At 64.8% G+C, this 57,671-nt stretch carries 35 protein-coding genes (2 of these 35 only partly in view); 12 read left to right on the top strand and 23 right to left on the bottom strand.

All coding sequences use genetic code 11. The features are described from left to right. The 12 genes from DLM85_RS07480 to DLM85_RS07535 all read left to right on the top strand — a co-directional run. A protein-coding gene (locus DLM85_RS07480) for a glycoside hydrolase family 2 TIM barrel-domain containing protein (RefSeq protein WP_243635877.1) crosses the window boundary here: on the top strand, positions 1-1,989 show its 3' portion. It extends 1,347 nt beyond the left edge of the window; the window shows 1,989 of its 3,336 coding nt (coding positions 1,348-3,336); its start codon lies off the left edge, out of view; the stop codon is at positions 1,987-1,989. 99 nt (positions 1,990-2,088) lie between these two features. After that, on the top strand, positions 2,089-3,285 hold the full coding sequence (locus DLM85_RS07485) for an ABC transporter substrate-binding protein (protein ID WP_111477413.1): 1,197 nt from the start codon (positions 2,089-2,091) through the stop codon (positions 3,283-3,285). Positions 3,286-3,496: 211 nt separating this feature from the next. Then, positions 3,497-4,654, top strand: coding sequence for a CaiB/BaiF CoA transferase family protein (locus DLM85_RS07490; protein ID WP_111477414.1), 1,158 nt, complete (start codon positions 3,497-3,499; stop codon positions 4,652-4,654). Between the two features lie 132 nt (positions 4,655-4,786). Then, positions 4,787-5,950 (top strand): CaiB/BaiF CoA transferase family protein, encoded by a 1,164-nt coding sequence (locus tag DLM85_RS07495; protein ID WP_111477415.1) that lies wholly within the window; start codon positions 4,787-4,789, stop codon positions 5,948-5,950. Continuing rightward, positions 5,943-7,199 carry an extracellular solute-binding protein gene (locus DLM85_RS07500; RefSeq protein WP_111477416.1) on the top strand — a complete coding sequence of 419 codons (1,257 nt, stop codon included), beginning with the start codon at positions 5,943-5,945 and terminating at the stop codon, positions 7,197-7,199. The genes DLM85_RS07495 and DLM85_RS07500 overlap by 8 nt, the downstream gene beginning before the upstream one ends. After that, a complete protein-coding gene (locus DLM85_RS07505) occupies positions 7,192-8,313 on the top strand; it encodes a Gfo/Idh/MocA family protein (RefSeq protein WP_111477417.1) in 1,122 nt (373 codons plus the stop codon). Before DLM85_RS07500 ends, DLM85_RS07505 begins: the two co-directional genes overlap by 8 nt. Positions 8,314-8,514: 201 nt before the next feature. Next, positions 8,515-8,970, top strand: coding sequence for a MaoC family dehydratase (locus tag DLM85_RS07510; protein ID WP_111477418.1), 456 nt, complete (start codon positions 8,515-8,517; stop codon positions 8,968-8,970). A 128-nt stretch (positions 8,971-9,098) separates the two neighbouring features. Continuing rightward, positions 9,099-10,403 (top strand): L-fucose:H+ symporter permease, encoded by a 1,305-nt coding sequence (gene fucP, locus DLM85_RS07515; protein WP_111477419.1) that lies wholly within the window; start codon positions 9,099-9,101, stop codon positions 10,401-10,403. Between the two features lie 136 nt (positions 10,404-10,539). Beyond that, positions 10,540-14,058: a glycosyl hydrolase gene (locus DLM85_RS07520; RefSeq protein WP_111477420.1), complete on the top strand. Its 3,519-nt coding sequence runs from the start codon at positions 10,540-10,542 to the stop codon at positions 14,056-14,058. A gap of 117 nt (positions 14,059-14,175) precedes the next feature. Continuing rightward, positions 14,176-16,227 carry an aceric acid hydrolase gene (locus DLM85_RS07525; RefSeq protein ID WP_111477534.1) on the top strand — a complete coding sequence of 684 codons (2,052 nt, stop codon included), beginning with the start codon at positions 14,176-14,178 and terminating at the stop codon, positions 16,225-16,227. Between the two features lie 182 nt (positions 16,228-16,409). Continuing rightward, the gene (locus tag DLM85_RS07530) at positions 16,410-17,846 is read left to right on the top strand and encodes a sialate O-acetylesterase (RefSeq protein WP_111477421.1); all 1,437 of its coding nucleotides are present in this window, start codon (positions 16,410-16,412) and stop codon (positions 17,844-17,846) included. A 146-nt stretch (positions 17,847-17,992) separates the two neighbouring features. Then, positions 17,993-20,284 (top strand): DUF5703 domain-containing protein, encoded by a 2,292-nt coding sequence (locus DLM85_RS07535; RefSeq protein WP_279387741.1) that lies wholly within the window; start codon positions 17,993-17,995, stop codon positions 20,282-20,284. Positions 20,285-20,708: 424 nt separating this feature from the next. Here the strand turns inward: DLM85_RS07535 and DLM85_RS07540 are convergent, their stop codons facing one another. From DLM85_RS07540 to DLM85_RS07645, 23 genes are all read right to left on the bottom strand, one after another. Next, positions 20,709-21,470: an SDR family oxidoreductase gene (locus DLM85_RS07540; protein ID WP_111477422.1), complete on the bottom strand. Its 762-nt coding sequence runs from the start codon at positions 21,468-21,470 to the stop codon at positions 20,709-20,711. Positions 21,471-21,536: 66 nt separating this feature from the next. Beyond that, the gene (fabF, locus tag DLM85_RS07545; protein ID WP_111477536.1) at positions 21,537-22,790 is read right to left on the bottom strand and encodes a beta-ketoacyl-ACP synthase II; all 1,254 of its coding nucleotides are present in this window, start codon (positions 22,788-22,790) and stop codon (positions 21,537-21,539) included. Positions 22,791-22,845: 55 nt separating this feature from the next. After that, on the bottom strand, positions 22,846-23,445 hold the full coding sequence (locus tag DLM85_RS07550) for a TetR/AcrR family transcriptional regulator (RefSeq protein WP_111477423.1): 600 nt from the start codon (positions 23,443-23,445) through the stop codon (positions 22,846-22,848). Between the two features lie 130 nt (positions 23,446-23,575). After that, the gene (locus DLM85_RS07555; protein WP_111477424.1) at positions 23,576-25,162 is read right to left on the bottom strand and encodes a sodium:solute symporter family transporter; all 1,587 of its coding nucleotides are present in this window, start codon (positions 25,160-25,162) and stop codon (positions 23,576-23,578) included. 212 nt (positions 25,163-25,374) lie between these two features. Next, positions 25,375-26,445, bottom strand: coding sequence for a Gfo/Idh/MocA family protein (locus DLM85_RS07560; protein ID WP_111477425.1), 1,071 nt, complete (start codon positions 26,443-26,445; stop codon positions 25,375-25,377). 141 nt (positions 26,446-26,586) lie between these two features. Then, a complete protein-coding gene (locus DLM85_RS07565) occupies positions 26,587-27,345 on the bottom strand; it encodes an L-rhamnose mutarotase (protein WP_207890970.1) in 759 nt (252 codons plus the stop codon). Between the two features lie 44 nt (positions 27,346-27,389). Then, a complete protein-coding gene (locus DLM85_RS07570) occupies positions 27,390-29,585 on the bottom strand; it encodes an alpha-L-rhamnosidase-related protein (protein WP_111477427.1) in 2,196 nt (731 codons plus the stop codon). Positions 29,586-29,787: 202 nt separating this feature from the next. Continuing rightward, entirely contained in the window at positions 29,788-31,704 is a 1,917-nt protein-coding gene (locus DLM85_RS07575; RefSeq protein ID WP_111477428.1) for a right-handed parallel beta-helix repeat-containing protein, read from the bottom strand. A 141-nt stretch (positions 31,705-31,845) separates the two neighbouring features. Continuing rightward, positions 31,846-33,264 carry an alpha/beta hydrolase family protein gene (locus DLM85_RS07580; protein WP_111477429.1) on the bottom strand — a complete coding sequence of 473 codons (1,419 nt, stop codon included), beginning with the start codon at positions 33,262-33,264 and terminating at the stop codon, positions 31,846-31,848. A 199-nt stretch (positions 33,265-33,463) separates the two neighbouring features. After that, complete coding sequence (locus tag DLM85_RS07585; protein ID WP_111477430.1) at positions 33,464-34,618, bottom strand: sialidase family protein; 1,155 nt, start codon at positions 34,616-34,618, stop codon at positions 33,464-33,466. Positions 34,619-34,870: 252 nt separating this feature from the next. Beyond that, entirely contained in the window at positions 34,871-37,633 is a 2,763-nt protein-coding gene (locus DLM85_RS07590; RefSeq protein WP_111477431.1) for an alpha-L-rhamnosidase, read from the bottom strand. 245 nt (positions 37,634-37,878) lie between these two features. After that, entirely contained in the window at positions 37,879-38,634 is a 756-nt protein-coding gene (locus DLM85_RS25010; RefSeq protein ID WP_133256951.1) for a hypothetical protein, read from the bottom strand. Between the two features lie 28 nt (positions 38,635-38,662). Beyond that, complete coding sequence (locus DLM85_RS25735) at positions 38,663-39,322, bottom strand: hypothetical protein (RefSeq protein ID WP_207890971.1); 660 nt, start codon at positions 39,320-39,322, stop codon at positions 38,663-38,665. Between the two features lie 122 nt (positions 39,323-39,444). Continuing rightward, positions 39,445-42,270 (bottom strand): glycoside hydrolase family 2 protein, encoded by a 2,826-nt coding sequence (locus DLM85_RS07600; protein WP_133256952.1) that lies wholly within the window; start codon positions 42,268-42,270, stop codon positions 39,445-39,447. 107 nt (positions 42,271-42,377) lie between these two features. Then, complete coding sequence (locus DLM85_RS07605; protein WP_111477433.1) at positions 42,378-42,785, bottom strand: endonuclease domain-containing protein; 408 nt, start codon at positions 42,783-42,785, stop codon at positions 42,378-42,380. 114 nt (positions 42,786-42,899) lie between these two features. After that, a complete protein-coding gene (locus tag DLM85_RS07610) occupies positions 42,900-44,768 on the bottom strand; it encodes a sialidase/neuraminidase family protein (RefSeq protein WP_111477434.1) in 1,869 nt (622 codons plus the stop codon). Continuing rightward, on the bottom strand, positions 44,765-45,730 hold the full coding sequence (locus tag DLM85_RS07615; RefSeq protein WP_111477435.1) for a glycoside hydrolase family 43 protein: 966 nt from the start codon (positions 45,728-45,730) through the stop codon (positions 44,765-44,767). The genes DLM85_RS07610 and DLM85_RS07615 overlap by 4 nt, the downstream gene beginning before the upstream one ends. Before the next feature lie 158 nt (positions 45,731-45,888). Then, positions 45,889-47,295 carry a glycoside hydrolase family 140 protein gene (locus tag DLM85_RS07620; protein ID WP_207890972.1) on the bottom strand — a complete coding sequence of 469 codons (1,407 nt, stop codon included), beginning with the start codon at positions 47,293-47,295 and terminating at the stop codon, positions 45,889-45,891. 15 nt (positions 47,296-47,310) lie between these two features. Next, positions 47,311-50,493 carry a DUF6298 domain-containing protein gene (locus tag DLM85_RS07625; protein ID WP_243635878.1) on the bottom strand — a complete coding sequence of 1,061 codons (3,183 nt, stop codon included), beginning with the start codon at positions 50,491-50,493 and terminating at the stop codon, positions 47,311-47,313. A gap of 174 nt (positions 50,494-50,667) precedes the next feature. Beyond that, positions 50,668-52,332, bottom strand: a complete 1,665-nt coding sequence (locus DLM85_RS07630; protein WP_111477436.1) for a pectate lyase family protein — start codon at positions 52,330-52,332, stop codon at positions 50,668-50,670. Between the two features lie 173 nt (positions 52,333-52,505). Next, positions 52,506-54,245 (bottom strand): RagB/SusD family nutrient uptake outer membrane protein, encoded by a 1,740-nt coding sequence (locus tag DLM85_RS07635; RefSeq protein WP_111477437.1) that lies wholly within the window; start codon positions 54,243-54,245, stop codon positions 52,506-52,508. Positions 54,246-54,260: 15 nt separating this feature from the next. Next, positions 54,261-57,257: a SusC/RagA family TonB-linked outer membrane protein gene (locus tag DLM85_RS07640; RefSeq protein ID WP_111477438.1), complete on the bottom strand. Its 2,997-nt coding sequence runs from the start codon at positions 57,255-57,257 to the stop codon at positions 54,261-54,263. Between the two features lie 63 nt (positions 57,258-57,320). Next, positions 57,321-57,671, bottom strand: partial view of a fucose isomerase gene (locus DLM85_RS07645; RefSeq protein ID WP_111477439.1) — the 3' portion only. Its footprint extends 1,320 nt past the window's final position; only the last 351 of its 1,671 coding nucleotides appear in the window; its start codon lies beyond the right edge, outside the window; the stop codon is at positions 57,321-57,323.

The following is a 57,671-nucleotide window of genomic DNA, read 5'->3' on the forward strand; positions in this document are numbered from 1 at the left end:
GCCAACCTGGAAACCCACGGCCTCGGCGCCAAGCTCAGCAACGACCCGGCCTGGACCGCCGCCTACCAGGAGCGCAGCATGCGCATGGCCCTGCGCGACAAAAACCACCCCTCCGTGGTGTTCTGGAGCCTGGGCAACGAGTCGGGCCGCGGGCCTAACCACGCCGCCATGGCCGCCTGGCTGCACGATTTCGACATCACCCGCCCGCTGCACTACGAGCCGGCCCAGGGCGACCCGCACCTCGACGGCTACATCAGCCCCTCCGACCCGGGCTACCCCAAAAACCACGCCTACCGCATCCAGGTGCCCCGCGACCAAGCCTACGTGGACATGGTCAGCCGCATGTACCCGGGCATCTTCACCGCCGAGCTGCTGGCCAATCAGCAAAACGGCGACAACCGGCCCATCTTTTTCTGCGAGTACGCCCACTCCATGGGCAACGCCACCGGCAACATCAAGGAGTTCTGGGACGCCTGGCGCAGCACCAAGCGCATCATCGGCGGCTGCATCTGGGAGTACCGCGACCAGGGCCTGCTCAAGCGCGACTCGGTGGGCACCGCCTACTACGCCTACGGCGGCGACTTTAAGGAAAAGTACTACGACGACTTCACCATCAAAGGCATAGCCGATTCGGAGGGCAATCCGAAACCCGCCCTCTACGAGTGCAAGCGCGTGAATCAGCCGCTGGAAACCACGCTGGCCGACGCCGGCAAGGCCCTGGTAAAAGTGCAGAACCGCCACGCGTCGAAGTCGGCCGCCGACTACGTGCTGACGCTGACCCTGCGCGAAGACGGCCGCGTGGTGGCTACCAAGCTGCTGCCGCGCCTGCGCCTCGCCGCCCAGCGTGATACCCTTATCAGCCTGCAGCCCTACCTGCCGAAGCTCAAAGCCGGCGCGGAGTACCTGGCCACGGTTTCGTTCACCTTGCCGGAGGCGACGCAATGGGCGCCGAAGGGCCACGAAGTAGCCGCCAACCAGCTGGCATTAACCGGTCTGGCCCAGCCCCAGAAGCCTGCCAAAAGCTTCCCCGCCGTAGCCGTGCGCGACGACGCCAAGGCCTACACCATCAGCGGCAAGGGCTTCACCGTCAGCATCGACAAAACCACCGGCGCGCTGACCAGCTACCAGCAGAACGGGGCCGAGCAGCTGGCCGCCCCGCTGCTGCCCCACTTCACCCGCCCGCTCACCGACAACGACCGACGCGGCTGGAAAGCCCCCAAGAAACTCAAGCCCTGGTTTGAGGCCCAGCCCAAGCTCGAAAGCCTGACCCTCGACAAGTCCACCGCCGGCCTGGCCGCCCTCACCAGCACCTACTCGCTCATCGACGCTACCACCAAAGTGCGAGTGACCTACACGTTGAATGGCGACGGGGTGCTCAAAGTCGACTACGCCCTGACGCCCGCCGCCGGCCTGCCGAACCTGCCCCGCGTGGGCCTGCGGGGCGGCATCCGGCGCAGCTACGACCAGCTCAGCTACTACGGCCGCGGCCCCTGGGAAAACTACCTGGACCGCCGCTACGGCATCGACGCGGGCATCTACAGCCACGCTTTGCCGGGCGCGGCCGATTCCTACGTGGTGCCCCAGGAATTTGGCACCCGCACCGATATCCGCTGGCTGCAGCTCTCCGACAAGCAGGGCCGCGGCCTGCTGGTGGTGGCCGATTCGCTGCTGAGCATGACCGCCCTGCCCTTCACCGAGCAGAACATCCAGTCGGCCCGCCACACCAACCGGCTGAAAGACGCCGGCTTCATCAGCCTGAACCTTGACCTGGCCCAGATGGGCGTGGGCGGCAACACCAGCTGGGACGACCAGGCCGCCCCGATTCCGCAGTACCAGCTCCCGTCGAAGCCCTACCGCTACAGCTTCTACCTGCTGCCGGTGGATGGCAAGAAAAAGCCCGGTGAGCTGGCCCGCCGCATCCAGTTTCCCACCCCGACGGCCCGTCAGAACACTACGCCGCCCGCGGGAGCAACCGGCTCCCTGCGCTGAGTTCCTACAATTCATTTCGTCCAAGCCGCCTAATCCCGCGTCTGGCTCCCCCTCTCCTCTTCGGAGAGGGGGCCGGGGGGTGAGGCGCACCACTCCACCATGTCCGCCGAACACATTCACCTGAAAGGCATTACCTGGAACCACAGCCGCGGCTTCGTGCCGATGGCCGCCACCGCGCAACGCTTTTCGGAGCTGCACCCGCACGTGAGCATCAGCTGGGAAAAGCGCAGCCTGCAGCAGTTTGCCGACGAGTCGATTCAGCAGCTGGCCGAGCGGTTCGACCTGCTGGTCATCGACCACCCCTGGGCCGGCTTTGCCGCCCGCACCGGCTCTATTCTGCCCCTCGACGAGCACCTGCCCGCCGCCTTTCTGGCCGATCAGGAGGCCAACACCGTGGGCCACTCCTACGAAAGCTACAGCTTCAATGGCCACCAGTGGGCCCTGCCCATCGACGCGGCCACGCCCGTAGCCGCCAGCCGCCCCGATCTGCTGGCCAAGCACGGCCTCGCCGTTCCGCAGACGTTTGACGAGCTGCTCCGGCTGGCCGACCGCGGCTTGGTCGCCTTTGCGCTGATTCCCATCGACACGCTGATGAGCTTCTACATGTTCTGCTGCTCGCTGGGCGAAGACCCCTGCCAGCGCGAGGACGAAGTGGTGAGCGAAGCCGTGGGCGTGCAGGCGCTGCAAATGTTCCGCGAGCTGGCCCGCAAAGTCGACCCGGCCTGCTTCCAGCGCAACCCCATTCAGGTGTACGAGGCCATGACGCAGACCGATAAGCTGGCCTACTGCCCCTTCGCCTACGGCTACAGCAACTACGCCCGGCGCGGCTACGCCCGCCAGCCGCTGCACTTCCACGACTTGGTGGCGCTGCAGCCCGGCGGCACGCCGATGCGCAGCACCCTCGGCGGCACCGGCCTGGCTATTTCGGCCAAGTGCCAGCACGTGGAAGTAGCCGCTCAGTACGCCGAGTTCGTGGCCTCGCCCAGCTGCCAGCAGACGCTGTACTTCGACAACGGCGGGCAGCCCGGTCACCTCGCCGCCTGGCAGGCCGAGCACCCCAACCAGCAGAGCCACGACTACTTCCGCGCCACGCTGCCCGCGCTGCAGCGCGCCTTTCTGCGCCCGCGCTACCACGGCCACATGTTTTTCCAGGACCACGCCGGCGAGCCGGTGCGCCAATACCTGCTGCACGGCGGCAACGAACGGGCTTTGCTGCAGGAGTTGAACCAGCTCTACCGCGAGTCGCGGCAGATGCAGGCGGCAGAACCGCAAGCCGCAGCGACTGCAGCTGAATAAAACTAGAACGTCATGCTGAGCTTGTCGAAGCATCTCTGCCGCTTCGCGTGCACAACTCCCAAAGAGCCTCATGCTGAGCCGATCCAAACGGCGGTAATACCTCCCTAGCCCAGGGTTTAAACCCTGGGCTATCGGTAGGGTAGCTGCCCCAACGAAGCGGGAGAGATGCTTCGCGGAGCCCAGCATGACACAACTAACACGCAACACACCCATGTCACTTCCCCTGGAAGGCCTGCTCGTTATCGAGTTCAGCCAGTTTCTGGCCGCGCCCTCGGCGGGGCTGCGCCTGGCCGACCTCGGCGCGCGCGTCATCAAGATTGAGCGGCCGGGCGCGGGCGAGGCGGGCCGGCAGATTGCCATCAAGAACCTGTTCGTCGACGGCTCAAGCCTGGTGTTTCACACCATCAACCGCCACAAGGAGTCCTACGCGGCCGACCTGAAAAACCCCGAGGACCTGGCCCGCGTGCGGCAGCTGCTGGCCCGAGCCGACGTGATGACCCACAACTTCAGGCCGGGCATCATGGAGAAAATCGGCCTCGATTACGATTCCGTCCGCGCCCTGAACCCGCGCATCGTCTACGGCGTGGTGACGGGCTACGGCCCGACGGGCCCGTGGGCCACCAAGCCGGGACAGGATTTGCTGGTGCAGTCGATGTCGGGCCTGACCTGGCTGAGCGGCACCGCCGCGGACGGTCCCACGCCCTTCGGTATTGCCGTGGCCGACATCATCTGCGGCTCGCACTTCGCCCAGGGGCTGCTGGCCGGCCTGCTCAAGCGCGGCAAGACGGGCCGGAGCGTGCTGGTGGAAGCCAGTTTGCTGGAATCGGTGCTCGACATGCAGTTTGAGCTGCTGACCACCCACCTCAACGACGGCGGGCAGCTGCCCCGGCGCGGGGCCGTGCGCGGCACCGCCCACCCCTACCTGAGCGCGCCCTACGGCATCTACCCCACCCAGGATGGGCACCTGGCCCTGGCCATGGGCAACCTGCCCCAACTCGACGAAACCCTGAACGGCGGCATCCTCGCAGCCTACCCGGAGCCGGCCTCCTGGTTTGAGCACCGCGACGCCATTGCCGAAAAGCTGACCGCCGCCCTGCGCGAGAAGCCCACCAAAGACTGGCTGGTCACGCTGGAGCCGCTGGGCATCTGGTGCGCCGAAGTGCTGAACTACCAGCAGGCCACCGCCAGCCCCGGCTTCCAGGCCCTGGGTATGCAGCAGCAGGTGACTTTGCCCGACGGCCAGCAGCTGGCCACCACCCGCTGCCCCATCCGCATCGACGGCCGGAAGCTGTACTCGCCCCAGGCCGCCCCGCGCCCCGGCCAGCACACGGCCGAAATCGACCGGGAATTTCATCTGACAAACTCTTAATCCAACCGAATAGAAACGTCAACGAACTGCCCGCGCCAAGCCCCAGTCCTCAGAATCGTCCGGCTCCCCCTCTCCTTTTCGGAGAGGGGGCCGGGGGGTGAGGCGCAACGCCCGACGTTCAAAACTACGCCTATGAAGCCGCTCGAAGACTACTTGGTGGTTGATTTCAGCCAGTTCCTCTCCGGCCCCTCGGCGGGCCTGCGCCTGGCCGATTTCGGGGCGCGGGTCATCAAGATCGAGCGGCCAGAGACGGGCGACATCTGCCGGCACCTGTACACCTCCAACGTGATTATGAACGGGGAGTCGTCGGTGTTTCACGCCATCAACCGCAACAAGGAAAGCTTCGCCGCCGACCTCAAAAGCGAAGCCGACCGCGCCCAGGTGTGGGAGCTGGTGCGCCGCGCCGACGTGGTGCTGCACAACTACCGCCCCGGCGTGATGGAGCGCCTGGGCTTCGACTACGCCTCGGTGCGGGCCCAGAACCCCACGGTGGTCTACGGCGAAATTTCCGGCTACGGTCCCGACGGCCCCTGGCGCGACAAGCCCGGCCAGGACTTGCTGCTGCAGTCGGTGTCGGGCCTGACCTGGCTGAGCGGCAACGACGGCAGCGGCCCGGTGCCGATGGGCCTCTCCATCGTGGATATGCTGGCCGGGGCGCATTTAGCGCAAGGCTTGCTAGCCTGCCTGGTGCGGCGCAGCCTGCGCGGCGAAGGCGGGCTGGTACAGGTGAGCATGCTCGAATCGGCCATCGACTTCCAGTTCGAGACGCTGACCACCTTCTTCAACGACGGCGGGCAGCTGCCCCAACGGACCCGGCACAACAGCGCCCACGCCTACCTCGGCGCGCCCTACGGCATCTACCAGACCCAAAACGGCTACCTGGCCCTGGCCATGGGCTCCATTCCGAAGCTGGGCGAGCTGCTCGGCTGCCCGGCGCTGCTGAACTACCCCGAACCCAAGCAGGCCTTCGAGCAGCGCGACGAAATCAAGGCCACGCTGGCCGCGCACCTGCGCACCAATACCACCGAGGCCTGGCTGGCCGTGCTGGAGCCAGCCGATATCTGGTGCGCTAACGTGCTGCGCTGGGACGAGCTACTGCAGCACGAAGGCTTCCGCGGGCTGGAAATGACGCAGACCGTGCGGCAGCTCGACGGCTACCAGTACCAAACCACCCGCTGCCCCATTCGCCTCGACGGGGAGCGGCTGACTTCGCCCGTTGGCTCGCCCCAGCTGGGCCAGGACAACGCCCGCCTGCAACAGGAATTCATGAACGTCAACGCCGTGCAGCATGACTGAGCCGCAGCCTTTCCGCGTGGCCGTGCGCAAGTTCGCGCCCTTCGAAGCCCACATGCAGAAGCTGTGGGCCGCCTACTGCGCCCACTCCGGCTGCACCTTGCCCGCCGAGTTCGTGCCGCTGGACCTGCACCCGCTGCACCAGAGCCTGCTGACGGATAAGGGCCTGCAGAACGGCGCCTGGGACCTGGCCCACATCAACACCGACTGGCTGCCCGAAGCCCAGGCCGCCGGCGCCCTGCTCGACCTCACGCCACTCATCCAGCAGAACCCGCCGGCCGACTTTCCGGATGGCTGGAGCCCGTCGTTGCTGGGGATGCAGGAATTTGGCGACACCACGCTCGGCCTGCCCTTCCACGACGGGCCCGAGTGCCTGATTTACCGCAAGGATCTGTTCGACAGCCCCGCCGAGCAAGCCGCGTTTCAGCAGCTGCACGGTCGGCCGCTGCTGCCGCCCGCTACCTGGGGCGAGCTGCAGCAGGTGGCCCGCTTTTTCCACCGCCCCGAGCAGAACCTGTACGGCTTCGTGGCCGCCGGCTACCCCGACGGGCACAACACCGTCTTCGACTTCTGCCTGCACCTGTGGACCCGCGGCGGACAGCTGCACGACGGGCAGGGCCGGCTGCAAATCGACTCCGAGGCGGCGCGGGCGGGCCTGAGCTTCTACCGCCAGCTGCTGCGCGACCCGGCGGCCATTCACCCGCAGTCGATGCAGTACGAGTCGGTGCAGGCGGGGCAGGCATTTGCCCGGGGCGAGGCGGCGCTGATGATCAACTGGTTCGGCTTCGCGGCCGTGTGCGAGGTGGACGACGCCTGCCCGGTGCGCGGCAAGGTCGACATTACCGCCGTGCCCCGGGGCGAAAACACCGTGGGCAGCTCGGCTTCGCTGAACGTGTACTGGCTCTACGCCATTGGCGCGGGCAGCCGGCACCAGCAGGTAGCCTACGACTTCATCCGCTTCGCCGTCAGTCCCGAAAACGACAAGCGCCTGACCCTGGAGGGCGGCATCGGCTGCCGGCTCTCCACCTGGCACGACGCGGACATCAATGCCCGCGTGCCCTACTACCACAAGCTGGCCGAGCTGCACGAAAAGGCCGAAACGCTGCCGCAGAAAGCCAACTGGGCGCAGCTGGCCGCGGTCATCGACGAGGTGGTGCTGCGGGCCCTCAACACCGAAGAGCCGGTAGCCGAGCTGCTGGCGGCCGCGCAACTGAAAATCAACGCCCTGGATAACCCTCCCCACCATGTTTAGCATCGACGGCACCCCGATTCCCTATAAGCCGGCGCGGCCCGCCCGGCCCCTGCCCATCGTCATCGTCGGGGCTGGCGGCATCGTGGGCGACGCCCATTTGCCGGCCTACCGCAAGGCCGGTTTCGAAGTCGTGGGCATCACCAACCGCACCCGCGCCCGCGCCGAAAAGCTGGCCGCCGAGTGGAACATCCCGCACGTGTACCACTCGGTGGCCGAAGCCGTGCAGCACGCCCCCGCCGATGCGGTGTACGACGTGACCATCATGCCCGAGCAGTTCGTGGCCACCTTGGAGCAGCTGCCCGACGGCGCGGCGGTGCTCATCCAGAAGCCGATGGGCGACTATTTCTGGCAGAGCCAGGAAATTCTGGAAGTGTGCCGGCGCAAAAACCTGGTGGCGGCCATCAACTGCCAGCTGCGCTTCGCCCCTTACGTGGCCGCCGCCCGGCACATGCTCAGCCAGGGCCTCATCGGCGAGCTGTACGACCTGGAAGTGCGCGTGACCCTGGAGACGCCCTGGGAGCTGTTTCCGCACGTGATGGTGCACCCGCGCCTGGAAATCCAGTACCACAGCATCCACTACATCGACCTGATTCGCAGCTTCCTCGGGGAGCCCGGCCGCGTCATGGCCAAGACGCTCCGGCACCCGGCCAAGGCGCTGTCCTCGTCGCGCTCCACCATTTTGTTCGACTACGGCGACACCCTGCACGCCGTCATCAACACCAACCACGACCACTCGTTCGGGCCGCACAACCAGGAAAGCTTCATCAAGTGGGAAGGCACGAAAGGCGCCATCAAAGCCCGCATGGGCCTGCTGATGGACTACCCCCACGGCGTGCCCGACAAGTTCGAGTACTGCCTGCTGCGCGAGAACGAAGCCCCGACCTGGCACACCGTGGAGCTGGAAGGCTCCTGGTTTCCCGACGCTTTCATGGGCACGATGGGCAGCCTGATGCAGTTCAAAAACGGCGAAATTGATGTCTTGCCCACCAGCGTGGAGGATGTCATCAAAACCATGGCCGTAGTGGAAGCCGCCTACGCGTCGAGCGACGGGACGCCCAGTGCTCCGGGCGAAGCCGCACCCGCATCTGCCGCCACTACCAACGAAAAGCGGTAGAGAGCAGGAGACTTGCCCGGCTTTACTGCTGCATCTTACCTGCTCAATAATCCTTCAAAACCACTCAGCGACTCCCCGCCAACTCTAGTCGCAGCGCAGTCAAAGCGGCCCGTGCCGCTTTGACTGCGCTGCTCTGTCAGGCTCCCCCTCTCCCCTTGGAGAGGGGGCCGGCCCCGGCGGGGTATCGTGAGGCCACCACCTATGTACTTCAAATCCACCTTCTTCGAAGACTACACCCTCGGCGACAAGCGCGTGACGCTGGGCCGCACGCTCACCGAAACCGACTTCGTGGTCCACGCCGGGCACACGGGCGACTTTTTCCCCCACCACCTCGACGCGGAGTGGTGCAAAACCCAGCCCTTCGGCCAGCGCATTGCCCACGGCACGATGGTGTTCAGCATCGGCATCGGGCTGACGGCCTCGGAAATCAACCCCGAAGCCTTTTCCAAGGGCTACGACCGGCTGCGCTTTATCAAGCCCGTGTTCATCGGCAACACCATCCGCTCGGAAGTCACGATTTCGGAGAAGACGGAGGGCAAGAAGCCCGGCTACGGCCAGGTAACCGAGCACGTGGAAATCTTCAACGAGCACGGCGAAGTGGTGCTGGCCTGCGACCATCTGCTGGTGGTGAAGCTGCGGCCGCAGAATCCCGCTTGAACGTCATGCTGAGCTTGTCGAAGCATCTCTACCGAACGATTTAACGAAGCGGTAGAGATGCTTCGACAAGCTCAGCATGACGTTCAAAATCATCCTCCGACCAACCCCACCCAAACCCGCTCCGCCCGATGGCCCTTGCCCCCGCTCCCACCCCGCCGCCGGTTGCCACCGGCAGCCCTGCCAGTGCCCGCACCTACCTGCTTCCGTTCATCCTGGTGGTGGGCGTGTTCTTCCTCTGGGGCATGGCGCACAGCCTGGATTCCATCCTGATTCCGCACCTGCAGAAGGCCTGCCAGCTCAACAACCGGCAGTCGACGCTGGTGGACACGGCCGTGTTCCTGGCCTACTTCCTGATGGCTATTCCGGCCGGGATGCTGCTCAAGCGCCTGGGCTACAAAACGACCATCATCCTGGGCCTGCTGGCTTTTGCGGGCGGCGCGTTCCTGTTCATCCCCGCCGCCGATGCCCGCTCCTACGGCATGTTCCTGACCGCGCTGTTCATCATCGGCTGCGGGCTGACCACGCTGGAAACCGCCGCCAACCCCTACGCCGCCGTGCTCGGGCCGCCCGAGGGCAGCACCAGCCGGCTGAACCTGGCCGCCTCGTTCAACGGCCTGGCCGTGTTCGTGGCCCCGATTATCGGCGCCAACATGATTCTCTCGGGCACGGAGTACAGCAAGGCCCAGCTGGCGGCCATGCCCACGGCCGAGCGCATTGCCTACCTCAACCACGAAGCCGCCGCCGTGAAGCTGCCCTACCTGGTGCTGGGCGCGGTGCTGGTGGCCGTGGCGGTGCTCTTCTTTTTCAGCAAGCTGCCCGAGGTAAAGGCCGCCGAAGCTGAGCCCTCGCAGGGCGGCGGCTTCTTCGCGGTGCTGAAGCACCGGCACCTGACCTGGGCCGTGGTGGCGCAGTTTTTCTACGTCGGGGCGCAGGTCTGCGTGACGAGCTTCTTTATCCGCATGGCCAAGCAGGGCGCGGGCGTCGATGAGAAAACCGCCGGCTACTACCTGGCCGTGTACGGGCTGCTGTTTATGATCGGGCGCTTCGCCGGCACCGCCCTGCTCAAGTACGTGGCCTCCCATCGGCTCTTGTCGATTTACGCCGTCATTGCCGTGGCCTTGTGCGCGGTGGCCGTGTTCGGCGACGGGGCCTACGTCATCTACGCGCTGGGCGGCATCGGCTTCTTCATGAGCATCATGTTCCCCACCATCTTCGCCCTGGGCATTGCCGGCCTCGGCGACGACACCAAACCCGGCTCGTCCTGGCTGGTGATGTCCATCGTGGGCGGGGCCATTCTGCCCTACCTGATGGGCACGCTCATCGATATGCGCGGCGACAATATCCAGATCGGCTACCTCATCCCGCTGGGCTGCTTCCTGGTGATTCTGCTCTTCGGCCAGTACGGCTACCGCATCAACAAGAAGCTGGTGTAAGTCAGCTATGATCTACTGAACGTCATGCTGAGCTTGTCGAAGCATCTCTACCGCTTCGTTGAATAGTATCTGACGAAGCGGGAGAGATGCTTCGACTTCGCTCAGCATGACGTGCTAGCGAAACGCACATAAAACCATGCAAAACCGGCGCAACCTTCCCCTGTCCCTGCTGCTCCTGACGCTGCCCGCCCTGAGCTGGCTGCCGTCGACGTCAGTCTGGGCGCAGTCGGCGCCGGCCACTGCGGCCACTACCGCGACGGACCTGCAGGCCGCCTTCCAGAACCCGCCCGAAGCGGCCCGGCCCTGGGTTATCTGGTACTGGATGAACGCGGCCGTGACGCCCGAGGGCCTCACCGCCGACCTGGAGGCCATGCAGCAGGCCGGCATCGGCGGGGCCTTTCTGATGCCCATCCGCGGCGCGGGCGACAAGCCGCTCATCGACCCGCCGGCCCAGCAGCTCTCGCCCCGCTGGTGGCAGATGGTGCGCCACGCCATGACCGAGGCCGACCGCCTCGGCCTGAAGCTGGCCATGCACGTGAGCGACGGATTCGCGCTGGCCGGCGGCCCTTGGATTACGCCCGAGCTGGCCATGCAGAAGGTGGTTTCCAGCGAAACGCGCCTGACCGGCGGCCGCAAGCAAACCATCCAGCTGCCCCAGCCGGCGGCCGTGAAGGGCTACTACCGCGACATTGCCGTGTACGCCTACCCCACGCCCACCGGCGGCGGGGTATCGACGTACACCACCAAGCCCACCGTCACCAGCAGCGCCGCCGAGGGCAAGCCCGAACGGCTGACCGTGGCCGGCAACAAGGACGGCTTCAAGCTCTCGGAGCCGGGCTGGATTCAGTATGCCTTTGAGAAGCCCTTCACCGTCCGCAGCCTGCGCATCCGCTCCAACGGCTATAACTACCAGGCCAACCGCCTCATCGTCGAAGCCAGCCAGGACGGGCAGACCTTCCGGCCCGTGCTGCGCCTGACGCCGCCGCGCAGCGGCTGGCAGGACAGCAGCGCCGTCACCCACGCGCTGCCGACCACCACCGCCCGCTTTTTTCGCTTCCGCTACGACCCGGCCGGCTCCGAGCCGGGCGGCGAGGACCTGGACGCGGCCAAGTGGAAACCCTCGCTGAAAGTCTCGGAAATCCGGCTGTCGGCGGAGGCGCGCATCAACCAGTACGAGGGCAAAAACGGGGAAGTCTGGCGCGTGAGTCCGCGCAGCACCGCCCAGCAGCTGCCCGACTCCCTGTGCGTGCCGCTGGGCAAGGTGCTCAACCTCACCGATAAGCTCAATCCCGATGGCCGCCTGAACTGGACGCCCCCGGCCGGGCGCTGGACGATTCTGCGCGTGGGCCACACCGCCACTGGCTACACCAACTACACCGGCGGCGGCGCATTGGGCCTGGAGTGCGACAAGTTCAACCCCGCGGCCGTGAAGCTGCAGTTCGACAGCTGGTTTGGCGAGGCGCTGCGCCAGGGCGGGCCGGAGCTGGCCGGGCGGGTGCTCAAGACGCTGCACATCGACAGCTGGGAGTGCGGCTCCCAGAACTGGTCGAGCAATTTCGCCGCCGAGTTCCGGCAGCGCCGGGGCTACGACTTGCTACCCTATCTGCCGGTGCTGGCCGGCGTACCCCTGCAGAGCGCCGAGGTATCGGAGCGGGTGCTGTTCGATTTGCGCCAGACCATTGCCGAGCTGATCGGCGACAAGTTTTACGCCACCCTGGCCGCCGAAGCCCGGGCCAAGGGCGTGACCATTTCGGCCGAGGCGGTGGCCCCCACGATGGTCAGCGACGGACTGCTGCACTACCAGTACGCCGACGCGCCGATGGGCGAGTTCTGGCTGCGCAGCCCCACCCACGACAAGCCCAACGACATGCTCGACGCCATTTCGGGGGCGCATATCTACGGCAAGAACATCGTGCAGGCGGAGGCCTTTACCGAGCTGAAAATGGCCTGGGACGAGCACCCGGCCATGCTCAAAGCGGTGCAGGACCGCAACTACGCCCTGGGCGTCAACCGGCTGGTGTACCACGTCTTCGCCCACAACCCCTGGCTGGACCGAAAACCGGGCATGACCCTGAACGGCGTGGGCCTCTATTTCCAGCGCGACCAGACCTGGTGGCGCCCCGGCCGCGCCTGGGTCGACTACGCCCGCCGCTGCCAGGCCCTGCTGCAGCTGGGCCGCCCGGTAGTCGACGTGGCCGTGTTCAACGGCGAGGAAACCCCGCGACGCGCCGTGCTGCCCGAGCGCCTGACCCGCACGCTGCCCGGCATCGTGGGGCCGGCGAAGGTAGCCAGCGAGAAAAAGCGGCTGGCCAACGCCGGCTCCCCGATGCGCGAAATGCCCGAAAAGGTGTCGGCCACGGCCAATAGCTTCACCGCCGGTATGCTGGTGGACCCGCTCCGCGGCTACGCCTACGACTCGTTCAACCCCGACGCGCTGCTGCGCCTGGCCACGGTGCGCAACGGCCGCATCGAGCTGCCCGGCGGCGCCAGCTACGGTCTGCTCGTCGTGCCCGGCGTCACCTCGCTCTGGCCCGACAGCACCTCCATGACGCCGGCCGTGGCCCGCCGCCTGGGCGAGCTGAAGCAGGCCGGCGCCACCATCCTGCTCGACCGGCAGCCCGACCGCAGCCCCGAGCTGCGCAACTTCCCGCAAGCCGACCAGCAGGTGCAGCAACTCACGGCCCGGCTAAGCACCGCTGCGGACGCACAAGCATCCGCGGCCGCGGCTCCGGCCGGCGTCGCGGCCACCAGCGGCGGCCGCATCCTGCGCGGCCCCTACACCGCCGATTCCTTCGAGCCGCTGGGCCTGGCACCCGATGTGACGGCCCGCTACGCCAGCGGCCAGCGCGCCCGCGGCCTGGCCTGGACGCACCGCACCGCCGAGCAGTTCGATATCTACTTCATTGCCAACCAGCTCGACTCGGTGCAGACCATCGATTTGTCGCTGCGCGTGGCCGGGCGGCAGCCGGAGCTGTGGGACGCAGTGACGGGCGAAATCCGACCGGCGCGGGACTGGCAGATCGACAATGGCCGCACCCGGCTGCCGCTGCGTTTGGAGCCCAGCGGCTCGGTGTTCGTGGTGCTGCGCCAGCCCACTACGCAAACGGCTGTCCATTCAGGCTCGAACTGGCTGACGACCACGCCCGCCCAGTCGCTCAGCGGCCCCTGGCAGGTGCAGTTCGACCCGAAAGCCGGCGGCCCGGCCCAGCCCGTGGCGTTTGCGCAGCTCACCGATTGGAGCCAGCACCCCGACGCGGCCGTCCGCCACTACTCCGGCACGGCCGACTGCACCCAGACCTTCCGCTGGAAGGCGAAAAAACGGCCCGGCCAGCGCGTGTACCTGGAACTCGGGCAGGTAAACAACCTGGCCGAAGTGGAGCTGAACGGCCGGAGCTGCGGCACGGCCTGGACGGCCCCCTACCGCCTCGACATTACCGACGCCGTGCGCAAGGGCGACAATCAGCTGCGCATTCGGGTAACCAACACCTGGGCCAACCGCCTCATCGGCGACGCGGCCTTGCCCCCGGAGCAGCGCCGCACCAGCCTGACCACGGCGCCCGCGCCGGCCGCTACCAAGCCGCTGCTGCCGGCGGGGCTGCTGGGGCCGGTGGGCATCAGCACGGCTACTGAATCGAGTCCCAAAACCTCAAAATAGAACGTCATGCTGAGCTTGTCGAAGCATCTCTCCCGCTTCGCTTGCAACCACTCAACGAAGCGGGAGAGATGCTTCGACAGGCTCAGCATGACGACCTCATTTACCCGCTTCTACCCCATGAATTTCCCCACCCATAAACTCCTCGCCGCCGCCCTGTTCACCGGCCTGGCCGTAGCGGCCCGCCCGGTGGCCGCCCAGGATAAAGGACTGGTCAATACCTCCGCCAGCAAGCACGTCAAGCTCAGCAATGTTGATATGGGCAGCGTGCAGTGGCAGCCCCAGGGCTTCTGGGGGGAGCGGTTTCAGGTCTGCCGCGAATCGATGATTCCGACCATGTGGGCCCTGTACCACGACCCGGTGCGCAACCACGCGTTCCGCAACTTCGAAATTGCGGCCGGGCTGGAGAAGGGCACGCACATGGGCCCCTCGTTTCACGACGGTGATTTTTACAAGCTGCTGGAATCGGTGGCGGCGACGTACGCCCAGACCAAGGACCCGAAGCTCGACCAGATGATGGACGAGGCTATCAGCGTCATTGCCAAGTGCCAGCGGCCCGATGGGTATCTGAACACCCAGGCCACCATTGCGGCCATCAATACGGGCAAGAGCACCGCGTTTCAGAACCGGCTGAACTTCGAAAGCTACAACCTGGGCCACCTGATGACGGCCGCCTGCGTGCACTACCGCGCCACCGGCAAGACCTCGATGCTGGATCTGGCCCGCAAGGCCACCGATTACCTCTACGCCTTTTACAAACGCTCCTCGCCCGAGCTGGCCCGCAACGCCATCTGCCCCTCGCACTACATGGGCGTGGTGGAAATGTACCGCACCACCAAGGATGCGCGCTACCTGGAGCTGGCCCGGCAGCTGATTGACATCCGCGGGCTGGCCGGCGACATCGGCACCGACGACAACCAGGACCGCCTCCCGTTCCGGCAGATGCAGAAGGCCGGCGGCCACGCCGTGCGCGCCAACTACCTTTTCGCCGGGGTGGCCGACGTGTACGCCGAAACCGGCGACGCGACTTTGCTTACGACGCTCAACAAGATGTGGGACGACGTGACCTCGCGCAAGATGTACGTGACGGGCGCCTGCGGGGCGCTGTACGACGGCGTGTCGCCCGACGGGACGGCCTACAAACCCGATACGGTGCAGAAAATCCACCAGGCCTACGGCCGCGACTACCAGCTGCCCAACCACACCGCCCACGGCGAAACCTGCGCCAACATCGGTAACGTGCTCTGGAACTGGCGGATGCTGCAGCTCACCGGCGAGGCCAAGTACGCCGACGTGATGGAAACCGCGCTCTACAACAGCGTGCTGTCGGGCATCAGCCTCGACGGCACGAAGTTTCTCTACACGAATCCGCTGGCAACCTCCGACGCGCTGCCCTTCCACCAGCGCTGGAGCAAGGACCGCGTCGACTACATCAGCCTCTCGAACTGCTGCCCGCCCAACGTGGTGCGCACCGTGGCCGAAGTCGGCAACTACGCCTACAGCGTGTCGGACCGCGGGCTGTGGCTGAACCTGTACGGCGCCAACGACCTGACGACCAAGCTCCGCGGCGGCGCGGCTGTGAAGCTCCGGCAGACCACCAACTACCCCTGGGACGGCGCCGTGCAGCTGACGGTGCAGGAAGCCCCGGCCACGGCGTTTTCCGTGTTTCTGCGCATCCCCGGCTGGGCCGAAGGCGCGAAGCTGCTGGTGAACGGCAAGGCCCAGACGGTGACCTTGACGCCGGGCAGCTACGCCGAAGTCAACCGCGGCTGGAAAAGCGGCGACCAAGTGGAGCTGATGCTGCCCATGCCCGCGCAATTGGTGGAAGCCAACCCGCTGGTGGAGGAAACCCGCAACCAGGTGGCCGTAAAGCGCGGCCCCATCGTGTACTGCCTCGAAACCAAGGATTTCCCGGCCGGTCAGCCGCTGTCGGCCCTCACCATCCCGGCCGATGCCAAGCTCACGCCCAAGGCCATTACCATCGACGGCAGCCGGGTGATGAGCCTGACCGGCAAGGGCCTGCTGGCCGCCGATGCGCAGTGGAGCGGGCCACTCTACCGCCCGGTGTCGGCGCGCAAGCCCACCACCGTGCCGCTGACGCTGGTGCCCTACTACGCCTGGGGCAACCGCGGCCACGCCGACATGGAAGTGTGGATTCCGGTGAGCCGGTAGGCGCCTCACCCCCAAGCCCCCTCTCCGAAAGGAGAGGGGGAGCCGGACCTCAGCCACGAGTAAACGTTGCGGATTTTCGGCTCTCTGCTTACTCATTCAGCTTCACAGATAATACTCCGCGCCGCCTCGGTTCCCCTCTCCTTTTTCGGAGAGGGGGCCGGGGGGGTGAGGCGCCCTACCACATGAACACCAAGCCCTTCCTGCTTTCCGCCGCCCTGCTCCTGGCCCCGCTGCTGCTGCGGGCCGAGCTGCGCCTGCCCTCCATCTTCACCGACAACATGATTTTCCAGCAGCAGGCCCAGTGCGCCGTCTGGGGCTGGGCCAAGCCGGGCAGCCGCATCACCGTGGCGCCCTCCTGGGGCAAGCAGAAGTACCAGGCCCAGGCCGACGACAAGGGCCGCTGGCAGCTGAAAGTGAAGACCCCGGCCGCCGGCGGGCCGTACACGCTCGGCGTCAGCGGCGACGACAAGCCCGTGACCCTGCAGAACGTGCTGGTGGGCGAGGTGTGGCTGTGCGGGGGGCAGTCGAACATGGAAATGCCAATGAAGGGCTTCAAGGGCCAGCCGATTCTGGGGTCGAACGAGGCCATTCTGCGCTCCAGCAACCCCAACATCCGCCTCTACAACGTGCCGCGCAGCTCCCGCACCGCGCCCAAGGACAACAGCAAGCCCTTCGCCTGGAAGGTGGCCGAGCCCGAGGCGGTGGCCAATTTCAGCGCCACGGCCTACTACTTCGGGCGGCTGCTGCAGGAGCAGCTGCAGGTGCCGGTGGGGCTGATCAACTGCAGCTACGGCGGCTCCACCATCGAGGCGTGGCTGAGCGAGGAGACGCTGCGGCAATTCGCGGGCGTGACCATTCCGCCCAAAACCGACTCCATCAAGGTGGTCAACCGCACGCCCACCACGCTCTACAACGGGATGCTACACCCGGTCGTGGGCTACGGCATCCGCGGGGCCCTGTGGTACCAGGGCGAGTCCAACTACGAGCACCCCGACGAGTACCCGGCCCGGCTGCAGGCGCTGGTGAAGCAGTGGCGCGCGGCGTGGAACATGGGCGAGTTTCCGTTCTACTACGCCCAGATTGCGCCCTACAACTACGCCCAGCTGCCGCCCTACAACAAGGGCGGCAAGTTCAACTCCGCCTTTATCCGCGACGCCCAGCGCCAGGCCGAAGCCACGATTCCCAACGCGGCCATGGCCGTGCTGCTCGACGTGGGCGAGGAAGCCAGCATCCACCCCATGCGCAAGGAGCCCGGCGGGCAGCGCCTGGCGCTGCTGGCCCTGCAGAAAACCTACGGCCGCAAGGGCTTCGGGGCAGTGAGCCCGGCGTACGAGTCGCTGGAAGTCAAGGACGGCACGGCCGTGGTCAAGTTCCGCGACGCGCCCAACGGCATGACCAGCTTCGGCGAGGCGCTGACGGGCTTCGAGGTAGCCGGTGCCGACCAGAAATGGTACCCGGCCAAAGCCAGCATCGACGGCAGCGTGGTGAAGGTATCGGCCGAGGCGGTGAAGCAGCCGGTGGCCGTGCGCTACGCCTTCCAGGACTTCACCCGCGCCACCCTGTTCAGCACCGAGGGCTTGCCGGTGTCGTCGTTCCGCACCGATGATTGGGCGCAATGAATGAGCGCCTCACTTCCCGGCTTCCTCTCCGGGTGGAGAGGGGGTGCGTTCGACGGTTCTGCAAGGCAGCACTTTCTCACCTGGCTTCCCCTCTCCCTTTTCGGAGAGGGGGCCGGGGGGGGAGGCGTCTCGTCTGGGCCCTGCTGCTGCTAAGCACGCAGCCAGCCGCCGCCCAATCCCCCGAGCTGCCTACCAACAACATCACCTGGACCAGCCCGAGCCGCAACAGCGCCGAATCCATGCCCTGCGGCGGCGGCGACATCGGCCTGAACGTGTGGAGCGAAGCCGGCGACGTGCTGTTCTACGCCGCCCGCAGCGGCACTTTCGACGAAAACAACTCCCTGCTCAAGCTTGGCCGCGTACGCCTGCGCCTCACGCCGAACCCGTTTGAAAACGGCCGCTTCACCCAGATCCTGAACCTGGCGCAGGGCGACGTGACGCTGACCGCGGAGCAAGGCGCGCTGAAAGCCCAGGTCCACCTCTGGGTGGATGTATTCCGGCCGGTGGTCCACCTCGAGGTGAGCAGCAACCAGCCGCTGACCGCCGAGGCCCGCTACGAAAGCTGGCGCCACCAGGACCGCGTGCTCAAGGGCAAGGAAAACAACCAGAACTCTTACAAGTGGGCCCCGCAGGGCGAGGTGAAGACGCGCCACGACAGCCTCCGTTTCCGCCCCAACGGCGTGGAGTTCGTGCACCAGAACCGCCCCGAAACGGTCTTCGACGTAACCGTGCGCCAGCAGGGCCTGGAGCCGATAAAACAGCAGCTGTTCAACCCGCTGCGCAACCTGATCTTCGGCGGCGCGCTGACGGGTGAAAACATGCAGCCGGCCGGCACCTTCGACGGCCAGTACCTCCGCACACCCTACCGCGCCTATGCCCTGAAAAGCCGCGCCGCGGCCCGTCGCCACGCCCTCACGCTGGTGCTGCACACCAGCTACGCGCCCGACCTGGCGCAGTGGCAGCAGGAGCTGCAGCAGACGCTGAAATCGGCCCGGCAAAACCCCAAAGCCGCCCGGCAGCAGACGCTGGCCTGGTGGTGCACCTTCTGGCAGCGCAGCTTTATCTACGTGCAGCCCGCTAAAGCCGCGCCGAACAGCCCCGAGTGGCAGGCCGGCCGCAACTACCAGCTGATGCGCTACCTGCTCGGCTGCAACGCCCTGGGTCAGTGGCCCACCAAGTTCAACGGCGGCCTGTTCACCTACGACCCGGCCCTGACCGACTCCACGCTCCGGTTCACCCCCGACTTCCGCAACTGGGGCGGCGGCACCCACACGGCCCAGAACCAGCGCCTGGTGTACTGGCCCCTGCTCAAAAGCGGCGACGCGGCTCTGCTCAAGCCGCAGCTCGACTTCTACCGGCGCAACCTGAAAAACGCCGAGCTGCGCAGCGAATTCTACTGGGGCCACCCCGGCGCCTGCTTTACCGAGCAACTCGAAAACTTCGGCCTGCCCAACCCCGCCGAGTACAACTGGAAGCGCCCGGCCAATTTCGACAAGGGCCTGGAGCACAATGCCTGGCTGGAGTACGAGTGGGACACCGTGCTGGAGTTTTGCCTGATGATGCTCGACGCGGCGCAGTACGCCGGCCAGGACATCCTCCCCGACCTGCCCTTCATCGAAAGCTGCCTGACCTTCTTCGACCAGCACTACCAGTACCGGGCCCGGCAGCGCGGCGCCAAAGCCCTCGACGGCGAAGGCCACCTCGTGCTCTACCCCGGCTCGGGCGCCGAGACCTACAAGATGGCCTACAACTCCACCGCCACCATCGGCGGTCTGCGTACGGTGCTCAGCCGGCTGCTGGCTTTGCCGTCTTCCATCGGCTCCCCGGAGCAGCGCAAGGAGTGGACGGCCAGGCTCAACCGCCTCCCAGCCATCAGCTTCCGCGAAATTGACGGGCACCGGCTGATTTCACCGGCCAAAAGCTGGGAGCGGATCAACAACGTGGAAAGCCCGCAGCTCTACCCGGTGTTTCCCTGGGGCCTGTACGGCGTCGGCAAGCCGGATTTGGAAACGGCCCAGAATACCTACCGCTACGACCCGGACGTGCAGAAATTCCGCTCCCACGTCGGCTGGAAGCAGCACAACATCTTCGCCGCCCGCCTCGGCCTGCGCGACGAAGCCGCCACGCTGACGGTGCAGAAGCTGCAGGACTCCGGCCGCCGCTTCCCCGCCTTCTGGGGCCCCGGCTACGACTGGGCACCCGACCACAACTGGGGCGGCTCGGGCATGATTGGTCTGCAGGAAATGTTGCTCCAGACTGACGACCGAAAAATCTACCTGCTCCCCGCCTGGCCCCGCGCCTGGGACGTGCATTTCAAGCTCCACGCGCCCTACCAGACCACCGTCGAATGCACCGTGAAGGATGGCCAGGTCACGGAGCTGAAAGTGACGCCGGAATCAAGACGTCAGGATGTGCAGGTGATACAGCAGTTAAAATAACACTTGAGATATTTCTGCCCAGGTACTCTCCTCTTTCTTTTTGACGCTTGTTTTATACACTCCTAACTTCATCAATTGCCCAACATTAACTGCTGGCTGACAGCCAAGCTTTCCGCTCCCGCCCCTGTTGCCAGTTATAATCTTATTAAGAGGGTGTTGGGGAATTGGGGTTTGGGTTATGCTGAGCTTGTCGAAGCATCTCTACCGTTTCGTTGAACGAGCCCAGACGAATCCGTAGAGATGCTTCGACAAGCTCAGCATGACGTGCTAGAGGTGTTTTCAACGCAACCCAAACACGCTCTAAAATCAAATTTTACAGCTGCAGGATAAAACCACCTTCTCTGTACCCGCGGCCCGGACGAGGAAGGCCCCGGGAACGGAACGCAGCCTTCAATCCTTTGGGCCGCGTTCCATTCGCACGTTGCTACGCCTTCACTGCCCGCAGGGTGTTGTTCATCACGGCAAAGGCCTGCGCCGGGTCGGCGTGGAACAGCTGGTAAAAGCCGGCCGTCTGCCCCACGTGGATTTCGTATTCGTCCTGCGCCAGCGCCGCCAGGAACTCCTCGGCCACCTGCCGGGGCGGAATGCCGTTGGCCCCGCCGATTTCGGCCGAAAACTCGGTATCCACCAGCGGCGGCATCAGCTCGAACACCTTCACGCCCGGCGCGTGCTGGCTCAGGGTGTGGCGCAGGGCCTGGGTGTAGGCGTGCACCGCCGCCTTGCTGGCCGAATACGTCGGAATAGCCGCCGCCGGCACGAACGCCCCGATGCTCGACACGTTGACCACCGCCGCCGCGGGCTGCCGCTGCAGCAGCGGTAGCAGCGCCTCCGTCAGCCGGATGGGGGCCAGGTAGTTGGTCTGGATTTCGGCCTCGGCCTTGCGGAAGGCCTCGGCGCCGGGCAGCAGCTCGTAGGCCGAGGCCTGCCCGGCGTTGTTGATGAGCAGGCTCAGCCCGCCGAAATCGGCTTCGATGCGCTGCACCAGCCGGGCCACCGCGTCCGCGTCGTTGACGTCGCAGGCAATGGGCGTGACGCCGGGCAGCTCCGCGGCGGCCTGCTGCAGCCGGGCTTCGTTGCGGCCGGTAATGATGACCTGGTTGCCGTTTTCAGTCAGCAGTTGGGCCAGAGCCAGCCCGATGCCCGAGCCGCCGCCGGTAATGAGTACAGTGTGATTGGTGGTTTTCATGAGGTTGTCGTTGAGAAAAGTGAGAAAAAACCGTTTTGCGCTACCCGCCAGGCGGAAATGACGTCGTTACTGGCCCGCGTACTTGCGCACGATAAGCGTGGCCGTGTGCCCGCCGAAGCCGAAGGAATTGCTCATGGCGTAAGTCACGGGCCGGTAGGCCGCCCGGCCCAGCGTGAGCTGCAGGTGAGCAAACTCCGCCCCGGGCCGGGTGGTATTGATGGTGGGCGGCACCACGTCGTCTTGCACGGCCTGCACGCAGGCAATGGCCTCCACCGCCCCGGCGGCGCCCAGCAAATGGCCGGTCATGCTCTTGGTGGCGCTGATGTGCAGCTGGGGCCGGGGCCCGAATACCCGCCCGATGGCCTGCAGCTCGGAGGCGTCGCCCAGGCCGGTGGAGGTGGCGTGGGCGTTCAGGTAGTCGATTTGGGCGGCCTGCAAACCGGCGTCGTCGAGGGCGGCCTGCATGCTGAGCGTGGCGCCTTCGCCCTCGGGGTGGGTGCCGGTGAGGTGGTAGGCATCGGCGGCCATGCCCCCGCCCACCACTTCGGCCAGAATCGTGGCCCCGCGCCGCCGGGCGTGCTCGTACTCCTCCAGCACCAGCGCCCCGGCCCCCTCGCCCACCACAAATCCGTCGCGCGTCTCGTCGAAGGGCCGGGAGGCAGTAGTGGGGTCGTCGTTGCGGGTGGAGAGGGCGCGCAGGGCGTTGTAGCTGCCCACGCCCACCGCGTTGATGGCCGCTTCGGAGCCGCCCGCAATCAGCACGTCGGCCTGGCCCCAGCGCAGGTAGTTGAAGGCTTCGATCAGGGCCGTGGTGGAGGTGGCGCAGGCCGAAACGACGGCGAAGTTCAGCCCGCGCAGCCCGTAGCGGATGGAAATCAGCCCGGCGGCAATGTTCACGAGCATCTTGGTGCCCAGAAACGGGTTGAAGCGCGGCGTGCCGTCGCCGGCGGCAAATTCCAGCAGCTGCTCCTGCAAGGTGCCCAGCCCGCCCACGCCCGAACCCCAGATGACGCCGATGCGGTTGCGGTTCAGCCCCGCGAAATCCAGCCCGGCGTGGCGGATGGCTTCGTCGGCGGCTACCAGGGCGTACTGGGTAAACGGGTCGTACTTGCGCACCTCGGTCCGCTCGAAGAAGTCCAGCGGCTCGAAGCCCTTGATTTCGCAGGCAAAGCGGGTCTTGAACTTGGTGGCATCGAAGCGGGTGATGGGGCCGGCCCCGCTGACGCCGGTGCGCAGAGCGCGGCCGAAAGCTTGCGCCGTGTTGCCGATGGGCGTCAGCGCCCCGACGCCGGTGATGACTACGCGTTTTAATTCGGGCATGAGAAAAAGCTGGTTGTTTTTTATACCAATCGGTATAATTTCAAACAAAAAAAGGTCAGCGGCTGACCAGGTCCGTTTCGATGAGGTGCTCCAGGTGGGCCATGCTGATGTTGAGCGCGGCGGCGTCGCCGGTGGCCTTGGCCATCATGATGCCGCCCTCGGTGAGGGTGATGAACAGCGTGGCGTAGCGGTCCGCCTCGGCGGTGGGGCGGATTTCTCCGCTCCGCTGGCCCTGCTCGATGAGCTGCACGATGATGCGGTGCCAGCGGGCCAGGCTGCGCTGCACGCGCTGGCGCAGGGCGGTGGGCGGCGCGTCGTCGGTTTCGATGGCCGCGTTCAGGATGGCGCAGCCGCCCTTTTCGCACATGCGGGGGTAAATATCGCGGTAGAAGCGCGGCATGGCCAGCAGCTTCTCCCGCACGGTGGCCCCGCGGTCGATGCCCGCCTTCAGGCCTTCTTCCACCAGTCCCAGGTTGTAGTCGAACGCGGCCACGGCCACTTCCTCCTTGTTTTCAAAGTTGCCGTAAATGGCGCCCTTGGTCAGCCCGGTGGCGGCCGTCAGGTCGTGGAGGGAAGTGCCCACGTAGCCCTGCTTGTTGAAGATCGGGGCCGTCTGCTCGATGATAAACTGGCGGGTGCGCTCGGCTTTGGACATGGTGGCGGGCAGAATCAGGCGTAAATATACCGATTGGTATCATAACTCGATTCGGCAAAAAAAGTTTCGGCCGCCCGCGTGGCCCGTGCCGCCCACGGCGCGGGCCACGCGGGCGGCACGGATGATCCGGCTAATGCCCGTTGAACACCAGGTACAGCACCACCATCACCCCGGCCAGCGCGGCCCAAAGCAGCTTCACCCGCGGCGTGGTGGCGGGTAGGGCGGTGCGGTCGAAGGGCACGCGGGGCTGGTGGGTGCCATCGAGCAGGGAAATGACGACGGCGGCCAGCAGCAGCACCATGAACAGCAGGAACGAGAGGACCAGGTAGTGCGGCCAGAACTCGTACCGGCTGGGGGGCAGCACCCAAAGGTAGAGCACGCCCACTCCCAGGCTGAAGGCGGAGCCGGCCGACAAGATGGCGTTGACGGCCCGGCGGGTGGTGCGTGGCCAGAACACCGTCAGCAGGAACACGGCCGAGAGCGGCGGCGCGATGAAGCCGAGCACGGCCTGGAATACGTCGAACAGGTTCAGACCCTTCACCGCGTCGATGGCCAGGGCCATGAGCACGGCAAAGGCGCAGCCGACCAGCACGGTGAGGCGGCCGACGCGGACCACGTCTTTTTCGGAGGCGTTGGGGTTGATGTTGCGGGCGTACACGTCCATGGCGAAGACGGTGCTCAGCGCGTTCAGCGAGGAGCTGATGGTGCCCACCAGCACGGCAATCAGCACCACGATGACCAGGCCCTTCATGCCGGCCGGGAACAGGCTCGTCACCATCGTCATGTAGGCCTGGTTGGGGTCGGCCAGATTGGGAAAGAGCACGTAGCAGAGTACGCCGGTGAGGATAAACAGCGGCAGCGACAGGATTTTCAGCCAGCCGATGAAGTTCACGCCCAGCTGGCCCTGCTCCAGGCTCTTGGCGCCCAGCACTGACTGCACCATGGCCTGATCGGTGCAGAAGAAGGCCACGGCCGACACCGGGTAGCCCAGCAGGATGGCGTACCAGGGATATTTCGGGTCGGAGGCGGGCTGCACGAGGTTCCAGTAGTGGCCCGGTACGCTGTGCCAGAGCTGGGTGAGCCCGCCCACTTTCAGCACGCCGATGACGGTGAGCGTGAGCGAGACGCCGATGAGCAGCAGCATCTGGAACACGTTGACCTTGGCAATAGCCTTGAGGCCGCCGGCGAAGGTGAAAAAGCCCGCGAAGAGCACCAGCACGATAACCGACTGCCACATGGGAATGCCCAGGATCTGGCGCACCAGCACGCCACCGGAAAACAAACCCAACGACAGCCAGGAAATCAGAATCTTGATCAGCGCGTACCAGGCCAGTATATTCTGAGTGGAGCCGCCGTACTGCTGGCCCATAAAGCCCGGCATGGTGCTGACGCGGGCCGCCAAATAGCGCGGGGCAAACACGGTGGCCAGCAGCAGCAGGAACACGAAAGCGTACCACTCGAAGTTCACCGCCACGATGCCGGTGCTGTAGCCGATGCTGGCAAAGGCCAGTAGCATCGACGGCCCCACGTTGGTGCCCCACATGTTGAACCCGATGCTGGCCCAGCCCAGCGACTTGCTGGCCAAGAACTGCGAGTCTTCGGTCTGCTCCTTTTTCGAGGCGCTGGCCCGGTAGCCGATGCCCACGAGGATGACGACGTAAACCGCCACGATGGCGTAGTCCCAGGGGCTGAGGTGGCCGAGTAGATTGTTTCCCATGCGGGCGGGTGGGGTTAGTTCGGGAGGGAAGGGAAATTGGAGCGGTAATCGTTGGACGTCATGTCGAGCGAAGTCGAGACATCTCGCGGGCTGACGTCCGATAGTAACCGTCATGCTGAGCTTGCCGAAGCATCTCTACCGCTTCGTTGAATCGTGCGGTAGAGATGCTTCGGCAAGCTCAGCATGACGGTCTGATATAGCTGTTCTATCAACTACAGCGCCAGCCCGTGCTCGTCGAGCAGCTCCTGCACCCGCACCGGGCGGCCGGTTTGCAGGGAGCGGTCCATGGCCTGGAGCAGGGCGATGGTGCCGATGCCTTCGCGCACGTCGGGGTAGGCCGTGAAGCCGTCGGTGATGGAGTCGGCGAAGTATTCGAGGTAGTTCTGGTACTCGCCGGCGTGGTGGCTTTTGCCCTCGAAGCGGAAATAGTGCTTGAGCTTATGCTCCCAGGTCACGAGGCGTTCCTCGCCGGTGCGGTCGGTAATGGCGTAGCGCAGGTCCATGTAGTCGCCCTGGCTGGCGCCCTCGGTGCCGCGCAGCACGCAGCTCATTTCCGAGTCGCGGGTGACGGGCTGTACCGGGCCGGTGTAGCAGCCACTCACGCGGGCCACGCGGCCGTCGGTGCTTTTGAAGATGAAGTGCATGGTATCCTGGTGCTTGAGGCCACCCTCTTTGCCATTCGAGCTGAGCATGCCGTAGCCCATGACTTCCTCGATGTTGGGCAAATACCAGCGGATGAAGTCGACGGGGTGGCTCAGGCCGCCGTAGAGCCACTTGAACGACTCCTGCAGGGACCAGCCTTTGGCCAGAAACCAGCGGTGGTCGGCGTGGTAGTAGCTTTCCACCGTTATCAGCTCCCCGATAAGGCCGGCTTCGTAGTCGGCGCGCTGCCGCTTCATGGGCTCGAAAAAGCGGGAGCTTTGGCCCACGAACACCTTTTTGCCGGTTTGCTCCACCAGCGCCAGCAGCTCTTTGGCCTGGCTAAGGTCGTCGATGAAGGGCTTGGTGCAGACCACGTGCTTGCCCGCCCGCAGCGCCTGCCCCACGTGCTGGGCGTGCAGGTGGTCGGGGGTGTAGATGGCAATGAGGTCGATTTCCGGGTCGTCGAGCAGGTCCTGATACTCCTGCGTGACGCGGCCCTGGAACTGAAACTCGGCCACGCGGTGGCGGCACAGCTCCTCGTTCCGGTCGCAGATGGCGCGCAGCTCCAGCTTCTGGCTTTGCAGGGCGGCCGACATGGTGCTTCTGCCCTCGCCCAGGCCCAGTATTCCTAGTTTCAGCATATTAGTTGGTGGTTTGTTGAGTGTAGCGCGGGCTTTAGCCCGCGTCCGCCAAGAGCCGCTTGCGCCCCTTGGAGTTGGTGTTGAGGGTGTGGCGGCCAGGTGCCCCGACTGGTTCCGTTCTGCCGGACGCGGGCTAAAGCCCTACTTCCTGACCGGCGTTTTCGGCTTGGCTACAAGCGGCGGCAGAGGCGGCAGAAACACCCAGACTTCGCCGGGCTTGGCGCCGTTGCGGCCTTCCTGGTACTGGCGCATGCGCTGGTTCCACTCGTCCACGCGCGGGTTGTTTTCGGTGGTTTTGGGGTTCAAGGCGTCCAGGCTCTGGCCCTTCGGAATGCTGATGACCAGCATCAGCTCCCGGCCCCGGCGAAACACCAGCAGCTGCTGAAAGCTGGCATTACAGAAGCCGTTCGACACCTCGGGCCACTGCTCGAACTGCGTGGCGTGGTAGCGCAGGTACTCGTTTTGCCTGGCCGTGTCGGCCACCAGGCTGGCGGTCAGGATGATGTTGTCCCACTGTTTCGCCGTGGTTTTGTCGGCGCAGCGGCTGCGCTCGAAGCGGTAGAACGGCGCGGCGTACTCCTTGACGCGGGCCGTGGGGTAGGCCTGCTTCAGTGCCGGCAGCAGCTCCAGGAGGCGGGCTTTGGGGGCGTAGGCGACCAGGTGCGTGAGGTGGTTGGCGTCGCGCCAGCGGCGCAGGTCTACGTCAGGGTAGCGCTGGCCGAGGGCCTGCAGCTTGGCCGGTTGCAGGCGCTTGTCGAAGTCGGTTAGCTCCACGATGGACATGGGGCCGCGGGCCTGGGCGGGAGCCAGCAGCGGGAGCAGCCAGAGCAGCAGGGCCGCCGGTAGAGATGCAACCTTGCGGCTCGTCGTCCGCGCCGGGTGAGCGGTGTCATCGTTCAACGGCGAGACGCAAGGTTGCGTCTCTACAATCGTCCGGTACCGCATCAGACCGCCTGGTAGGTCACCACGTACTCGCGGCCGGGCTGCAGCTGCAGCTCGTATTGTCCGCCGCCTTTCGCCTCGATTTTCGCGCCTTTGACGCTGGGCTTGGATTTGCTGCGGAAGCGCAGAACCCCGGTGCCGGTAGTGCCTTTCACTTTTAGCTCCTTGGGCGTGGCGCGCACCGTGATGTCGCCCTGGGGCGTGGGCACGGAGCCTTCCATCCACTGCAGGCCGCCGAGCGTGGGCACGACTTCGTAGGTGGCGTAGCCGGCGGAGAGGGGCTTCACACCCAGGTAGTACTTGCCCAGCAGGTAGATCGGGCTGGCGCCCCAGGCGTGGCAGAGGCTTTTGCCGAAGGGCCGGCCGTACATGGAGAGGTGCTCGGTGCCCTTCTTGGCCGGGTCGTATTCTTCCCAGAAGGCGGTGGCGCCTTCGTTGAGCATGCCGCCCCAGTAGCTTTTCATTTCCTTGAGCACGTAGGGCTGCTCGCCCAGGGCGCAGAGGGCTTCCAGCTCGTAGAAGCGCATGTAGGGCGTGGTGATTTTGGGCACCGCGGGGTTCAGCAGCACCGACTGCTTTACCTGCTGCTGCTGCTCGGCGCTGAGGTAGCCGAAGAAGATGCTGAACATGTTGGCGTAGCGCGTCACGTTCTCCGTGGGCTGCCCGCCGATGCGGCTGTGCACCAGGGCACCTTTCGCGGGGTTCCAGTAGGTGGCGAAGATGTTGGCTTTCAGGTCAGCCGCCAGCTGTTGGTACTTCCGGGCGCCGGCCTGGTCGCCCACCAGATTCGCGCACAGGGCCATGCTTTCCAGGCTGCGGCAGAGGAGCAGCTGCTCGAAGCTGACTTCGCCCTTCTTGCTTAGCCCGTCGGCCCAGTCGATGAACACCCAGTCGCCGGCCAGGCCTTCCATGTAGCCGTCCTTGTTGCGCCGGCTCAGGCAGTAGTCCATCAGGCTCTGCATGCGCGGGTAGAGCTGCTGCACCACGGTTTTGTCGCCCGAGTACTGGTAGGCGTCGTAGATGCCGATAAACCAGTAGAAGGTGTAGTCCATGATGGTGTTCACGTGGCTGGTCACCGGGTCCTTGCCGCGCAGGGCGAAGGTGGTCCGGTTCACGGTCGGCGTGTCGAAGTACAGGTAGTAGTTCATCAGGTAGCTCTGGTAGGCGTCGCCCGACCATACCCACCTATCCCGCTTGATGCCGTCGATGAAAAACTCCCGGCTCGTCAGCTGCATGGTGTAGGCGGCCACGTCCCAGATCTTGTTGAGCTGCTCGTCCGAGCACCGGAACCGCCCCCGCTCCGTCAGCGGCGCGTACTCGTAGAGCATCGACACCGAATCCAGGGTCACGCCCTTTTCCGGCCGGATATTCACGAAGCGGAAAGCTTTGGTCAGCGAGGTGAGCTTGTCGGCCTTCTGGGGCTGGTTTACTTCCAGGCGCTCCAGCGTCTCGCAGCCCTCCACGCTCAGCGCCTCCTCCTTCGACTCACCGAAGTACAGCGTGGCCGGCCCCTGCCCCTGCAGCCCGTGCAGGCGCACGTAGCCGAAGGTTTCGCGCCCGAAATCCACCAGCATACTGCCGTCCGGGTTGCGCGTGACCTTGGCAGCCCGCCGCGGCTCGGTCTTGAGCTTAAAGGCCGACGGCAGCGCCTGCACGTCATTGAAGTTCCAGCTGCCGGCCGTCAGCCAGGTGGTGCCCGACTGGTCCGACACCTTGCCCGAGGCATCAATCCACTCCTTATCCTCGTAGGTCACCAGCCACTTGCCGTCGGTCCCGATGGTTTTGCCCCGCACGAACACCGCCGGCACGTGCTGCTGGTTGTACACCTTGATATTGAGCCGGTGCTTGCCGGCCGGCACCGTGAGGCGCGTGGGGTAGCCGGTTATCAGCCTGCCGTCGAGCTTGACGTTGTACTGGCCCTCGGCGCGCAGCTCCACTTCTTCGGCCTCTTTCAGGTCGAAATCCTGGTGGAAGTCGATGAGCGGGTAGTGGCTATCCAGCCGCCAGAAGGGCGGGAAAAAGGAGCCGCGCTCGGTGCGGCGGTTCTGCATCTGGTTGCTGAGCCAGATTTCGTAGTCGCCGGGGTACCAGATCCAGGTGGCCTTGCTGGCCTGCTGGGCCTGGGTGGTTTCGGCGGCCAGTAGCGTGAGGAGCGCGGCGGCGGCAGTGGTAAAGCGTTTCAGGGTAGCGTGGGGCATCCGGGGGAGTTGATGTCGGGCGAATTATCAGCACGTGTCATGCTGAGCTTGTCGAAGCATCTCTACCGCTTCGTTGTATTCAGCTGGCTGATGAGAGGATGGGCTTCTTCCTTTTACATGCAGGGCTTTTCGAGTCGTTCAGCCGAAGCGGTAGAGATGCTTCGCGGGGCTCAGCATGACGTTCTTTTTGCTCTATCTTGGTTTACTTACTCTTGACCGATTTCTGTTCAGCACCCGCTTTCGGCGCCGTGCCGCGCAGGTCGCGGAAAGCCGCTTCCAGCCCGGCGGCCTGCTTGATGGCGTCGGACACCATCGGGCCGTTGTTTTTCCAGACGTTGTTCGGGCCGTTGGCATTGGCCAGGAATTTCTCCGCCGGGCACCAGTTGTCCTGCACCGTGATGCCCGAGGAGCCTTCGTCGAGGTAGAGGTAAAACCAGTGCTCCGGGTCGTGCACGTAGGCGGCGCGGCCGATTTCGTCGATGCGGTTTTCGCTGATGACGGTACCGGGCTGGGCCGAAAGGGTGTACACGCCGGCCACGTCGTAGGTGTGCTGGGCGTAGTGGTGGATGTAGTTCCGGCTCACGCGGTTGCCCTGCATGGCGTTGGTCGTCTTGGTCCAGCCCCAGCCCAGGCTGATGCCGGTGTAGGGCACCTGGCTGATTTCGTTGTGGCGGATGGTAGTCTGCCGCACGTAGCCGGCCGTGACGGCGCAGGCGCCCCAGTCCTCGTTGCCGCAGTCGGTGAAGAGGTTGTTTTCCACCAGCTCATTGCTGCAGATTTCCCGCTCGTCCTTGGGGTTGTAGGGCAGGTGGGTTTCGATGCCGGGGTCGGAGAACTTGCCCAGCTGCAGCCCGTTCACGGCCACGTCGCGGAAGGTGCAGCCAACGATGGCGTCGTCGTGGGTGCCCTGCTGGTAGTCGAGGCCGGAGGCGCCCAGGTGCTCGAAGCGGCAGCGCTCGAAGCGGGTGTGGTCGGCGCCGCTGAGCTGCACGGCGCCGGGCGGGCGGCCAATCCAGGCCTGGTTTTCGAGGCCGGCCTTGTCGGGCGTGCCGGGCTTGGCCAGGGAGTAGCCGTCGAGCAAATACATGCCGGCCTGCAGCGGCACGTGGCCCTGCTCGGAGGGGCGCAGCCAGGTGGTGTAGGCGAAGGTCAGGCCCTTGAACTGCAGGTGGCTCACCGGCGCATCGAGGGAGCCGGCCACCTGCACCAGGGTTTCCAGCGCGGGTACCACGGTTTGGGCCGTGCTCATCGTTTCGCCAGGTCGGGGCCAGTACAGCACCTGCCGGTGCTGCTGGTCGTAGTACCACTCGCCGGGCTGGTCGAGCAGCTCCGGGGCGCCTGCGAGGTAAAAGGCCGAGCTGCCGTTTTTGCCGTTGATGATGGGCCGGGGCCAGGGGTGCTCAAACTGCACCCGGCTTTCCGGCTCGTGGAAAGTCACGCGGGCTTCCTTGCCCTGTACCGTCACCGACTTGACGCGCAGCACGTTCACGGCCCACATCTGGTGCAGCACCATTTCCAGCTGCCCGGCCCGCGTCACGCCGCTCAGCGCGGCGGCCGGAATCCAGGCTTCGCGCCGGTCGGTGTCCCAGCGCAGCAGGCGGGGCAGGTTGTCGTCGGTGGCCGTGCGGGCGCGCACGGCCTTGCGGCCGTTCACCCACAGCTGCCGGAAATCGAAGCTGCGGCCGGCCAGCAGGGGCGCATCGGCCACCCACACCTGGCCCTGCACGGCCTTCGGCAAACCCGGCACAGCCCCCGCCGCCTTTTTCCAGCCCCTCACCGCCGCGCCGCCGCTGAGCACCGGCTGCTCGCCGGGCGCGGCTTCGATGATGGTCGGGCTGCTGGCCGTGCCGGCGTCTTCGGGGCGGAAAAGCAAGGGTTCCTGGAGCCGATACTCGCCGCCGCGCACCCAGATGTGGACGCCGTTCTGCACCGAGGCATCGCGGAGGCGGCGCAGGTCGCGGGCCTGACGCAGGGCCATGTTGAGCGTAGCCAGGGGCTGGTCGGCGGTGCCGGGGTTGCGGTCGGAGCCTTTGGGCGCCACCCAGATGTCGGCCGCAACGGCCGGAGCAGTTAGCAGGCTGGCGGCGAGAAGCAGGCTGGCGGGAATCGAGCGAGTCATTCGTCGGATTTGAGTGTAGCACTGACTTTCCAGTCGGCGCTGGCGCCGAAGGCGACAACGTTGTTCTGGGCGGTTAGGAAGGTGCAGACGGCGCGGTGCCGCCTCGGCGCCGAGGACAACTCGGCGCTACATACGGGCGGCCTAATTCTTCTGCGCCTGTCCCTGCGCCGCGTTCTGGTTGAACAGCGCCTGCAGGGCCTCGAAACTGCGGATGGCACCAGCCGGCAGCCCCTCCCCTTTCGGGCCGAACACCAGCTGCTGCTCCTGCTTTTCCACAGTCACTTTCGATTCGTCCAGCCGGCCGGCAGCGTCTTCGGCCATGCGCAGGTTCAGGCCCAGGTTTTGGGCCATGAACTTGTACATGGCCTGCCGCTTCGAGGCACCGTAGTCGTGGCCTTCTTTGGGCAGGTGCACGTTCTGTACCCGGTCGGGCTGGCCGTAGTAGCCGTAGATGGTTTTCAGGTAAGGCATGGCCACGTCGGGGGTTTGGGCGGTCCAGTCGCCGCCGTCGGTAATGGCCAGCATCGGGCGCGGGGCGGCCATAGCGGCCAGCTCGGCGTTGTTGGTGCCGCCCCCGCAGAGGTGCACCGGCATGCCGCTTTCGCAGGGGCAGCCCCCGCTGTGGTAGGTCGAGAGCATCACCACCGGCACGCTGACTTTGATGCGCTCATCCAGGGCGGTGAGCAGCATGGTCTGGCTGCCGCCGCCCGAGCCGCCGGTAATGGCTACGCGGGCCGGGTCGGCGTTTTTCTGGGCGAGCAGGAAGTCCAGGGCCCGCAGGCCGTTCAGGGCCTGCACCGTCATGGCCAGGCTGCGGCGGTGGTCCTCCGGCTTAAACTGCAGGGTCGATTCGCCCCAGGCAAACAGATCGTAGCTATAGACCATGGCGCCCATGCGGGCCAGCGTGGCGCAGCGCTTCTGGGCGTCGGCCCGGTAGCGCCCGTCGCCGAAGTGGCCGTCGGGGCTGATGATGACCGGCACCTTGCCCTTGGGCTTCAAAGGTCGGTACAACGAGCCGGTGACGTACACGCCGGGCAGCGTCTCCAGGGCCACATTTTCCACCGAGTAGCCGTCGTACGCGCGCTTGTTGGTCACGATGGGCTTGCTCGCCGGCTTCGCGGGTACGGGCGCCAGCCGCAGCGCCGACCACATGCAGCCGCGCAGCTCGGCCCGGCGCTGCTCCCAGCTGGCCTGGTCGTGGTAGCGGGCGGCCAGCTCCTTTAGCTGGGCGGCGCCTTCCTCCGGCGTTTTCAGGTGGTACTGGTAGGTTTTGAGCTTGTAGGTCTTCTCACCCGTTTTAGCCGCCTGATAATCGAGCGGGCCCAGCACGTTGCGCAAGGTTTCGTCCACGTCGGGGCGGAAGCGCCACTGGGCGTAGGTCACGTACTTGTCCTTCACCATGGCCGCGTCGGGCCGAATTTTCACCCCGTAGCGCTGCTGAATCTCGTCGAGCACCTGCTGCAGCGGCTCCCGGTACTGCTCATCAGCCGTCTGGGCATGGGCGGCACTGGCGGCCGTTAGGAGCAGACCGGCGGCGAGAAGGCGGAGTTTGTGGAACATTGGGCGGTTGGGCGCCTCACCCCCTGGCCCCCTCTCCCAAAAGAAGAGGGGGAACTAGCTGCTAGTTTTCTAGAGCCAGACGAGCAGAAGGAATCGGACGGAAGAGGTGTTGGAGCTAATTTTTTTTGAGCTAGTTCTCCCTCTCCTTTCGGAGAGGGGGCTAGGGGGTGAGGCGCAGGTGAGGCGCAACGTCAGGCCGTCAATCCTTGGTGATTTCCGCCGTGCCCGTCGGGGCGGTGTAGCCCTTCAAGGCCGGCCACTGGCCATTCTCAATCTTGACCAGCTTCAGCTTTTTGAGGTCGATGACGGCGTGCTTGATGCTCTTGCGGCGCCAGGTGTACACGAAATGCACCTTGCCGTCCTTGGTTTGAATCACCGAGGGGTAGGAGTACTGGCTGATGGGTGAGTCTTCCAGGATAGCAGCCGCGTACCACTCCTTGCCGTCCTTGGAAATCGAGACGTTGAGCGGGGTGCGCGGGCCCTTCGCCAGCGTGCCGGGCGGCAATACGTGGTTGTAGACCAACAGCTGGCGCCCGTCCTGCAAGGTCACCGCGTCGGTGCCGGAGTTGTTGCCGGGCAGCGTGGTCTTGGCCAGCGGCGTCCACGTCTTGCCCTGATCCGAGGACCACGACTCCAGAATGGCCCGGTCGCGGCTGCGGCAGAGCAGCTGCAGGCGGCCATCGGCGTGCTTGAGGATGCTGGGCTGAATTGCGCCCTGGGTCGAGCCGTTGTCGATGGGCCCGATCATCGACCAGGTTTTGCCGAAGTCGGTGGTGGCTTCCAGGTGCACGCGCCAGCCGCCGCTGCCCTCGGTGCTGGTGGGGCTCAGCAGCGTGCCGTTCGAGAGCAGCACCGGCTTGTTTTTCACCGGCCCGATGTAGCCCTCCGGCAGCGCCTCGGCCGCCGACCAGGTCCGGCCGTTGTCCTTCGAGCGGCGCAGCCAGCCCTTCCAGTCCGAAGGCTTCGGCCCGATTTTGTAGAACAGCAGCAGCTCGCCGCCGGGCACCTGGTAGAGCACCGGGTTCCAGGTCGGGTAGCGCAGCGTCTCATTCACCACCCCGTTGGCCACTTCCACCGGGGCGGTCCAGCGGCCGTTTTCCTGCCGGCTCACCCAGATGCCCACGTCGGGGTTACGCTCCTTAGTACCGCCAAACCACGAGGCCACCAGCCCCTGCGGTGTCTCAGCAATGGTAGCGGCGTGGCTTTCCGGGAAGGGCATTTTCTCCTGGATAAACTCGTCCACGATGACAGCGCGCTGCCAGGGGTTTTTCTGGGCGGTTTTCGCCGGGTTCTGGGCAACGGAGCAGCCGACCGTCAGGCCGCTGGCGAGTAGTAAGGCAAGGGTGTGCTTCATGTTCTGTGTTGGAATCCTAAACGTCACGCCATCAGGTCGTCATTCCGAGCGAAGTCGAGGAACCGAAGGAAGGCGCTAGCCAATCTCGCGTGCTGACGTCAGGTGCAATTCTTTTCGTTGGGGTTACTCTCGGATGTCAGCACGCGAGATGTCTCGGCAAGCTCGACATGACGTTCTTTTTGACTGTTGAGACGAAGCGGTAGAGATGCTTCGACAAGCTCAGCATGACGTTCTAGGGTTGGTCGTTCAAACTCATTTCACCACGAAAGCATAATCCCCCGAGCCGACTTCAAACACGGCCCGGTCGCCTTCCTGGCGCAGAAACTTCACGCCCGGCGCGGACGCGGCTTTCTTGCCGCCTTCCTGCACCCGCTCCGCGTCTTTGGCCGGGATGTACACCAGCGCCTTGGTGTTACCGGGCACCGTCAGGTTCCAGCTGAAGCGCTTGGCATCCTGCTTCCAGCTGCTCTTGATCAGGCCGCGCACCGATTGGTAGGAGGCCGAAACCGAGGTCAGGCCGGCGGTGGGCGTGGGCTTCATTTCCAGGCGCTGAAAGCCCGGCGCGTCGGGGGCGGATTTGATGCCGGCCAGGTTTTCGTACTGCCAGATCAGCAGGTCGCCGAGCAGCATCACGTGGTTTTGGGAGTTCATGGCCGGGTCGGCGGTGTTGCCGTTCCACAGCTCCCAGATGGTGGTGGCCCCGTTGGCGGCCATGTAGCCCCAGCTCGGGTAGTCACGGTTGGAGGCCAGGCGCAGGGCCACGTCGGGGCGGCCGTACCGGGTGAGGCCGCGCATCAGCCACTGCGTGCCGATGACGCCGGTGCTGATGTGGCCCTGGTTTTCGACCATGATTTTGTCGACGATGTTCTGGAACACCTTGGCCTCGGCCTCGGCGGGCACCATGCCGTAGGACAAGGGCAGCAGGTTGGCCGTTACGGTGCCATTGGAGTACTGGCAGCTTTCGGGGTTCAGGAATTTCTGGTTGAAGGCCGTTTTCAGCGCGGCCATCTGCTGGGTGTACTCGTCGGCGTCATTGGTTTTGCCAAGCGTCGCGGCGAAACCGCGCATGAGGTCCAGCATGTGGTAGTAGGTGCTGCTGGCAATGAGCACGCCGTCGGTGTTGCGGGCGGGGTCCTTGGAATGGATGAGCTTCTCCGACTCCGGCGGCACGCACCAGTCGCCGTATTTGTCCTTGGTGACGAGGCCGTTTTCGGAGTAGTTCTGGCCCATGTAGACGAGCCAGCGGCGCATGGAGTCGTAGTGACGGGCCAGCACCTGCTCGTCGCCGTACTGGCGGTAGAGCATGTCGGCCACGGTGAGGTAGGTGCCGGGCCAGGTCACGTTGTCGCCGTAGTAGCGCCAGAAGGCGGGGGCCACGTCGGGGATGCTGCCGTCGGCTTTCTGGGCCTGCTCGATGTCGCGCAGCCACTTGGCGTAGAGGCGGGAGTTGTCGAACACGAAACTCTCGCCGTAGGCCCCGGTGGTCCGGTCGCCGAGCCAGGGCTGCCGCTCGTTGCGCTGCGGGCAGTCGACGGGCATGCCCTTGTAGTTACTGCGGATGCCCCAGTAGGCGTTGCGGTACACCTGGTTGATGGTCGGGTCGGAGGTGGTCAGCGCGCCGGTGGTGGGCATATCGTCGTACACCACGCGGCCGTCGAAGTCGGCCAGGGTGGGCGCCGCGCCGGGCCAGCCGCTGATTTCCACGTAGCGGAAGCCGTGGTAGACGAAGCGCGGCTCCCAGGTTTCGGGCCCGCCGCCTTTTAAGGTGTACACGTCGGTCACGCGGGCGTCGCGCAGGTTGCGCACGTACAGCTCGCCGCTGGGCTGCAGGGTCTCGGCGAAGCGCAGCGTCACCTGGTCGCCGGCCTTGCCCTGCACGCGCAGGCGCAGCCAGCCGGCCAGGTTCTGGCCCAGGTCGAGGATGTACTTGCCGCCGGCCAGGGGCTTGATGGCCACGGGCCGGAGCGTTTCCATCACCTTCATGTTCTCGTTCATCTGCGCCTCGTAGGTGCCGCCGGGCTCCTGCACCAGCTCGGCCTTGAGCCAGCTTTTGGCATCGAAGCCGGCCGTGGCCCAGCCGGGCATTTCCTTGGTGGCGTCGTATTCCTCGCCGTCGTACTCGTTGTTGGTGCGGATGGGGCCGTCGGCGGTGCCCTGCCAGGTGTCGTCGGTCTTGACGATGTCGCGCGAGCCGTCGGCGTAGGTCACCTCAATCTGCATGAGCAGCTTGGGGTAGCCGAAGGTCTTGATTTTGTAGGGCTTGTAGTTCTGGCGCATGGCGTAGAAGCGGCCGTTGCCCAGGGTCACGCCCACCGCGTTGGGGCCGGCTTTCAGCAGGCTGGTCACGTCGTAGGTGCTGTACTTCACGCCCTGGGTGTAGTCAGTGGGGCCGGGGGCCAGCACCTGCTCCCCTACCCGCTGCCCGTTCAGGTGCAGCTCGTAGAGGCCCAGCCCGATGATGTAGGCCGTGGCCTGGCGGATGGGCTTGGCGGCCTGGAACTCCTTGCGGAAGTAGCGGGCCGAGAGGCGGGCGTGGCTTTCCTCCTTGTCCCAGGGAAAGGCACGGTCGAAGCCGATCCAGCGGCCTTTCCAGTCGAGGTAGTTGAGCAGGCCCATGCTCCAGGCGGCCGGCGCGCTCCAGGCTGTGGCGCCCTGGCTGGTCCAGGTGCGCACCTTCCAGTAGCAGCGGGTGCGGCTGCGCAGCGGCTGGCCGGCGTAGCGCACGTGCACCGACTGCCCGGACGTGACCTGGCCGGAGTTCCACAGGTCGCCCTCGTCGGCGGCCAGCTTGTCGGGCGAGGAGGCCACCAGCACCTGGTAGGCGGTTTGCTCCAGGCCGCGGGCCGCACCGCTAAGCTCCCAGCTCAGGCGCGGGGCGGTGGCGTCGATGCCTTCAGGGTTGGTGAGCAGCTCGCAGCGCAGGCGCAGCAGTTGCACGGCCGCGGGCTGGTCGGCGCGGAAGGCCGTCAGCAGCAGGGCGGTGAGAAGCGAAGAAAGTACAATGCGCAGGTTCATCGGGACGGGCTGCCGCACCCCGCGGCCCCCGCTACGACAGCAGCGGGGAAGCCGGCCGCTATACGGGCCGGCGCCACGGGGCGGTGCTAGGCACTTTTGGCGTCCACTAGTTCACCATTTTTCCCGTGCCAACATTCTACGATCTTAGCATAAAGCTTTAGGATTTGGGCATGGTGGGTCAGCTTTACTCTAATAAAGCCTGCAAAATTTCTCACCACATATACTTTATGCTACTGTTAAACTATTTAGAACCGAGCTCGTTGGCGACGTGAAATAACCGGAAACCAGTGAATATCATAATGCGTCATAAGTATTGAGTAAACACCCTTGACTAGCTGAACAGGGTTATTATCATTAAGCTCGAACATTTCAGAGCTTATAAACTGCCGCTCACGCAACATAATACTGATTCTTCTAGCCTGTGAATATATAGTCTCTGGCTTACCAGAATCTACAAGTAGCTCGAAAGGATTAACATTCTTGAGTTTTTTAACATCAGTAGGATCTGAGAAAAGCCTACCCAAGCTGTGACGTGGGCTATAAATCAAATGATGGTAGCCACTACCGTGTGCAGGCAGATCCTCTATAGCGAATAACGCAGAATTAGCTAAGACACGGTCTCCACTGTAATGCGAAGACAACGCGGGTATTTGCCAAAACTCAGGAGTAGCATAAAAAACCCTATTACCAAGGCTTAATCTTTTCAAATCCTTTAATAACTTAAATTGCTCACCATCTGTATTGAGCTTTATTTTGTAATAATCATGACCATACACATCCCAATGTTTTCTAAAGAAATTAGAAACCTTATCGTGATAAGTAGGTATTTTAAATTGAAAATACAAACTGCCAGCTATTTCCACATCATAACCGCCACCTACCCGACCTTCCTCTACGGTATTCGGAAAAATTGGAAGAGGAACAAAAGGAAGAAATTGTCGCACATATTCAAATGTGTAACAAAACGAAAACTGCGTTTCCGAAAATTCACAAGATTCCATATTGACTGCTATTCAAATATTAGGATACTTAAAATTGCATACCCTGCTCATACTGCTCCCGCATGGTATCCTCATACATTTTATCGATCATATCAGCATAATCTGTATATTTTGCAAATACATCAGATGTATGAAAAAACAATATCATACTTTTCTCAAGTAATTCATTAACATCTAACACATTTAGCTTAACTCCTTCTTTAAAAGATGGATTTTGCTGCTTATCTACAGGATACCTAAACGCATCCGAGTTTTTATCCAATGCATGAAAAACATCTTTAAGCGACTCTACTTCTAGACACAATTCATCAAATGCCTTTTTATCCTCTTTCTCTACTTTAATACCATGTTTTTCACTCAACTTCACTATCGACTCATATACATGCATTTTAAAAGCTCTAAAAAGCGTTTCTAAATCATGTGTACCTGCAACAGTAAAATCATCTTTTCCAGAGTACTTCGCAAAGTATCTTATATTTGTCTTCAACCCCAGCTCTATACAATGCCTTGCAATAAATAGAAGAGGATAAGCCACAGAATCCACATGGTACCCTGAGTCCAAAACGTCTTTCATTAAAATATCAAAGCTACGCTTATAGCTCCCAAGGTATCTAGGAAAGCTCAAGTGATAATCCACAAAAGCAGTAAACTGATGCTCAGTATTTTTATTTCTTGGAATGTCGTTCATACGTCTATTATTCAGATGTCAGAGCAAGTTGCCAAATAACGAATTTATAATCTATTCACACAAACAGCGGGTAGCAAACCTCATCGGTTCACTACCCGCTGCTGCATTCAAGCCCTAAGCGTCTACCGCTGCCCTACCGACTTCTCCGGCGCCTGCTGGCCGGAGAAATCGAAGTACAGGGTCATTTCCTTGGCGTACGAGGGGTCTTTGCCGTAGTCGTAGTACATGTTGGTTTTGCCCATCGGGCCCATGTTCTCGGCTTTCTGCGACTTGGTGCCGATGGCCGAGATGCCGTGCATGAAGGAGAGCTGACCGCCGGGGAAGGCCGGGGCCGTGTTGTAGGGCGTGGCCGAGAAGCGCGGCGTGAACAGGCGCAGGTACACGTCTTCCTGGTCGCAGACTATCGTGAGGGGCTGGCCGGTGGTCTGCAGGGTGAGCCAGTAGAAGTTGGAGTAGTAGCCCTTGAACTCGGGGTACTCGGGGCCGCGGGTGCCTTCCATTTCGCCGGTGCTGGTGTTGTTGTAGGCCTTGGTCCACACTCCTAGGTTGGTGCCCTTCAGGCGGTCTTTCCAGACGCGGTAGGGCCCGTCGCCGCGCCACTGAATGCCTTTGACTTCCTTTTCGGGGTAGTTGAAGCTCAGGCCGGCCAGCTGGAAGTCGTAGTCTTTGGGGAAGTACTTGGCGGTCAGCTTCACCCAGCCCGAGGGGTACACCGTCCACTGCAAGGACTGGTAGCGGCTCTGCTTGCCGAACTTGGCTTCGATGACGACGTTCGAGCCGTCCTGGCGCTGGCTCAGGCCCTCGAAGGCGGTTTCGCCCTCGGCCAGCACGGGGCCGTTGGAAAGCGGGATGAGGCCCTTGGCGTTGCGCACCTGGCGCAGCAGGCCCGAGCGGCGGCTGAAGGTCAGCTCCACGCCGTTGGCGGCTACCGAGTAGAGCGAGTCGGTTTCGGTGAGCTTGGCGGCGCCGGGGGCTTCGAGGCGCACGAGCTGCTGGGCCACGGCGCTGGGGCGGGCAATGGGCCAGCTCCAGGTGTAGATTTCGCGGCCGTCGGGGTACTGGGCCGTGATGTAGAGCACGTCGAAGCCTTGCCACTTTGAGGGCATTTCGAAGCGTAGGGTGCCGTAGGTGCCGCCGGGGGCGATGCTGGGCGCGGTGAGGGTGCCGGTTTGGGTGGCGAGGGACGCGGCTTTGGCGCCGGGGCCGGGCAGCTGGGCGAGCTTCCAGGTGAACTTACACTGGTTCAGGTCGGTGAAGTGGAAGCGGTTTTGCACGCGGAAGGTGCCGTCGAAGGCCGGGGTGATTTCGCGGCGCTCGAAGAACACGGGGCTCCAGACTTCCTTGATGGTGAAGAAGCTGCCCTCCTTTTCGCGGTAGGGGCCGAGGATGCCGTCGGCGCCGTGGTTGCCGTCGGTGTCGAGGATGCCGCCCTTGTCGGTGCGCACCACGCCGGCGTCGGAGAAGTCCCAGAGGAAGCCGCCGGCCGAGCGCGGGTGGGCCCACATCTGCTCCCAGTAGTCTTCGAGGCCGGCGCCGTGGCCGCCGTCGTAGAGGCCGTGCAGGAACTCGGTGGGAAATACCACGTTGTGGCCCTGCAAGTGCGTGCCGTTGCCGTAGTCGTAGTTGATGTAGTGCTGGGTATCGGTGCCGCGGAACACCTGCCAGGCGTGGATGACGGGGCGCTTCTGCAGGTCCATGCGGTCGAGCACCGGGTCGAGGTCGAAGTTGTGGCCGCCCTCGTTGCCGTTCACCCACACCACGATGCTGGGGTGGTTTTCGTCTTTGCGCACCATTTCCTCGGTGAGCTTGGTGCCGGTGGGCGTGTCGTAGTTGCCGTGCCAGCCGGCTATTTCGTCGAGCACCATCAGGCCCAGGGAGTCGCAGGCGGCCAGGAAATGGTCGTCGGGCGGGTAGTGGGCCATGCGCACCGAGTTCATGTTCATCTCGCGCATCAGGTTCACGTCGAGGATGCTCAGGGCCTTGCTGGTGACGCGGCCCGAAGAGGGCCAGAACGAGTGGCGGTTGACGCCCTTGAACTTGACTTTGACGCCGTTCAGGTACATGCCATCCCGCTCGCGCACTTCCATGGTGCGAAAACCGATGCGCTTGTCGACAGAGTGCACCGGCTGCCCGCCCTTGCGCAGGGTGAAGGCCACGCGGTAGAGGTTGGGCGTTTCGGGCGTCCAGAGCCGGGCCTGGCTGAGCGAGGTTTGCAGGCGGGTGGTGGCCCCGGCGGCTACGGCCGCACGAAACTCGGCGCCGGCTTTCTGCCCGTCGAGCGTGTAGAGCTGGCCCACGACTTCATCGGCCCCGCTGCCTTGGGTGTACACGTCGGCGCGCAGGCTTCCATCCGCCTTGGCATCCACGGCCACGCGGCTGATGTGGGTGGCGGGCAGGGCTTCGAGGAACACCGGGCGGAAGATGCCGCCGAACAGCCAGAAGTCCCCGCGCCGCTCGGCGTCGTTCACCGACTCGTTGGCCGAGTGCTTGGCCACGGTAGCTTCGAGCAGGTTGGTTTTGCCCGGCTTGAGCAGCTTGGTAATGTCGTACTTGAAGCGGTAGTAGGAGCCTTGGTGAATGGGGCCGGCGGACTGGCCATTGATTTTCACCTCGGTGTCGGTCATGGCGCCGTCGAAGACGATGTTCACGGTCTTGCCGTCCCAGGTTTTGGGCACCTTGAACTCGTACTTATACTGGCCCACTTCCTTGCCGCGGGCGGTGTCCTTGGCGTGGCCGTAGTTGTACTTGCCGAAGCCCTGCAGCTCCCAGTTGGAAGGGACCGGAATGGTGGTCCACTTGCCCGCCTTGCGGCCGGCCGAACAGTGGAATTTCCACTTCACCGTGTGGTCTTTGTCGGTACCGGAGAGGTACTGGATTTGCGTCTGCTGGGCGTGGACGGACGCCAGGGGCAGCAGGGCGAGGAGGTATGGGAGGAAACGTTTGGGCATATCGGACTGGAGGTGCCTCACGTGCGCCTCACCCCCCGGCCCCCTCTCCGAAAAGGAGAGGGGGAGCCTGACGACTCCTTTGCTTGGGGTGGTGTAGGTGCGGAGGATTATACTTTTTGCAGGTTGGCTTTGATGGCCTGGAGGACCTTTTCGGTTTCGTAGAGGGCCTGGTCGTTGGAGAAGCGCAGGACGCGGTGGCCTAGTTCGGCCAGGATTTCGGAGCGGCCTTTGTCGTATTCGGCTTGATCAGGCTCTAGATGTCCGGCGCCGTCCAGCTCTATTATCAGCTTGTGCGGAAGACAGACGAAGTCGGCAATGAACCGGTCGATGCTGTGCTGGCGGCGGAACTTCACTCCGAGTTGATTACCGCGCAGCCGGTGCCAGAGCAGTTCTTCGGCCGGCGTGGGCTCGTGGCGCATTCCGCGTGAGCGGGCCTTCAGATCGAGCTTGGCGTATAGCTTCCGGTCAGCGGTAAAGATTTTGTCCTGCGGCAGGTAAGGCCCGTTGGTTTCCATATAATTCGGCTTGAATCAGAAAACCAACAAGCTAGCAAAACCACCCGCGCCGCCGTGGCTCCCCCTCTCCTTTTCGGAGAGGGGGCCGGGGGGTGAGGCGCACACGAGGCGCCGCTAGGGCGTCTTCACCTCCCCCGCCGACGTCTTCAGCGACTTCAGGTAAAACACCGCCAACTTCTCCGAGTCGCCGGCTTTGGGCAGGTCGTAGGTCTGGTCGGCGGGCGTGTCGGGCGTGGGGAAGTGGCGGGCGGGGCCGGTGCGCAGCATTACCCGCTCGAACGACGCCACCGGGGCGAAGAAGATGAAGGTGCTGGTCTTGCCGTTGGTCGTGATGGTGCAGGTGCGGTTGGGCGCGTCCAGGGTCACTTTCAGATCCAGCTGCTGGCCGGCCTGGTACTTGGTCACGCCCTTGAAGCGCGCCCCGGCCTTGTAGCTGAGCGTGCCGGTGGAGTCGAAGCTGAGCTGCACGGCGGGCTGGCCCTTGGCATCCTGAAACTCGATTTGCAGCAGGCCGTGGTCGTTCTGCGCGGGCACCACCGACAGCTCGGCCGTCAGCTGCTTGCTTTCGGGGATGATGCGCTCAGCCTTGCCGTAGTCGAAGCGGTCCGAGTCTTTGAACACGAGGCCCTTGGAGCCGTCGGGCAGCGCGCCGATTTCCACCGGTGCCTGCACCAGGCTGTAGGTGTTCCACTGGTCCAGCTCCTGGCCGGCGGGCAGCTGGGCGAAAACCTCGTTGGCGTGGCTGGTGGCCGTGGCGCGGATGGGTACCGGCACCGAGGCAATCCAGAGGTCCTCCTTGTTGACGCTGTAGCTGACCCACATTTTCTTGTCGGGCGGCACCCCGTCGCCTTCCTGGATGCCGCGCACGTACTGCGGACCGTAGCTTTTGTAGTTGCCGCCGTAGCGCATGGGCGACAGTTCGCCGTGCACCAGCCAGAGGTCGGTGTAATCGAGGCCGTTCGGGGAAGTCGACACGGCCAGCGGCCAGCGGAACTCCGAGGGGTTGTACACCGTGGCATACTGCCCATCCGAAGTGCGCTGGCCCCAGATTTTGGCGTTGCTGTTGACGAAGTGCGGGGCGCGGACGACCGGGTTGGGCCAGGTTTTGCCGCCGTCGGGGCTGATGCTGGTGAGGGCGTGCTTCCAGAGGCCCACCACGCGGTTGCCGTCGGGCAGGTGGTAGTAGCTGAAGGCCTTGTACTCCTTGCGCAGCGGAATGAGCTGGTCGTCGCGGTCCTGCTCCTCCACCATCTGCTGCATCATCAGCGGACTGGCCAGAATTTCCTCGCAGGCGGCCACGAAGCCCTTGTCCTTGCTCTTGGTGTAGAAGGGGTAGGCCGACTTAGCCTGGTCCCAGGTTTTGTTGTAGCGCAGGAAGTAGATGGGGCCGAATTTGCCGCCCGGCAGCACCTCACGCACCACCCGGCCGATGCCCTGCCCGTCGTTGGGGTCGTCCTTGGCGTCCAGGGCAATGCCGTAGTAGCCCAGGGTCAGCAGGCGGTTTTTCTTGGAGGTGTAGAAGCCGATGCGCTGGTGCATCACCGCCTCCAGGTTCTTGGCCACCTTGCCGGGCTGGTCGGGCTTGGTGAAGCCGTCGGGCACCTTGTAGGGCGGGAAAATAACCACCGGATTGGTCCAGGTGTAGCCGTCCTTGCTGGTCAGCAGCAGGGTGCGGCCGGGCGGAATATGCTCGCCGGCGGGGTTGCTCAGGTATTGGTAGTAGAACTGCCCCTGCCAGTACGCCAGCATGGGCGCGTGGTTGTAGGTCCACCCTTCCCCGTTCGCCGCGCTGGGCTGCTCCCGGTTGGCGCGCAGCACCTGCCGGGCGTGCGTGCCGATGGCCGGGCGCAGCTGGCCGTGGTGGTAGTCCACGTTGCTGAGCGTAGTGCCGGTGTAGCGGATGGTTTCGGCCGTCTGGGCCTGGGCCGAGTGGCTGCTGAGCGTCGCCGCTACCGCCGCCCAAATTCCTAGCTGCTTCCTCATTGATTTCCGCTCGTCGTGGTGGTTGCCGGGGCCGCCGGGGCGCCGCGCAGCAGTGTTTTCAACGTCTTGCGCGGCGCCCTAAATACGGTGCCGTGCTTGTGCCCCTGCGGCACGCTGGTCTGGGCCGACACGTCGGTGAACGACTTGAAATCGGCCGTTTTCATCACGCCGTAGCGCTTTTCCTTGTAGGCGTCGTAGTAGATCAGCCATTCCTTGGTGGGCAAGGCCAGCACGCTCGGGCCCTCGGTGAAGTTGCCGGTAAACGGCGCTGACACCTCCGGAAACGGCCCGAGCGCCGACGGTCCGAAGGCCACCTTGATGTTGCGCATGGGCCGGGTGTTGTCCTTCACCACCAGCACGTAATCCTGGGGCCCGCGCGGCACCACTACCGCATCAATGGCGCTCCAGCCCGGGTCCAGAAACAGCTTGGCCGGCGTGAAGGCCTGGAAATCCTTGGTCGTGGTGTAGTAGAGCCGGTGGTTGTTGTCCTCGTCCTCGATGCCCCGCGGAAAGCGCAGCGGAATGGTCGAGGCCCACACGATGAGGTACTGCTGCGTCGGCGCGTCGTAGAAGATTTCGGGCGCCCACACGTTCACGGTGGTCGGCTCGTGGCCCATCACGTCGATGAAGCGCTGCGCCGACCAGTGCACCAGGTCTTTCGACGAGGCGTAGCCGAAGCCCTTGTCGCCCTTCCAGCCGCAGGTCCACACGAGGTGGTACGTCCCGTCCGGCCCGCGGGCAATGCTCGGGTCGCGCATGATTTTGCTCGGCCCCACCTGCGGGGTGAGGAAGATGCGGTTCATATCCTGCCACTTGTAGCCGTCGTAGCTGTAGAGCAGGCGCAGCCCTTCGTTGGCCGGCTCGTGGAAGGACGTGAACATGTACACGTCGCGCGAGCAGGCCGTGAGCAGGGCCACGCCGAGCAGCGGGGCGAGGAAGCGGACGGCTTTGGTGTTGAGCATTTGACAGACTGCAAATCAGAGCGTCATTCCGAGCGAAGTCGAGGAATCTCGCGTGCTGATGTCAGATACAATTGTTCTTGTTTGACCTACTGGTGGAAGTCAGCACGCGAGATGTCTCGACAAGCGCGTCATGACTTTCTTCTTTCCCATTGCTGGGTCTACACCGCGTCCAGCACCAGCACCCAGTCGTTGCCGTTTTTCGGCTCGCCGGGGGCGTTGAACTCCTGCGTGCCCTTGTTCGGGAAGGTGCCGATAGCCGTGGTTTTTCCGTTCCGGGGGTCGAACCACGACGCCTTCACCTTAGCCCCGCTGATTTTGCCCAGGTTCACTTTGATATTCCGGCCGGTGTAGGTGTACACGAAAGCGTAGTTCTTGCCGCGCGTGGCCATGAGCCGCTCGTACTTCTCCCCTTCCCCGCCGGCAATGATGGACTGATCCGGCACCCGCTCGAAGAAGGGCCTCGACAGCATCAGGTTCTTCAGATGCACCATTTGCGCGGCGCCCGGCGCGTTGATGGCCGACGACCACAGCTCCGAGGAGCCGTAGGCGCTGCCCTTGTCGAAGGCGCTGTGCATCTGCATCACCGAGTTCTGCCCGTAGGTGTAGCCGAAAGCCCCCGCGAATACCGACCAGTAGCCGTAGCGGCGCACGTCGGCGTCGGTCCAGCGGGGCTGGGTGATGTCGTGCAAACCCTGCGGAATGCCCTCGTACGACGGCTCCCCGTCGATGCTGGGCTTCGCGGGCTTCAGCTGGTTATCGACCAGCTGGTAGCGCCAGTTGTCCTCGCCGTAGAGCTTCTTTTCCTTGCGCGAAGTATCCTGCTCGTAGCGCCGGTGCCCCGACTGGTACATATTGAAATCCAGCCACTTCGCGTTGTGAAACCAGTCCGACGACTGCGTGCGCCCCCGCGGGTGGTAGGTCACCAGGTGGTTCGGGTCGACGCTCTTGAGCGTGCTGCCGATGGTATTCCAGACCTTCAGCGAGTCGGAGCCGGCAATGTCGCCGCCGTTGAGCCAGATGATGTTCGGGCGGTTCTTGTACCGCTCCGCCAGGAAGGTGGCGTAGGCTTTGGCCTGCTGCTGGTTGACTTTGCCGCCCTTCACGTTGGTGCCCCACACCGGCACCAGGCCCATGTACAGGCCCTTTTTGGCCGCCAGGTCCACCATGTAGTCGACGTGGTCCCAGAAGTCATATTGGGCCGCATCGGTGGGCGCGCTGCCCTTGGTGACGAGCGGCGTGGCCACGTTGCCGCGCACCAGGGCCGAGTCGCCGTACACGTTCACGGCCGGCACCTGGTGCAGCACCATCACCTGAATGACGTTGAAGCCCTTCTTGCGGCGGTCTTCGAGGTAGGTTTCGGCTTCTTCGCGCTTGAGCTTGTTGAACAAAAGCCAGCCGGTGTCGCCCAGCCAGAAGAAGGGCTTGCCGGCCTCGGTCTGCAGGTAACGGCCGTTGCTGGCAACTTTCAGCTTGCCCAGCGGCTCGGAGGGCGCGGCGGCCGCCAACGACAGTAGCAGGGCCGAGGCGGCCATCAGGCGCGAGGGGTTGGAGGGAAATCGGAACATCAAACTTGGGGGAAATCAGCCTTTGTCCACCCACAGGATGGCGGGGGCGGCTTGGGGGTTTTTGAGGTCGAGCACCTGCCCGCCCTTCACTTTCTGGGCCTTGCCGAGCAGCTGCCCGTTGCGGGCATCCAGCCATTGCACGCGGAAGGCGCCGGATTCCTTGCTCAGGTCGAGCTGGGTGGCGGCCGTCGGCTCGCAGTAGCGGATGTAGCCCTGGCCGGGCGCTACCAGCTGCCACTGCCTGGCCACGGCGGCCTGCTGCTCGGCGGGCTTCATGCGGGCCACGGCGGTAAGGAACTCCTGGCTGGGCACCGCCGGCACGTCGGGCAGGGAGCCGCCGGCCAGTAGCACGGCCCAGCCATGCTTGTCGGCCCCGTCGCCGGAGTAGAGCACGGCTTTGTCGGGAAACTGCTGGCGGTACTCGCGCACGGCCCGGTACACCTGCTCGAACGAGGTGGCTTTGGGCTTCAGCAGGCGGGCGTGCTGGCGCGGGGCCAGGTTCTGGCCGCCCAGTGGGGCGTAGGCCGAGCCGTCGGCCTGGTAGTGCCAGTAGCGAATGTCGATGATGTCCACGACGGCGGCGCGGGCGGGGTCGGCCAGGATAGCGTCCTGCACGTCCTTGGTAGTGCTCAGGCCAACCAAGGCTTTTTTACCGGTTTCCTGCTCCCACTCCTTGATGGTATCGAGCCAGAACTGCACGAAGGGCAGCGGGCCGGTAAACTCCTCCCCGATCAGCTGGATGACGCCGCTCTGCTCGGTGAAGTTATTGAGGCACTGGCGGATGTAGGCGCGGTGCAGGGCGCGACGCACCGGGTGCGTCACGTCGTAGAACTGCTCGGCCATGAAGATGCGCTTGTCGCCGGCGTAGTTGGGCGGCTCCGGAAAGCCCGTCTCGTTCACGTTGTTGGCCGGGCGCCAGGGAAAGTCGGCGTAGTGCGCGCCGGCCTCGATGATGTTGTGCTGGAAGTAGTTCTGGTGCACCAGCACCAGGCCCTTCTGGTCGGCCAGCTGGGCAAACTCGCGCAGGCGGCCCCAGTACCAGGGATTGTACCGGGTCAGGTCGTACTTGCTCAGCCCGTCGTAGCCGGCGCCCTGCCCGCTGCGGGCGAAGGGCAGCTCGTAGAAGGGCGGCCACACGTCGCCATCCATGCGCCGGATTCGCTCGTGGTCGTCGCGGCGCCGCTCGTACCACAGGGCGTAGTTCTGCTCCATCCCGACCTGGTGGCGGCTCTGCATCGAGTCCGTCAGGGCCCTGAGGTCGTCGGTGAGGCCCCGGCCGGTGCGACCGGGCACGTAGCGGGTAATGGCGGGCTTGGCCTGGGCCAGGCCGTAGGGCCGCGACGAGCCGCTCCACCACGGCACCGAGCCCCGGCTGCCGGTCTGCACCACGCTGCCGCGCACCAGCACGCCGTTCTGCACCCGCAGTGGCGCCTGCGTCGGCACGACGGCTGCGGGCTTGATTTTCAGCTGGTCAAAGCTCTTCGCGCCATTAGTCGCAACCGAAATCGGCTGACGCTGCGGGGCCTGCCGAATCCAGTCGATAAGCTGCGGGGCGGGCTGCTTGGCTTCGGCGGTGAGCTGCTGGGCTACGGCCACCGAGGGGCTGCTGGAGGCTTCCGTCGGCAACGCCATGATCTGCGGCTGCACGGCCGTTTTGCCGCCGAGACGCTCCGAAAGCTGGGCGTAGTAGAGGCTGCGCGGGTTGATGGCGTTGTTGGACTCGCCCCAGTACCCGTCGCCCTGAAACTGGGCCCAGGTGCCGAACGCCCAGTTCTGGGCGGTGGGCGGCTTGGGGAGGTCGATGCGGGCGGCGGTGCTCTGGTAGACCACGCTGTTGGCGGCCGTCCAGCCCGCGCCCTGCCCGTCCTGCCCGCGGTTGGCAAAGCTCAGCGCGTGGCCGTCGATATTCACGATGTCGAACAGCAGGCCCGAGGCCCAGCTGTCCACGGCCCCGCTGAAGCCCAGCGACTCCCGGCTCTGGCACTGCACGAAGGCATTCGGCCCGGCGGCGCAGAAGCCGGCGGCGAAGTCGTGGTAGCCCTGCTCGGAGTACAGGCGCTGAAACAGGGTCTGCTGCCCGGCGGTGAAAAAGGCGTTGCGCCGCTGCCCGCCGATTTCCGACACCGGCGCGAGGCTCAGGCAGTCCTCCACCGTCACCCGTTTCGCCGATTCGAAAGCGGCCACCGCCGAGCCGGCAAAGTGCTCGAACGCCACCTGCCGTACCCAGCCGTCGGCCACGTTTTCCAGCGTCACGCCCATCCAGCGGTGCGCTTCGTCCTTGGGGTTTTTCTCGTCGAAGGTGGAGCGGCAGCGCAGGTTTTCTACGCCCACCTGGCTGATGCGGCCCGCCCAGCGGTAAGGCTGCACGGTACCGCCGCCGTACTGCGCCTCCAGCGCGGTGGTCAGCGGGGCATCCAGCGTCACCACGTCGCCCTGCACGCTCACCACCTGCCGGTCCCAGGTCAGGTCGCGCTGCCCCGGCTTCCAGCCCAGGGCCGAAATGCCGCCGCCGAAGGCTTCGGTGCCCAGGGCCTGAATCCACTCCTTCGTAGAAGGCCGGCGCACCAGCACCATATCCCCCGCTTTCAGCGTGTGCCCGGCCAGTTTCAGCTGATTGGCATTAACGGGCACGTAGGCATCGGTCACGGCCACGGCCTTATCCAGCTGCCGGTCGTCGCGGCCGATGAGGCGGATGAGCGTCTGCCGGTCCAGGCCGCTGCCGAGCAGCACCGTTCCGTCCTCGCCCATGCCGCTGCCGCGCAGCACCACGCCCGAAGCCCGGATCAGCAGGCCGCCGGCTACGTCGTAGGTGCCTTTTTCGAGCAGCACGGCGCCGCGCAGGCCGGTGGCTTTATCGGCGGGCAGAGCGGCCACGTAGTCCAGGGCCGCCTGAATGCGGGCGGTGGCGTCGCCTTGCTTCAGCGGCACCACCACGCGCACGGGCGCCAGCGGAATGGCTTTTTCGCTGGCCGCGTAGCCGCAGTAGGAAAAGTCCGGCACACGGTTGCCCTGCGCGTCGGCCACGTACACCAGCCGGTGGTCCTTGTCTTCCGCCAGCGGCGGCAGGGGCCGCTCCACCTTGGGCTTCTGGGCGTAAACGGCCACCGGCCAGGGCGCGGCGCTCAGGGCCAGGCCCAGGGCCAGACCGAGCAGGCGCGGGTGAAAGCGGAAAACCAGAGTGGTGGCGGGCGGGGTCAAGAGCGGGGTGTTTTACTTCGGTAGGGTATTCGGTGTCGTCCGCGGGCGGGGCGGAGCGGTACTCGGCGCCGGCGCGGCACCGCGCCGGCGGGTATCAGCAACGACACGGAACGGCATTGCCGCGTTCCGCGCGCAGCGCCGACTACCCGTCGGCGCTGCGCGCAAACGACCGGCTTACGACTTGCGGACGCCGGGCGCGGCGGGCTTTACTTTCTGCGGGTCCACCACGCTGTTGAGGTACTCCTCGATGTTGGTGTAGCCGTCCTTGTCGCGGTCCTTGGCGGCGTCGGTGGCGTCTTTGGGGTTCAGGCCGTGCTTTTTCTCCCAGTCGTCGGGCATGCCGTCCTTGTCGGCGTCCTTATAAGGCGTGCCCTTGTAGTCGGGGTAGCCGCCCACCTGCTGCGGGTCGGTGATGATGCCCTGCTTGTAGGAGTCCTCGGGCAGGCGGCGCTTGATGTAGGGGCTCTTGACGTAGGGCTTGGCGTCCTTGGCGTACACGATTTTGCCGGTGCGCACCTCTTCCACCACCCGGGCGTCGACGGCGTCGCGCTTGGGCAGGGTGGCGCCCACGTTGGCCAGCACGTACTGGTAGGCGTCCGGGGCCGACAGCACGGTGCCCACGTTGGGCATGGCGAAGGGCTTGTCGGTGCGGATGCCGGCCAGGATTTTCTCCGGCTCGGGCACGTCCTCCAGCTGCACGCCGCCGGCCCAGTTGTCCTTGGTAATCTTGTCGTTGCCCTCGATGACGTTGCCGGCCACGTAGGCCTTGCCGAACACCTGGCCCAGCTGCTTGTCCCGGCTGGCCTCGGCCTTGAGAATGCGGAAGCTGATGGGCTTATCGAGCGGGGTGATGGGGCCGGGCTTGTAGTAGTTGTTCACGAAGTTGTACTCCGAGCGGTTGTCGCCGCCGTCGGCCGAGCGGTTCCACCAGTTGAACACCACGTTGTTGGCGAAGTTGAAGTCGCCGTACATGCCCACCGAGGGGTTGCGGCTGATGTTGTTGGCCCACAGGTTGCGCACGAAGGCGCTGTTCAGCCCCCCGATGGTGCTGCCGAAAGCGTGGTTGTAGGCGTCGAGCCCCTCCGAGAAGATGCTGTTCTGGATGGTCACGTTCACCGTCGGCAGCTTGTCGGCCTTGCCCGTTTCGGGGTTGTGGTACACGTGGCGGTACATCGACATGTTCTCGTCGAGCCCCCACGAAGCCGACACGTGGTCGATGATGATGTTGCCCACGCCGTTGCCGCCCAGCCCGTCGTCGCGGCGGCCTACTTCGGTGGCCCCGCGGCGGAAGCGCATGTAGCGGATAACCACGTCGTGGGTGTCAATCCACAAGGACTCGCCGGCCACGCACACCCCGTCGCCGGGGGCCGTCTGCCCCGCAATGGTGATGTAGGGCGCCCGGATGCTGATGGGGCTTTTGAGCTTGATGATACCGGCCACGTTGAACACCACGGTGCGGGCGCCGCCCTGCTCACAAGCCTCGCGCAGCGTGCCCGGGCCGCTGTCTTCCAGGCTGGTCACCACGAACACCTTGCCCCCGCGGCCGCCGAAGGAGTACGCCCCGCCGCCCTCGGCGCCCGGAAACGCCACCACTTTGGCCTGCGGCAGATCCGAAGGCTTGGCCGCCCAGGGCACGTAGGGCTTGCCCTGCTTGGCTTCCTGCTCGATGATGGGCAGGGCCTTGGCCCAGGCCTCGTCGGAACGCTTCTGCGCGTCGGCCAGCAGCGCGTCGGCCTTGGCCTGCACGTCGGGCGGGATGGTGGGGTACTGGGCCAGCGCGGGCTGGGCCGCGCAAGCCGCCGCAGCGGTGACGGAGAGGAAAAGCAGGCGGTTTTTCATGGGAAGGCGGAAGTGGTGGGCGGCAGATTTAGCGGCTTAGGTTGTCAGAGGCAAGGCTGTCATGTCGAGCAACGCGAGACATCTGGGTCAGCGTTTTGCTTGGTCACCGCAGGCGTTGCTGAGCAGGTCGTTTACCCAGATGTCTCGCGTTGCTCGACATGACAACCGCGGGCTTAATACCCCGGGTTCTGCGGAAAGTCCGCCTTGTTGGTCACCGCGTCGATGTCGCTCTGCGGGATGGGGCGCAGGGCGTGGAAGGGCTGAATGCTCGGGGCCGCGTCGGGGTTGTAGAGGCGCACGCGGTCCATCAGCTTGCCGGTGCGCTTCAGGTCCAGCCAGCGCACCTGTTCGCCGGCCAGCTCCCGGGCCCGCTCGTCGAGCACGAAGTCCAGGGTCATCTGGGCGGGCGTGACCTGCATGGCGGCCGAGCGGCCGGGCAGGGCGGCGCGGGTGCGCACCAGGTTCACGTAGTAGGCGGCCGAGTCGGTGCGGCCGAGGCGGACCTGGGCTTCGGCGCCGAGCAGGATGACGTCGCCCAGGCGGAGCATGTTCGCGTCGCGGGCGCTTTCCGTGACGGTGGCCGTGGCGCGGGTCGGGTCGTCGAACTTGCGCAGCGAGGGGTAGTAGCGCCGTTCCCCCCGCAGCGAGCCGTTGGGGTTGTACAGGTCGTCGATGTCGTACACCTTGTAGCGGTAGCGGCGGGTGTAGAGCTGGTCGAACGTCGGAATGCTGCGCTTGGTAGTCAGCACGGCCGTGTCGCCGACGGCAAACTTGGGCTGGTTCAGCAGGGGCGCCAGGGCCGGGTTCTGGGCCACTTCGGCGGCCGACCAGCGCGGAATGTTGGTGGCACTATTGGCAATCCAGGCCTGCTTGAACGAGCCGAGGTAGCGCGCGTCGTTTTGCTCGTTGTAGAGGTCGAGCAGAAAGCGCGTGGGCATGTAGCGCACGCCCGGCAGGCCGTTGGCCACGTCGCGCACCATACCGGGCTGGTCGTCGTACTTCATCAAAAACCACTGGTGGCCGGTGTGGCTGCCCGCGTTGAAGGTCAGGTTGGTCGAGTAGTTCACCGCCCAGAGCACCTCCGAGTTGCGCTGGTTGGTGAAGTCCCACAGGCTGGCGTAGCTGGTTACCAGCCGGATGCCCTGCCCGGTGTAGGCCGTCGTCACCTTGCGGGCGTAGGTAGCGGCCTTCTGGTACTGGCCATTCGACAGATACGCCTTGGCGGCAAAGGCCTCGGCGGCGGGCCGGGTGATGCGGCCGTAGTCGTTGGCGGTGGCCGGGGCCGGGTACAGCGCCAGCGTCACGGGCAGGTTGCGCACGGCAAACTCCAGGTCGGCGAAAATCTGGGCGTACACCTCGTTCACCGAGGCGCGGGTAGCGGTGTTGACCACGCCCTCGGTGGGCTCCAGGCGCAGCGGCACCGGCCCGAAGCTCTCCACCAGGTGGTAGTAGTACCAGGCGCGCAGGAAGCGCAGCTCCGCTTCGGCCGCCGGGCGGCGGGCGGTGCTCAGCCCGGCCCGGTCGATGTACTTCAGCGCCTGGTTGACGAGGTTGATGCCCTGGTAGCAGGGCGTCCAGAGGTTGTTTTTCACCCACACGTTGTCGGTGGTCAGGCCCTGGTAGTTCATCAGCGCGGGCTGCGGGCGGGTGTTGCTGGCGGCCGTCACGTCGTTGGAGGCGCCGGCGGTCCAGAGGTCGGTGCCCATTTCCAGCAGGGCGTAGCCCGATTCCTTGCCGTAGATGTTGCGGTTGTAGGTGTAGGCGCCGTTGACGGCCGTTTCGAAGCCCTCCGGGGTGGTGAAGACGGCTTCGGCGGTGGCGCCGCTGGGGTTGTATTCGTCGAGCTGGTCTTTGCAGGCGGTGGCGGCCAGCGCGAGCAGTGCGAAAGTCAGGGGTCGGATGATCTTATGCATGACGGTCTGGTCGAGTTAGAAGCCCACGTTCAGGCCTACCACGTAGGCGCGGTTCAGCGGCCGGTCGATAACGCCCTCCCCTTCCGGGTCGAAGTCCTTCAGGTTGCTGAGCGTGTAGAGGTTGCGGCCCGACACGTACACCCGCACGTTGTCGATTTTGGCCCGTCCGACGATGCTCTTCGGCAGGGTGTAGCCCAGGGTCACGTTGCGCAGCTTGGCAAACGAGGCCTCGCGCTCCGTGAGCGTGGTGATGTAGCTCAGCGTGCGCGTGGCGTGGGGGCGCGGGTACTCGTTGGTGGGGTTTTCGGGCGTCCAGTAGTCCACGATGGCGCCGTTGGAGCTGCCGCTGCGGGTGTACTTGGCGTAGTAGTCGGAGCTGATCCACTGGCCCACGCGGGCAATGACGAGCACGTTCAAATCGAAGCCCTTGTAGCGCACGTCGTTGCTCAGGCCGCCCGTCCACTTGGGCACCCGCGAGCCGATGATGGTGCGGTCGGCGGCGGTGATTTTGCCGTCGGGCACGCCGTCGGGGCCCGAGAGGTCGGCCACCTTGATGTCGCCGGGAATAAACTGCCCGGGCGTACCGTAGGAGTTGGCCTCGGCTTCCTCGCCCAGCTGCCAGATACCGATTTTCTTGTAGTCGTAGTAGACCTGCGCGGGCTGGCCCTGAATCAGCGAGTTGCGGTAGTCGTCGGCAATGACGTCGCCGTTGGGCAGCTCCACGATGGTTTCGCGGTTGCGGGCGTAGGTCAGGGTGGTCGACCACGACAGGCTTTCCCCGCGCAGGTTCTGCGAAGTCAGGGACACTTCCCAGCCGCGGTTGCGGGTGCTGCCGATGTTGCGGTTCACCGTCGTCACGCCGGTGAAGGCGGGCAGGGTCAGGGGGAAAATCAGGTCCCGGGTCTTGGCGTCGTAGTAGTCGACGGTGCCGGTCAGGCGGTTGTCGAAAACGCCGAAGTCCACCCCGAAGTCGGCGGTGTAGGTGCCCTCCCAGCCCAGCTGCCGGTTGCCGATGGTGCCGTTGATGGTGTAGGTGGGCGTGGCGGTGGTTTCGTTCCAGGAAAACTGGGTGGCCACCAACGAGTTCTGGGTGCCGTAGGGGCTGATGCCGTCGTTGCCCGACACGCCGTAGGAGCCGCGCAGCTTCAGCTCGGTCAGGAACTTGAAGCGCTGCATAAACGCCTCGTCGACGATGCGCCAGCCCAGGCCCACGGAGGGAAAGTAGGACCAGCGGTTGTCCGGCCCCAGCTTGCTGGAGGCGTCGGCGCGGGTGGTGGCCGTGAGCAGGTAGCGCCCCTTCCAGCTGTAGTTGACGCGCCCGGCAAAGGAAATCAGGTCGTTGCGCACGTAGCCCGAGCCGAAGAATGGGTTCTGGTTGGCCGCTCCCAGGTTGTAGAACGACTGCGAGGGCAGCACCTGGTTCTGGCCGCCGGCGAAGCTGCTGGTGCTGACGAACGAGAGGTTGCTGGCCACGCCGGTGAGCGTGAGGGAATGGTCGCCGATTTCCTTTTTGTAGGTCAGCACGTTTTCCCAGCTCAGGTTGCGGTTCTGGTTGTTGGTGATGGAGGCCTGGGAGCGGTTGCCGGCCCCGTCGATGGTATTCACCCCGAAGAAGTTGCCGGCCTCCGACGTGGCGTAGTTGGCCCCGAACATCGAGCGGAAGCTCAGCCCCTCCAGCGGGGTCAGCTCCACGTAGGCGGAGGCCGAGAGGCGGTTGGTCTTGGTGTTGCGGTCGTACACGCCGGGCTGCTCGTCGGCCAGCGGGTTGATCTGGGTGCTGCCCAGCAGACGGAAAATGAGCTTGCCCTCGTCGTCGTAGGCGCGGCCCAGCGGCACGGCCTGCGAGGCGAGGTTGAACGGGTCGCGGCGGATGTCGTTGTTGATGTAGGCCAGCTGCGTCTGCACGCCCACCTTCAGCCACTTGTTCACCGTCTGGTCGATGTTGGCGCGGGTAGTGTAGCGCTTGAAGCGGTCAATCTTCATCAGCCCCTTCTCGTCGTAGTAGCCCAAGGAGAAGTACACCTTGGTATTCTCCGAGCCGCCCGAGAGGCCCACCTGGTAGTTCTGCTGCATCCCGTTGTGCAGCAGCTGGTCGGGCCAGTTGATGTACTCCTGGTTGGCAATGGCCTCGCGCTGCTGGGGACTGAAGGCCACCGCGTCGTCGGCGGGCGAGTTCCAGGTGCCGGCGGCCCGGAAGGCCTCGCGGCGGAAATCCACCCACTGCGGGCCGCTCATAAACTCGCCGTAGCCGGCCACCTGGGTGATGCCGGAGTAGGCGTTGAAGTTGATTTTGGGCTTGCCCGTCGCGCCGCGCTTGGTGGTGATGATAATGACGCCGTTGGCCCCGCGCGAGCCGTAAATGGCCGTCGACGAAGCGTCCTTGAGCACCTCGATGCTCTGCACGTCGTTCGGGTCGATGTCGGCCGCGTTGACGTTCTGCACCCCGTCGACGATGTAGAGCACGTTGTTCGACGAGCCGGGGTTGGAAATCGAGCGGTTGCCGCGGATGCGGATGCTGGCCCCCTGCCCGGCGTAGCCGTTGGCGCGGGTGATGTCGGCGCCCGGAATCTTGCCCTGCAGCGCCTCGGTGATGGTCGTTACCGGCAGCTTGGTGACTTCCTCGCCCTTCACCGAGGTGACGGCGCCGGTCAGGTCGCGCTTTTTCACCGTGCCGTAGCCGATGACGACCACGTCGTTGAGCGAGGCGGCTTCGGGCGCGAGCTTGATTTCGACGCGCGTCTGGTCGGGGCGCACCACCAGCTCCTGCCGGGCGTAGCCCAGGTAGGAAATGATGAGCGTCGCGTCCTGCTTGTCGGCCACCTGCACCGTGAAGTTGCCTTCGGCGTCGGTGGTGGCCCCGTTGGTGGTGCCCTTCACGATAACCGTCACGCCCGGCAGGGCCTCGGCCTTGTCGGCCCCGACGACCTGCCCGGTTACGGAACGCGTCTGGGCCTGGGCGGCGGCCGCGACGAAGAGCAGCGAAGCCGCTGCCAGCGGGAAGAGTGGTTTCATTGGCTGGGGGTGCAGATAGGTGAGGGAGCGGTGTGGGTGTAGAGCGGCGGCCGGGGTTGCGGCCTAGCTGGTCATTTCGGCCAGCTCGATGTCCTGGGGCACGGCGCGGGGCGTGAGGCCCGCCACGTCGCCGCAAAAGTGCACCTGCAGGCCCATTTCGGCCAGCGCGGCAGCTTTGATGCGGCAGGCCTGGTGGGCCTGGGCTTCGTCGGCGGCGTACACCACCTGGATGTGGTTGGCCTTGTGGCGGGCCATCATCTGGTCGCGCGTCACGCCCTTCAGGGTGGCGTGCATGATGGGCCACTGCGGGGTCGTTTCCTGCCAGCGGCGCTGGGTTTCGGCTTCGGGCAGCTGCACGGCCTCGCCCACGCCCAGGTCGCAGTGCAGCGCGTTGTCCTGCACGTACACCCGGCT

The sequence above is a fragment of the Hymenobacter edaphi genome (assembly GCF_003258365.1).
GTDB classification, from domain to species: Bacteria; Bacteroidota; Bacteroidia; order Cytophagales; family Hymenobacteraceae; genus Solirubrum; species Solirubrum edaphi.

Coding starts and splice junctions, on each gene's coding strand:
- DLM85_RS07630 (WP_111477436.1), bottom strand. CDS start 52,332: ATGAAAAACCGCCTGCTTTTCCTCTCCGTCACCGCTGCGGCGGCTTGC.
- DLM85_RS07575 (WP_111477428.1), bottom strand. CDS start 31,704: ATGACTCGCTCGATTCCCGCCAGCCTGCTTCTCGCCGCCAGCCTGCTA.
- DLM85_RS07490 (WP_111477414.1), top strand. CDS start 3,497: ATGTCACTTCCCCTGGAAGGCCTGCTCGTTATCGAGTTCAGCCAGTTT.
- fucP (WP_111477419.1), top strand. CDS start 9,099: ATGGCCCTTGCCCCCGCTCCCACCCCGCCGCCGGTTGCCACCGGCAGC.
- DLM85_RS07570 (WP_111477427.1), bottom strand. CDS start 29,585: ATGCCCCACGCTACCCTGAAACGCTTTACCACTGCCGCCGCCGCGCTC.
- DLM85_RS07555 (WP_111477424.1), bottom strand. CDS start 25,162: ATGGGAAACAATCTACTCGGCCACCTCAGCCCCTGGGACTACGCCATC.
- DLM85_RS07580 (WP_111477429.1), bottom strand. CDS start 33,264: ATGTTCCACAAACTCCGCCTTCTCGCCGCCGGTCTGCTCCTAACGGCC.
- DLM85_RS07510 (WP_111477418.1), top strand. CDS start 8,515: ATGTACTTCAAATCCACCTTCTTCGAAGACTACACCCTCGGCGACAAG.
- DLM85_RS07520 (WP_111477420.1), top strand. CDS start 10,540: ATGCAAAACCGGCGCAACCTTCCCCTGTCCCTGCTGCTCCTGACGCTG.
- DLM85_RS07485 (WP_111477413.1), top strand. CDS start 2,089: ATGTCCGCCGAACACATTCACCTGAAAGGCATTACCTGGAACCACAGC.
- fabF (WP_111477536.1), bottom strand. CDS start 22,790: ATGCCCGAATTAAAACGCGTAGTCATCACCGGCGTCGGGGCGCTGACG.
- DLM85_RS25735 (WP_207890971.1), bottom strand. CDS start 39,322: ATGAACGACATTCCAAGAAATAAAAATACTGAGCATCAGTTTACTGCT.
- DLM85_RS07605 (WP_111477433.1), bottom strand. CDS start 42,785: ATGGAAACCAACGGGCCTTACCTGCCGCAGGACAAAATCTTTACCGCT.
- DLM85_RS07550 (WP_111477423.1), bottom strand. CDS start 23,445: ATGTCCAAAGCCGAGCGCACCCGCCAGTTTATCATCGAGCAGACGGCC.
- DLM85_RS07600 (WP_133256952.1), bottom strand. CDS start 42,270: ATGCCCAAACGTTTCCTCCCATACCTCCTCGCCCTGCTGCCCCTGGCG.
- DLM85_RS07540 (WP_111477422.1), bottom strand. CDS start 21,470: ATGAAAACCACCAATCACACTGTACTCATTACCGGCGGCGGCTCGGGC.
- DLM85_RS07530 (WP_111477421.1), top strand. CDS start 16,410: ATGAACACCAAGCCCTTCCTGCTTTCCGCCGCCCTGCTCCTGGCCCCG.
- DLM85_RS07620 (WP_207890972.1), bottom strand. CDS start 47,295: ATGTTCCGATTTCCCTCCAACCCCTCGCGCCTGATGGCCGCCTCGGCC.
- DLM85_RS07500 (WP_111477416.1), top strand. CDS start 5,943: ATGACTGAGCCGCAGCCTTTCCGCGTGGCCGTGCGCAAGTTCGCGCCC.
- DLM85_RS07610 (WP_111477434.1), bottom strand. CDS start 44,768: ATGAGGAAGCAGCTAGGAATTTGGGCGGCGGTAGCGGCGACGCTCAGC.
- DLM85_RS07495 (WP_111477415.1), top strand. CDS start 4,787: ATGAAGCCGCTCGAAGACTACTTGGTGGTTGATTTCAGCCAGTTCCTC.
- DLM85_RS07505 (WP_111477417.1), top strand. CDS start 7,192: ATGTTTAGCATCGACGGCACCCCGATTCCCTATAAGCCGGCGCGGCCC.
- DLM85_RS25010 (WP_133256951.1), bottom strand. CDS start 38,634: ATGGAATCTTGTGAATTTTCGGAAACGCAGTTTTCGTTTTGTTACACA.
- DLM85_RS07635 (WP_111477437.1), bottom strand. CDS start 54,245: ATGCATAAGATCATCCGACCCCTGACTTTCGCACTGCTCGCGCTGGCC.
- DLM85_RS07525 (WP_111477534.1), top strand. CDS start 14,176: ATGAATTTCCCCACCCATAAACTCCTCGCCGCCGCCCTGTTCACCGGC.
- DLM85_RS07585 (WP_111477430.1), bottom strand. CDS start 34,618: ATGAAGCACACCCTTGCCTTACTACTCGCCAGCGGCCTGACGGTCGGC.
- DLM85_RS07560 (WP_111477425.1), bottom strand. CDS start 26,445: ATGCTGAAACTAGGAATACTGGGCCTGGGCGAGGGCAGAAGCACCATG.
- DLM85_RS07590 (WP_111477431.1), bottom strand. CDS start 37,633: ATGAACCTGCGCATTGTACTTTCTTCGCTTCTCACCGCCCTGCTGCTG.
- DLM85_RS07640 (WP_111477438.1), bottom strand. CDS start 57,257: ATGAAACCACTCTTCCCGCTGGCAGCGGCTTCGCTGCTCTTCGTCGCG.
- DLM85_RS07615 (WP_111477435.1), bottom strand. CDS start 45,730: ATGCTCAACACCAAAGCCGTCCGCTTCCTCGCCCCGCTGCTCGGCGTG.